Source organism: Jeotgalibacillus campisalis, from assembly GCF_000829515.1.
Classification (GTDB): Bacteria; Bacillota; Bacilli; order Bacillales; family Jeotgalibacillaceae; genus Jeotgalibacillus; species Jeotgalibacillus campisalis.
Genome location: NZ_JXRR01000014.1, coordinates 576,714 through 634,384, shown reverse-complemented (window position 1 = coordinate 634,384; position 57,671 = coordinate 576,714). Strand labels below are relative to the sequence as shown.

General features: G+C 40.0%; 61 protein-coding genes, 1 pseudogene, 1 riboswitch and 2 other annotated features (2 of these 65 cut by a window edge). Of the genes and pseudogenes, 52 read left to right on the top strand and 10 right to left on the bottom strand.

The window, feature by feature from the left end:
* The 12 genes from KR50_RS10230 to KR50_RS10175 form a co-directional block, all read left to right on the top strand.
* Positions 1-66: the final stretch of an SGNH/GDSL hydrolase family protein gene (locus KR50_RS10230; RefSeq protein WP_041057907.1), read on the top strand. Its footprint begins 732 nt before the window's first position; only the last 66 of its 798 coding nucleotides appear in the window; the start codon falls outside the window, past its left edge; the stop codon is at positions 64-66.
* Positions 67-79: 13 nt separating this feature from the next.
* Positions 80-658, top strand: coding sequence for a YpmS family protein (locus KR50_RS10225; protein ID WP_041057906.1), 579 nt, complete (start codon positions 80-82; stop codon positions 656-658).
* Between the two features lie 66 nt (positions 659-724).
* A complete protein-coding gene (gene msrA, locus KR50_RS10220; protein WP_052477007.1) occupies positions 725-1,210 on the top strand; it encodes a peptide-methionine (S)-S-oxide reductase MsrA in 486 nt (161 codons plus the stop codon).
* Between the two features lies 1 nt (position 1,211).
* Entirely contained in the window at positions 1,212-1,637 is a 426-nt protein-coding gene (msrB, locus tag KR50_RS10215; protein WP_041057904.1) for a peptide-methionine (R)-S-oxide reductase MsrB, read from the top strand.
* Positions 1,638-1,720: 83 nt separating this feature from the next.
* Positions 1,721-2,224 (top strand): PTS sugar transporter subunit IIA, encoded by a 504-nt coding sequence (locus KR50_RS10210; RefSeq protein ID WP_041057903.1) that lies wholly within the window; start codon positions 1,721-1,723, stop codon positions 2,222-2,224.
* A 362-nt stretch (positions 2,225-2,586) separates the two neighbouring features.
* Positions 2,587-2,820: a YozE family protein gene (locus tag KR50_RS10205; protein WP_041057902.1), complete on the top strand. Its 234-nt coding sequence runs from the start codon at positions 2,587-2,589 to the stop codon at positions 2,818-2,820.
* 51 nt (positions 2,821-2,871) lie between these two features.
* Positions 2,872-3,642 carry a sporulation protein gene (locus tag KR50_RS10200; protein ID WP_041057901.1) on the top strand — a complete coding sequence of 257 codons (771 nt, stop codon included), beginning with the start codon at positions 2,872-2,874 and terminating at the stop codon, positions 3,640-3,642.
* Between the two features lie 69 nt (positions 3,643-3,711).
* Entirely contained in the window at positions 3,712-4,416 is a 705-nt protein-coding gene (gene deoD / locus KR50_RS10195; RefSeq protein WP_041057900.1) for a purine-nucleoside phosphorylase, read from the top strand.
* Positions 4,417-4,584: 168 nt separating this feature from the next.
* Positions 4,585-6,132, top strand: a complete 1,548-nt coding sequence (locus KR50_RS10190; RefSeq protein ID WP_084215546.1) for a lmo1851 family serine protease — start codon at positions 4,585-4,587, stop codon at positions 6,130-6,132.
* A gap of 110 nt (positions 6,133-6,242) precedes the next feature.
* Positions 6,243-7,163, top strand: a complete 921-nt coding sequence (locus KR50_RS10185) for a CobW family GTP-binding protein (RefSeq protein WP_041057899.1) — start codon at positions 6,243-6,245, stop codon at positions 7,161-7,163.
* A 16-nt stretch (positions 7,164-7,179) separates the two neighbouring features.
* Positions 7,180-7,449, top strand: a complete 270-nt coding sequence (locus KR50_RS10180) for a nucleoside/nucleotide kinase family protein (protein ID WP_041057898.1) — start codon at positions 7,180-7,182, stop codon at positions 7,447-7,449.
* A gap of 308 nt (positions 7,450-7,757) precedes the next feature.
* Positions 7,758-8,618 (top strand): CAP domain-containing protein, encoded by an 861-nt coding sequence (locus KR50_RS10175; protein ID WP_041057897.1) that lies wholly within the window; start codon positions 7,758-7,760, stop codon positions 8,616-8,618.
* Between the two features lie 57 nt (positions 8,619-8,675).
* On the opposite strand, the gene KR50_RS10170 is transcribed toward KR50_RS10175, so the two are convergent.
* A complete protein-coding gene (locus KR50_RS10170; RefSeq protein ID WP_041057896.1) occupies positions 8,676-9,302 on the bottom strand; it encodes a glycerol-3-phosphate acyltransferase in 627 nt (208 codons plus the stop codon).
* A gap of 125 nt (positions 9,303-9,427) precedes the next feature.
* Here KR50_RS10170 and KR50_RS10165 point away from each other — a divergent pair, with 125 nt between their 5' ends.
* The 3 genes from KR50_RS10165 to KR50_RS10155 are packed head-to-tail and all read left to right on the top strand — an operon-like array spanning position 9,428 to position 13,114.
* A complete protein-coding gene (locus KR50_RS10165; RefSeq protein WP_052476955.1) occupies positions 9,428-10,936 on the top strand; it encodes a spore germination protein in 1,509 nt (502 codons plus the stop codon).
* Complete coding sequence (locus KR50_RS10160) at positions 10,920-12,014, top strand: GerAB/ArcD/ProY family transporter (RefSeq protein ID WP_041057895.1); 1,095 nt, start codon at positions 10,920-10,922, stop codon at positions 12,012-12,014. Before KR50_RS10165 ends, KR50_RS10160 begins: the two co-directional genes overlap by 17 nt.
* The gene (locus tag KR50_RS10155) at positions 12,011-13,114 is read left to right on the top strand and encodes a Ger(x)C family spore germination protein (protein ID WP_041057894.1); all 1,104 of its coding nucleotides are present in this window, start codon (positions 12,011-12,013) and stop codon (positions 13,112-13,114) included. Before KR50_RS10160 ends, KR50_RS10155 begins: the two co-directional genes overlap by 4 nt.
* A gap of 56 nt (positions 13,115-13,170) precedes the next feature.
* Here the strand turns inward: KR50_RS10155 and KR50_RS10150 are convergent, their stop codons facing one another.
* Positions 13,171-14,526, bottom strand: coding sequence for an MATE family efflux transporter (locus KR50_RS10150; RefSeq protein WP_041057893.1), 1,356 nt, complete (start codon positions 14,524-14,526; stop codon positions 13,171-13,173).
* Positions 14,527-14,635: 109 nt separating this feature from the next.
* Here KR50_RS10150 and KR50_RS10145 point away from each other — a divergent pair, with 109 nt between their 5' ends.
* The 6 genes from KR50_RS10145 to KR50_RS10120 all read left to right on the top strand — a co-directional run bounded on the left by KR50_RS10145 (position 14,636) and on the right by KR50_RS10120 (position 20,727).
* Positions 14,636-15,406 carry a carotenoid biosynthesis protein gene (locus KR50_RS10145; RefSeq protein WP_041057892.1) on the top strand — a complete coding sequence of 257 codons (771 nt, stop codon included), beginning with the start codon at positions 14,636-14,638 and terminating at the stop codon, positions 15,404-15,406.
* Positions 15,399-16,133, top strand: coding sequence for a lysophospholipid acyltransferase family protein (locus KR50_RS10140; RefSeq protein WP_041057890.1), 735 nt, complete (start codon positions 15,399-15,401; stop codon positions 16,131-16,133). Before KR50_RS10145 ends, KR50_RS10140 begins: the two co-directional genes overlap by 8 nt.
* On the top strand, positions 16,130-17,230 hold the full coding sequence (locus tag KR50_RS10135; protein WP_041057888.1) for a glycosyltransferase: 1,101 nt from the start codon (positions 16,130-16,132) through the stop codon (positions 17,228-17,230). Before KR50_RS10140 ends, KR50_RS10135 begins: the two co-directional genes overlap by 4 nt.
* The gene (locus KR50_RS10130; RefSeq protein WP_041057886.1) at positions 17,227-18,738 is read left to right on the top strand and encodes a phytoene desaturase family protein; all 1,512 of its coding nucleotides are present in this window, start codon (positions 17,227-17,229) and stop codon (positions 18,736-18,738) included. Before KR50_RS10135 ends, KR50_RS10130 begins: the two co-directional genes overlap by 4 nt.
* A 51-nt stretch (positions 18,739-18,789) precedes the next feature.
* Positions 18,790-19,869, top strand: a complete 1,080-nt coding sequence (locus tag KR50_RS10125; RefSeq protein ID WP_041057885.1) for an undecaprenyldiphospho-muramoylpentapeptide beta-N-acetylglucosaminyltransferase — start codon at positions 18,790-18,792, stop codon at positions 19,867-19,869.
* A gap of 198 nt (positions 19,870-20,067) precedes the next feature.
* On the top strand, positions 20,068-20,727 hold the full coding sequence (locus KR50_RS10120) for an SDR family oxidoreductase (RefSeq protein WP_041058251.1): 660 nt from the start codon (positions 20,068-20,070) through the stop codon (positions 20,725-20,727).
* Between the two features lie 36 nt (positions 20,728-20,763).
* Here KR50_RS10120 and KR50_RS10115 read toward each other — a convergent pair whose 3' ends face one another.
* Positions 20,764-21,321 (bottom strand): GNAT family N-acetyltransferase, encoded by a 558-nt coding sequence (locus tag KR50_RS10115; protein ID WP_041057883.1) that lies wholly within the window; start codon positions 21,319-21,321, stop codon positions 20,764-20,766.
* 301 nt (positions 21,322-21,622) lie between these two features.
* Entirely contained in the window at positions 21,623-22,750 is a 1,128-nt protein-coding gene (locus KR50_RS10110; protein WP_041057881.1) for an amidohydrolase, read from the bottom strand.
* A gap of 155 nt (positions 22,751-22,905) precedes the next feature.
* Here KR50_RS10110 and KR50_RS10105 point away from each other — a divergent pair, with 155 nt between their 5' ends.
* A complete protein-coding gene (locus KR50_RS10105; protein ID WP_041057880.1) occupies positions 22,906-23,469 on the top strand; it encodes a YitT family protein in 564 nt (187 codons plus the stop codon).
* Positions 23,470-23,512: 43 nt separating this feature from the next.
* On the opposite strand, the gene KR50_RS10100 is transcribed toward KR50_RS10105, so the two are convergent.
* Together KR50_RS10100 and KR50_RS10095 are read right to left on the bottom strand one after the other, a co-directional pair.
* Positions 23,513-24,217: a DUF459 domain-containing protein gene (locus KR50_RS10100; RefSeq protein ID WP_052476953.1), complete on the bottom strand. Its 705-nt coding sequence runs from the start codon at positions 24,215-24,217 to the stop codon at positions 23,513-23,515.
* Positions 24,218-24,267: 50 nt separating this feature from the next.
* A complete protein-coding gene (locus tag KR50_RS10095) occupies positions 24,268-24,459 on the bottom strand; it encodes a hypothetical protein (protein WP_041057879.1) in 192 nt (63 codons plus the stop codon).
* Positions 24,460-24,739: 280 nt separating this feature from the next.
* Here KR50_RS10095 and KR50_RS10090 point away from each other — a divergent pair, with 280 nt between their 5' ends.
* Both KR50_RS10090 and KR50_RS10085 read left to right on the top strand, forming a co-directional pair.
* A complete protein-coding gene (locus KR50_RS10090) occupies positions 24,740-25,090 on the top strand; it encodes a YolD-like family protein (protein WP_041057877.1) in 351 nt (116 codons plus the stop codon).
* 12 nt (positions 25,091-25,102) lie between these two features.
* A complete protein-coding gene (locus tag KR50_RS10085) occupies positions 25,103-26,380 on the top strand; it encodes a Y-family DNA polymerase (RefSeq protein WP_041058245.1) in 1,278 nt (425 codons plus the stop codon).
* 124 nt (positions 26,381-26,504) lie between these two features.
* Here the strand turns inward: KR50_RS10085 and KR50_RS10080 are convergent, their stop codons facing one another.
* Complete coding sequence (locus KR50_RS10080; RefSeq protein ID WP_041057876.1) at positions 26,505-27,500, bottom strand: LacI family DNA-binding transcriptional regulator; 996 nt, start codon at positions 27,498-27,500, stop codon at positions 26,505-26,507.
* A 428-nt stretch (positions 27,501-27,928) separates the two neighbouring features.
* Here KR50_RS10080 and KR50_RS10075 point away from each other — a divergent pair, with 428 nt between their 5' ends.
* The 7 genes and pseudogenes from KR50_RS10075 (at position 27,929) to KR50_RS10050 (ending at position 32,614) form a co-directional block, all read left to right on the top strand.
* Complete coding sequence (locus KR50_RS10075; RefSeq protein ID WP_041057875.1) at positions 27,929-28,207, top strand: holin; 279 nt, start codon at positions 27,929-27,931, stop codon at positions 28,205-28,207.
* 668 nt (positions 28,208-28,875) lie between these two features.
* Complete coding sequence (locus tag KR50_RS10070; RefSeq protein WP_052476951.1) at positions 28,876-29,904, top strand: phosphotransferase enzyme family protein; 1,029 nt, start codon at positions 28,876-28,878, stop codon at positions 29,902-29,904.
* Between the two features lie 102 nt (positions 29,905-30,006).
* A pseudogene (locus tag KR50_RS10065) lies at positions 30,007-30,258 on the top strand (helix-turn-helix domain-containing protein); the annotation flags it as partial.
* A 23-nt stretch (positions 30,259-30,281) separates the two neighbouring features.
* Positions 30,282-31,244, top strand: coding sequence for a helix-turn-helix transcriptional regulator (locus tag KR50_RS10060; protein ID WP_041057873.1), 963 nt, complete (start codon positions 30,282-30,284; stop codon positions 31,242-31,244).
* Between the two features lie 74 nt (positions 31,245-31,318).
* Positions 31,319-31,951 (top strand): type 1 glutamine amidotransferase family protein, encoded by a 633-nt coding sequence (locus tag KR50_RS10055; RefSeq protein ID WP_041057871.1) that lies wholly within the window; start codon positions 31,319-31,321, stop codon positions 31,949-31,951.
* 246 nt (positions 31,952-32,197) lie between these two features.
* Entirely contained in the window at positions 32,198-32,362 is a 165-nt protein-coding gene (locus tag KR50_RS18505) for a hypothetical protein (protein ID WP_156969500.1), read from the top strand.
* Positions 32,363-32,395: 33 nt separating this feature from the next.
* Positions 32,396-32,614, top strand: coding sequence for a hypothetical protein (locus tag KR50_RS10050; protein WP_041057870.1), 219 nt, complete (start codon positions 32,396-32,398; stop codon positions 32,612-32,614).
* Between the two features lie 297 nt (positions 32,615-32,911).
* Here KR50_RS10050 and KR50_RS10045 read toward each other — a convergent pair whose 3' ends face one another.
* The gene (locus KR50_RS10045) at positions 32,912-33,622 is read right to left on the bottom strand and encodes a cupin domain-containing protein (protein ID WP_156969510.1); all 711 of its coding nucleotides are present in this window, start codon (positions 33,620-33,622) and stop codon (positions 32,912-32,914) included.
* Positions 33,623-34,250: 628 nt separating this feature from the next.
* On the opposite strand from KR50_RS10045, the gene KR50_RS10040 reads away from it, so the two are divergent.
* The 7 genes from KR50_RS10040 to KR50_RS10010 all read left to right on the top strand — a co-directional run bounded on the left by KR50_RS10040 (position 34,251) and on the right by KR50_RS10010 (position 41,229).
* Entirely contained in the window at positions 34,251-35,006 is a 756-nt protein-coding gene (locus KR50_RS10040) for a hypothetical protein (protein WP_041057867.1), read from the top strand.
* Positions 34,996-35,352, top strand: a complete 357-nt coding sequence (locus tag KR50_RS10035) for a hypothetical protein (protein WP_041057866.1) — start codon at positions 34,996-34,998, stop codon at positions 35,350-35,352. Before KR50_RS10040 ends, KR50_RS10035 begins: the two co-directional genes overlap by 11 nt.
* Before the next feature lie 500 nt (positions 35,353-35,852).
* Positions 35,853-35,992: riboswitch (FMN riboswitch) on the top strand.
* A gap of 109 nt (positions 35,993-36,101) precedes the next feature.
* The gene (ribD, locus tag KR50_RS10030) at positions 36,102-37,187 is read left to right on the top strand and encodes a bifunctional diaminohydroxyphosphoribosylaminopyrimidine deaminase/5-amino-6-(5-phosphoribosylamino)uracil reductase RibD (RefSeq protein ID WP_198134241.1); all 1,086 of its coding nucleotides are present in this window, start codon (positions 36,102-36,104) and stop codon (positions 37,185-37,187) included.
* Positions 37,188-37,203: 16 nt separating this feature from the next.
* Positions 37,204-37,854, top strand: a complete 651-nt coding sequence (gene ribE, locus KR50_RS10025; RefSeq protein ID WP_041057863.1) for a riboflavin synthase — start codon at positions 37,204-37,206, stop codon at positions 37,852-37,854.
* A 13-nt stretch (positions 37,855-37,867) separates the two neighbouring features.
* Positions 37,868-39,061: a bifunctional 3,4-dihydroxy-2-butanone-4-phosphate synthase/GTP cyclohydrolase II gene (locus KR50_RS10020; protein ID WP_041057862.1), complete on the top strand. Its 1,194-nt coding sequence runs from the start codon at positions 37,868-37,870 to the stop codon at positions 39,059-39,061.
* Positions 39,062-39,072: 11 nt separating this feature from the next.
* Positions 39,073-39,543, top strand: a complete 471-nt coding sequence (ribH, locus tag KR50_RS10015; protein ID WP_041057861.1) for a 6,7-dimethyl-8-ribityllumazine synthase — start codon at positions 39,073-39,075, stop codon at positions 39,541-39,543.
* A gap of 396 nt (positions 39,544-39,939) precedes the next feature.
* Positions 39,940-41,229: an NCS2 family permease gene (locus tag KR50_RS10010; protein ID WP_041057860.1), complete on the top strand. Its 1,290-nt coding sequence runs from the start codon at positions 39,940-39,942 to the stop codon at positions 41,227-41,229.
* Between the two features lie 121 nt (positions 41,230-41,350).
* Here KR50_RS10010 and KR50_RS10005 read toward each other — a convergent pair whose 3' ends face one another.
* On the bottom strand, positions 41,351-41,626 hold the full coding sequence (locus KR50_RS10005) for a hypothetical protein (protein ID WP_041057859.1): 276 nt from the start codon (positions 41,624-41,626) through the stop codon (positions 41,351-41,353).
* Between the two features lie 110 nt (positions 41,627-41,736).
* On the opposite strand from KR50_RS10005, the gene dapF reads away from it, so the two are divergent.
* From dapF to KR50_RS09945, 12 genes are all read left to right on the top strand, one after another.
* Positions 41,737-42,729, top strand: a complete 993-nt coding sequence (gene dapF, locus KR50_RS10000; protein WP_041057858.1) for a diaminopimelate epimerase — start codon at positions 41,737-41,739, stop codon at positions 42,727-42,729.
* A gap of 37 nt (positions 42,730-42,766) precedes the next feature.
* A complete protein-coding gene (locus KR50_RS09995; protein ID WP_041057857.1) occupies positions 42,767-43,489 on the top strand; it encodes a YwaF family protein in 723 nt (240 codons plus the stop codon).
* A gap of 58 nt (positions 43,490-43,547) precedes the next feature.
* Positions 43,548-43,792, top strand: a binding site (T-box leader).
* Positions 43,793-43,829: 37 nt separating this feature from the next.
* Positions 43,830-44,041, top strand: a binding site (T-box leader).
* 55 nt (positions 44,042-44,096) lie between these two features.
* Positions 44,097-45,500 carry an anthranilate synthase component I gene (gene trpE, locus KR50_RS09990; RefSeq protein WP_041058239.1) on the top strand — a complete coding sequence of 468 codons (1,404 nt, stop codon included), beginning with the start codon at positions 44,097-44,099 and terminating at the stop codon, positions 45,498-45,500.
* Positions 45,497-46,066, top strand: a complete 570-nt coding sequence (locus tag KR50_RS18745; protein ID WP_041057856.1) for an anthranilate synthase component II — start codon at positions 45,497-45,499, stop codon at positions 46,064-46,066. Before trpE ends, KR50_RS18745 begins: the two co-directional genes overlap by 4 nt.
* Positions 46,067-46,111: 45 nt before the next feature.
* Positions 46,112-47,134 (top strand): anthranilate phosphoribosyltransferase, encoded by a 1,023-nt coding sequence (gene trpD, locus KR50_RS18740; RefSeq protein WP_041057855.1) that lies wholly within the window; start codon positions 46,112-46,114, stop codon positions 47,132-47,134.
* The gene (trpC, locus tag KR50_RS09975; protein WP_041057854.1) at positions 47,131-47,931 is read left to right on the top strand and encodes an indole-3-glycerol phosphate synthase TrpC; all 801 of its coding nucleotides are present in this window, start codon (positions 47,131-47,133) and stop codon (positions 47,929-47,931) included. The genes trpD and trpC overlap by 4 nt, the downstream gene beginning before the upstream one ends.
* Positions 47,928-48,548: a phosphoribosylanthranilate isomerase gene (locus KR50_RS09970; protein WP_041057851.1), complete on the top strand. Its 621-nt coding sequence runs from the start codon at positions 47,928-47,930 to the stop codon at positions 48,546-48,548. The genes trpC and KR50_RS09970 overlap by 4 nt, the downstream gene beginning before the upstream one ends.
* Positions 48,535-49,740: a tryptophan synthase subunit beta gene (trpB, locus tag KR50_RS09965; RefSeq protein ID WP_041057850.1), complete on the top strand. Its 1,206-nt coding sequence runs from the start codon at positions 48,535-48,537 to the stop codon at positions 49,738-49,740. The genes KR50_RS09970 and trpB overlap by 14 nt, the downstream gene beginning before the upstream one ends.
* Complete coding sequence (trpA, locus tag KR50_RS09960) at positions 49,733-50,524, top strand: tryptophan synthase subunit alpha (protein ID WP_041057848.1); 792 nt, start codon at positions 49,733-49,735, stop codon at positions 50,522-50,524. Before trpB ends, trpA begins: the two co-directional genes overlap by 8 nt.
* A gap of 188 nt (positions 50,525-50,712) precedes the next feature.
* On the top strand, positions 50,713-51,009 hold the full coding sequence (locus KR50_RS09955) for a 4a-hydroxytetrahydrobiopterin dehydratase (protein WP_041057846.1): 297 nt from the start codon (positions 50,713-50,715) through the stop codon (positions 51,007-51,009).
* A gap of 14 nt (positions 51,010-51,023) precedes the next feature.
* Complete coding sequence (locus tag KR50_RS09950) at positions 51,024-51,707, top strand: response regulator transcription factor (RefSeq protein WP_041057845.1); 684 nt, start codon at positions 51,024-51,026, stop codon at positions 51,705-51,707.
* Positions 51,704-53,107, top strand: coding sequence for a HAMP domain-containing sensor histidine kinase (locus KR50_RS09945; RefSeq protein ID WP_041057843.1), 1,404 nt, complete (start codon positions 51,704-51,706; stop codon positions 53,105-53,107). Before KR50_RS09950 ends, KR50_RS09945 begins: the two co-directional genes overlap by 4 nt.
* On the opposite strand, the gene KR50_RS17955 is transcribed toward KR50_RS09945, so the two are convergent.
* Positions 53,104-53,508: an Hsp20/alpha crystallin family protein gene (locus KR50_RS17955; protein ID WP_052476947.1), complete on the bottom strand. Its 405-nt coding sequence runs from the start codon at positions 53,506-53,508 to the stop codon at positions 53,104-53,106. The two genes, KR50_RS09945 and KR50_RS17955, sit on opposite strands and share 4 nt — an antisense overlap.
* Before the next feature lie 303 nt (positions 53,509-53,811).
* Here KR50_RS17955 and KR50_RS09935 point away from each other — a divergent pair, with 303 nt between their 5' ends.
* On the top strand, positions 53,812-56,628 hold the full coding sequence (locus KR50_RS09935; protein WP_041057842.1) for a 2-oxoglutarate dehydrogenase E1 component: 2,817 nt from the start codon (positions 53,812-53,814) through the stop codon (positions 56,626-56,628).
* Between the two features lie 27 nt (positions 56,629-56,655).
* Positions 56,656-57,671, top strand: partial view of a 2-oxoglutarate dehydrogenase complex dihydrolipoyllysine-residue succinyltransferase gene (odhB, locus tag KR50_RS09930; RefSeq protein ID WP_041057840.1) — the 5' portion only. 280 nt of this gene lie beyond the right edge of the window; the window shows 1,016 of its 1,296 coding nt (coding positions 1-1,016); it begins with the start codon at positions 56,656-56,658; its stop codon lies off the right edge, out of view.

Sequence of the window (57,671 nt, the reverse complement as noted above, 5' to 3'; positions counted from 1 at the left end):
TATAACTTGATTGCCGCTCGAATTGAAGAGGCATTGACAGGGATATTATTACAATCAGAAGAGTAGAGAGTGGGATGGTATGAAAAACAAATGGAAAGTTTCATTTTTAGTTTTGACAGCAGTTATTATTGTGATTTTGATCTACGTGCTTTATTTGCTTTTTCAGCCTGTAGAGCAAAAGCCAGACGCAGACTCAGTTCCTGCTGCTCCACCAGAATCGCAGGCTGAATTCAACGTAACGACCACTAAGGAAGACTTGACAATCGTCGCCAACCGTTTCCTTGAAGAAGAGTTAAACGGTCAGATTGACTTTTCAGTTGCTTTGGATGACCTGGTTGCTCTTCAGGGGTCCTTGCCTGTTTTTAATTCCGAAATCGATTTTTTAATGACATTTGATGCTCAGGCGATGGAAAATGGCAACCTGTTGCTTACCCAGGAAAGTCTCTCGTTAGGAGCTTTAAGTTTACCTGTATCAAATGTATTGAAATTTATAGGAGATTCGTATAAGTTTCCTGAATGGGTGAATATTCAGCCCAATGATCAGGAAATTATTATTCAAGTTACTGAAATCGATGTAGCTGCAGGTCTGAATGTAAAAACAAATCAATTTAATTTAAGAGACAATGATATATCGTTTTCAATTTATGTTCCGCGCTAAGGGGGAGAAGATGTGGAAAACCGACAATACAAGAAAGCTACATTTGCAGGAGGATGCTTTTGGTGCATGGTTAAACCTTTTGATGAACAGACCGGAATCATTCGTATAACATCTGGCTACACAGGAGGGCATAAGGAAAATCCAACCTACCGGGAAGTGTGCAGTGAAACCACTGGCCACAGAGAAGCAGTCGAGATCATTTATGATCCGGCACTGTTCCCGTATGAGAAACTGGTTGAGTTATTCTGGACTCAAATTGACCCGACAGATGCAGGTGGTCAGTTTTTTGACAGAGGAGAGTCCTACAAAGCAGCCATCTATTTTCATGATGAAGAACAAAAACGTATTGCAATGGCGTCAAGGCAGGAACTCGAGCAAAGCGGACGTTTCAATGCGCCTATAGTAACGGATATATTTGAGGCAAAGCCATTTTATGAAGCAGAGATAGAGCATCAGGACTACTACAAAAAGCATCCAATCCGTTATAATGCCTATCATCAAGGGTCGGGAAGAGCAGGTTTTATAAAGAAATATAATCAAAGGAGTCTTTAAGATGACCAAAAATATTGATCCATCTAAGTTAACGAAAATGCAATACGATGTTACACAAAATAATGGAACTGAACCACCATTTAAGAATGAGTATTGGGATGAGTTTAAAGATGGAATTTATGTGGATATCATTTCCGGTAAACCACTTTTCAGCTCTGCAGACAAATATGATGCAGGCTGCGGCTGGCCGAGCTTTACGAAACCAATTGTAGAAGAAGAAATCTTAGAAAAACAAGATTCCAGCCACTTTATGATTCGTACTGAAGTAAGAGGGAGCTCATCAGACTCGCATTTAGGACATGTTTTTAATGACGGTCCCGGTCCTGATGGGTTGAGATACTGCATAAATTCTGCCGCTTTACGCTTTATACCGAAAGAAGATTTAGAAAAAGAGGGCTACTCGGTTTATAGTAAATTATTTGACTAAAAACGTTTTTTTAGGTAAGTTGACCTTTCTGATGTTTTATCATTCAGTTTTTAGTCTATATCATAAGTAGGAGAGTGATTTCAATGTTAAAAAAATTATTTGGTAAAAAAGAAGAAGCACCATCTGAAATTTCTGTATATGCACCGATTAATGGGAAGTTATTAACGCTTGATGAGGTTCCAGATCCTGTATTTTCACAAAAAATGATGGGAGACGGCATCGCGATTGAACCAACTGACGGTAAAGTAGTTTCTCCAATAGACGGAGAAGTGGTTCAGGTGTTCCCGACTAAGCATGCGATTGGCCTTAAAGCCAAAAATGGAGCTGAAATCTTGATCCATATTGGCCTTGAAACGGTTTCTATGGAAGGAAAAGGCTTTGAAACACACGTATCTGAAGGTTCAGAAGTAAAAGTCGGCGATCCTTTAGTAACATTTGATCTTGCATTAGTTGGTGAAAAAGCAAAAAGCATTATTACACCGGTGATCCTGACAAATGGTGATGATCTTGGCTCAATTTCCAAGAAAACCCTGCAAACCACAACAGCCGGAAAAGATGTTGTGATGGATATTCCGACAAAATCATAGGTTCCTCAAAGCACATGGTCTGTTGATCATGTGCTTTATTTGTGTTTACATAGTAAAGTCCTTTAAATCGAGCAGCAGACTACTTTATTTGCCAATATGTTTTTAAGAATGGGATAATGCCTTTGATCTTGAGTAATTTAGCACGTTAATTTTACATGCAGCTGCTTCTGGCTATTGATCGATTGATATGTCTGGGGGTTATTTAACCTGCTGGATCTAAAGATCTTAACAAATGGAGCATCACCAATCAGTTTGACTATCGCATTCTTTAAAAGGGTTAGCATTTTGCCTGACAGGGTAGAAATCAATTAATATATTAAAAGACAATAAAATACAATCCGCCTTAGAAAAGGAGAAACCCAATGAACCGATCATTTTATCATTTTGCAATGAAATATAGAGAGCCTCAACCTAATTCTGATCAAAGTATACTAGCAAATGCTATGTACGATGATTTGGATTTCCCCAAAATGTCAGAAGATTACCACGAAGTAAGTAATTACATTGAACTTACAGAAATTTACAACAATAAAATTTCAATTTTTGACCAGCTATGGGAAGAATACAAAATTGATATAAAACAAGACCTTAGCTAGTTTATTACTTAGTAGCAACTCCGAAACGATAAAAAGAAAGGGGAAAGTTCTATGTCAATTTTAAGTAAAGCACTAGCCTCATTAGGAATTGGATCTATAAAAATTGATAGCAGACTTTCTAAGCCTTCTTTTCGTGCAGGAGAGACGGTTGACGGAAAAGTATTGATAAAAGGAGGATCTGTCGAGCAGGAAATTGATGCAATCTACTTATGTCTGATCACCGATTACCTAAGGAATTCAAATAATAAAGTGTATAAGGATCAAACAGCGATTAAAGAGATAAAGCTCTCAGAGCCTTTTACTGTGTTGCAAAATGAAATTATTGAAATTCCATTTACCTTTGTACTGCCGCTGCTTACCCCGATAACGACGAATGGGACTAATATCTGGATCAAGACAGAAGCGGGTATAAAAAAAGGGAAAGATCCAACTGATCAAGATTTAATCACCATAAAGCCTTCACTTCTATTAGCTGAAATCATGGACTCTGTTCTATCAATGGGATTTGCACTGGATTACTCCAAGTGCCACGAAGCACCGGAGAGATATAAAAAAACACAGCAATACATTCAGTGTTTTTACTTTAAGCCAATACCCGGGAAATGGAATGAGATTGAGAATATGGAAATTGCGTTTAATGCTCAATCTGAAGACACGTATGATCTTTTCATAGAAGTGAATAATAAAGTAAATGAAAAGATCAATAAGGAACTTTTTCTGCATCACGAGTCTATCTTTTATTTAAGGATCAGAAGAGAAGAGATCAATGAAATTCCCACCAAAATCCAGCAGCTCATTAAGCAATCCCTTCAACTTGAATAATAGTTGAAATCAGATTAAAAAAAGGCTACAATTGGTTAGCTAGAACAGGAATTTAAGGAGGAAACAAACATGAGCATCCATATTGGAGCGAAAAAAGGTGAGATAGCTGAAACGGTATTATTGCCTGGAGATCCATTACGCGCAAAGTACATAGCTGAAACTTTCTTGGAAGATGTAACCTGCTACAACGAAGTGCGCAATATGTTCGGATATACTGGGACATACAAGGGAAAACGAATTTCAGTTCAAGGTACGGGAATGGGCGTTCCTTCCATTTCAATTTATGCAAATGAATTAATTGAGCAGTATGATGTACAAAATTTAATTCGTGTTGGAACATGTGGAGCTATTCAAAAGGACGTGAAGGTTCGCGATGTCATTTTGGCTATGACTGCTTCAACAGATTCTAATATGAATCAGCGTACGTTCAACGGAGTTGATTATGCACCAGCTGCGAACTTTAATTTGTTAAAGAATGCATATGATGCTGGTACTGAAAAAGGCTTGAATTTAAAAGTCGGCAATGTTTTCACAGCAGACATTTTCTACGATGATAATGCTGAACATGAGAAATGGGCTAAGTATGGTATTCTGGCAATTGAGATGGAAACTTCTGCTCTTTACACGTTGGCTGCAAAGTATAATCGAAAAGCCTTATCTGTACTGACAGTCAGTGATCACATTTTAACTGGGGAAGCAACCTCTTCAGAAGAACGTCAGATGACGTTCAATGACATGATTGTAGTAGCTTTGGATGCGGCAATTGCTGAATAAGGATTTTCATTCAGCCAATTAAAAGGTTGACTGCACTTGCAGTCAGCCTTTTCATTTCTTCCAAAGATGTTCAGTTTCAGAGAATAGGCTTTTACTTACAGTTTGAAAACTGATAAGATATAAGAGATTATTGATAAGGGTATTGCTGAATGAGAAAGTGGTGATTCGATGGATAAAGATCCTAATGAGCAACAGCAAAGAGATGAGTATAATGATGAGATGAAAGACCAGAAGGATGATTCCTCGAAGTTTGTTAATATAAAAAAATTTAATTTTGTAATGTTACTTTTTTTTACTGTATTAGCGACTGCAGGCATTTCAATCTTCGCCCTTTCATTCGGTGACGAAAAGGCTGTAACGGTAGGAGTTCCAGAGCGTCCTGAGTTTACTAAACTATATGATGCGTATGATTCTATTAATAGCGAGTATTTTATGGACATTGAAGATGATGCTTTGGTAAATGGAGCGATTAACGGAATGCTTGAAGCGCTCGATGATCCATACTCTGATTATATGAATCAGGATGAAGCAGCTCAATTTAATGAAAATATTTCCTCCAGTTTCCAAGGGATAGGGGCGGAAATTCAATCTTTAAACGAGGTAATAACGGTCGTATCCCCAATTAAAGGTTCACCTGCTGAAAAAGCTGGTATTTTGCCTAACGACCAGATTCTCGCTGTAGATAGTGAGAGTATTCAGGGATTGAGTGCGAATGAAGCAGTTTTGCTTATCCGGGGTGAAAAAGGCAGTGAAGTTACCTTGACGATCCAGCGTCCGGGCATGCAGGAAACAATGGAGATCAGCATTACAAGAGATGATATTCCTATCGACACAGTTTACTATGAGATGGATGAAAACAATGTAGGAGTTATTCAGTTGACCAGTTTTTCCGAAAATACGTATGAAGAACTGACTGAAGCCATTCAGGAACTTGAAGATCAAGGAATGGAAGCGATGGTTCTGGACATGCGTCAGAACCCGGGCGGTTTATTGCCTCAGGCCATATCAATTGCCAATTTGTTTGTGCCAGAAGGTGAAACGATTGTTCAGATTGAAGAGAAAGATGGAGAAAAACAGATCATTGAAGCTCAGGCTGGCGATAAGATAGATATACCAACTTCTGTTCTGATTGACGAAGGAAGTGCCAGCGCTTCAGAAATCGTAGCAGCTGCTTTAAATGAAACAGCTGACATTCCATTGTTCGGACAAACCTCTTTTGGGAAAGGAACAGTTCAGACAGCTGAAGAATTCAGTGATCAATCTAATATGAAAATCACAACAGCCAGATGGCTCACTCCAGAAGGTAATTGGATTCATGATGATGGGATCAAGCCTACCACAGAAGTAAGTTTACCTGACTATGCATTCCTTCCATTTTTAGAAGTTGATGTAGAATTAGAAGAGTCTATGCTGTCAGAGCAGGTCAAAACAGCTGAAGAGATGCTTCAGGCCATCGGATTTGACCCGGGTAATATTGACGGACTGTTTGATGAAGAAACCAGGTCCGCTGTTGAAGAATATCAGGAAGAAAATGAACTTGAAGTTACCGGAACCATTAATAATGATACAGCCAATCTTTTAATTACTTCTTTGCGTGAAGAACTTGAAGAAAATGATCCTCAAGTAGAAGCTGCCCATCAGTATTTAACAGAGGAAGCAGAGATTAATACAGAAGAAGAATCCGAAGAAGAAAAAGAAGATGAGGACGCTGCCTAGTAAAAACCAGTATCCTCAACTGGCAAAATCATCGGTTAATCAATTTAAAAACTAGCGCATATTCTGCGCTAGTTTTTTAAAATTATTTTTTAAACAAAGGAGATAACAAGATGCTGCAAAATAAAAAGGCCGTTTATTTAATTTCAGGATTCCTCGGAAGCGGGAAAACAAGTCTTTTAAAGCAATTAATTCAACTACATAAAGAAGATCATCTTACACCTGCCATTTTAATGAATGAAATCGGTCGTATTTCAATTGACTCAAACGAAGTTGATGATGATTTACCTTTGGCTGAACTGCTCGATGGATGCATATGCTGTACAATTCAGGATAAATTGGAATCCCAGCTTCAGGAATTGTTGTTTAACGAGACATTCGATTCTATTCTCATTGAAACAACCGGAGCTGCACATCCTGTTCAGGTAATTGATGCTGTGATGTCGCCACTTTTTGCAAGTGAATTTGAGTTTAAAGGGATTATAACAGTTGTAGATGCGCTGCAATGGACAAAAAAAGGAGAGTACTCCCCTCAAGTGCTTCAATTAATGAGAGAACAAATTAAGCATGCCTCTTTAATTCTTTTGAATAAAACGGATCTAGTCAGCGAGATGAACCAGGGGATGATTGTTAACGAGCTGCAATCGATTAATTCAAAAAGTAAATTAATTTTGACAAGTCATTCGAAAATCTCTAAGCAGGCACTAAAGCATATGATGCCGGTTCCATTTGAGCAGGTGACGAAGGTTAGGGTGAAGGAGGAACTATCTCTTCAGGCGATGGTCCATACATTTATAGGGAAAATTAATCGGAATGATTTCGAAGATTGGATCCAATCAATTGAAGGTACCGTCTATCGAATGAAAGGCTATGTGCCATTCAGCGGCGAAAAATATCCTATGCTTTTTCACTATTCTTATGGCATGCCTGTTTTCTTTCCAGAAGACATGACGATGCCCAAAAATCTTGTCATTATAGGAGAAGGCATAAATCAACCCAAAATCCTGGAACAGTTGCGCAATCTTGAAAAATAAAGTGGAGGTGGAGAGAGTGAATTTATCATCTGATCAATTACTCGAAGCGTATGAATTGCTTTGGAATAACCGGACGTTGGACCGAAGTCTGCCGGCTGAAGAAAGTACAGTTTCAGCGATTAAGCGGGAACTGCAAGATGAACTAACTCATCCAAGGGTTAGAGTAAAACCTGACCAGAAATTTTATCAAGCGGTTGAAAGAATTGTTTATTCCTCTTTGAGCAGAGACGAAAAGATTGGTTTAATTCAGCTATACACAGCCATTTTTCATGAAATAACAGATTAAATTACGTTACAAATCTGACATAATTGTAACGTTAGAAAGAATTTTAAAAACATGTCAATAGGTAATTAAACGTAATATCTAACGCAAATCCTAAAAATAACCGATGCTTCCTAATAACATCATAATCTTGAAATTAATGGTAAACTCTTAAACGTCAAGGAGTTTATCTTTTTTATTTTACATAATTTTCATATCAACAATATATAGCTTAATAAGAATCTAGATTACCAATATTAGCTACTAATATTACAAAAAAAAGAATGATAGGATGAAATGGTCGAAAAGACAATTAAAAGGAGGACGTTCACATGAAAGGTAAATCACTTATTATTTCAGGAGTTACAGCAATTGCGCTTCTTGCTTCACCAGCAGCTTCTCAGGCATCCAACGGGGATGTTCAGCAAATTACTCAAAAACATCAAAATATAGAAATTTTTACGAAGATGGTTACACAAAACATTCAATCTAGTAATTTGAAAGATTTTTCAAGTCAAGTAGATTGGGATAAAATCGATGCTGAACTTAAAAAATACAACATTTCATTAAATGAATTTAAAGAAGCACCAGCACAGGCACAACCTGCAAAAGAAGAAGCTGCTAAAAAAGCTCCAGCTTCACCAGAGCAGCCAGCTGAAACACCAGTAGCTGAGCAGCAGCCTGAAGAGCAAGCTCAAGCTGAAGAACCACAAGCAGCTCAGCCGCAAGAAGAAGCACCTCAACCACAGGCTGAAGAAGAACCAGCAGCTGAGGTTCAAGATAATGGACAAGCAGACCAGCAAGAAGCTTCACCAGTTTCTGATTTTGAACAGCAAGTAGTTGAGTTAACAAATGCAGAGCGCAGTAAAGAAGGTCTTCCTGCTCTTGAGCTTGACACAGAACTCAGTAAAGTTGCAGACGATAAATCTCTAGACATGCAGCAAAACCAATATTTTTCTCATACAAGCCCTACACACGGTTCACCATTTGATATGATGAAAGCATACGGCATTCAATATAGCAGTGCTGGAGAAAACATTGCAATGGGACAGGGTTCACCTGAAGAAGTCGTTCAAGCGTGGATGAATAGTGAAGGTCACCGTAAAAACATTATGAGCTCATCATTTACTCATATCGGAGTCGGTCATGTGGAAAACGGCAACTACTGGACACAAATGTTTATCAGTAAATAATTGTAAACAGTAAATAATTCGAATCATTGAGAGACAGTCAATTATGACCGTCTCTTTTTAACTTGCTTTTTTCTTGTTTAGTAAGCTCGATAGCCGTGTTTCTTCTTGCTTTCTTAAACGTGCATAATTTTCTATATGCTTAATCGTGCTAATCATCCATATTCCTGCTACACAGATCAGTGGGATGACCGGGTAACTGAAAACAAGAGTCAGAATAAAAAACGATGCATACATAACGGAAACTCCGATGACCAGATAATCTGTTGCGAAGGTAACAATAAGTAATAAAGAAATAGAAATAAGTGCAATCCTCCAGTCCAGTACGATTAGGACACCCACAATTGTTGCTGTTCCTTTTCCTCCTCTAAACTGCATATGAAAAGGAAAGATATGTCCGATAATAACTGACACGGCATTAACAAATAATAGTGACAAAAAGATTTCATGTGATTCAACATTTGAAAAAAGCAGCCGGATTAGTAATACCGATAGAATTCCTTTTCCAATGTCAATTAGTGCAACGAGCACGCCATACTTCCATCCTAATACGATCGTAGCATTTGAGGCACCAGCATTTTTTACGCCGCTTTCTTTTAAATCTGTCTTTTTTAAAAAACCGGCAACTTGTGAGCCATGGAAACAGCCAATAAGATAGCCAACGAAGATGACCATAATCCAATCCATATATAACCCCCTCTAACTTCCTATTACCATTATTTAGCAAAGAGTGGAATTATGCAACGCTATTTTGCATGAAATGGATAAATATTCTCCATACTAGGATTAGAGAAAAGCAGGAGGTGTTGTGAATGAATCAGGATAAGAATTATTTAAACATTCCGGAACGTAAAATTTCTGAATACGAAAATGCATATGAACTATATGAAGACTTATCTTTTTTCCTTGGCAATACTGAAGATTTTGCTAAACGGCCTCTTTCTTACGATGATGGCGAAGCTTTATGCATGTATATGACCACATTGCTTGATTCAGAGAAGCTGGAAAAATCAATTGAATGGTTTCAGCGTTCTCTTTGGGAAGTGGGGGAGATTACCACCACTTTAAACATTCAGAGCATCTCAGCAGACGAAACCATCAATCAGGCAGGTTTGCGCCTTATCAAAGGTCAGGCTCTTATATGGGTTAAAAAAGAGAGTGGCTGGGAAGGAATTTCCATAGACAGTCCTATTGATAATTACCGCGCTATTCAGGAACCGAAAAATGAGCAGATTGTCCGCGGATCGCATGCCGGGTTTACCGAGAGCCTGCTTACTAATATTCATCAAATACGCACAAAAATTCGCTCACAGCATTTGGTCATCCGTTACCTTACGATTGGTAAAGATGCCAATACAACCTGTGTCTTGATTTATTTAAACAATGTTGTGAACCAGATGAACGTTGAAGAATACATTATGAGGCTTCAAGCTGTAGACAGCGATATCGCTTTTAGTATTGGTTTTCTTGAGGAGTTCGTTGAAGATGACAGCTGGTCACCATTTCCTCAATTTTTAAATACTGAGCGTCCTGATCGCGTGGTTGCTAATATTAGTGAGGGCAGAATCGCTATGATGATCGAAGGTTCTCCCACTGCATTAGTTGCGCCGATGAATTTCTTTGCATTCTATCAATCTCCAGATGATTATAATGGGCGTTTTTTAGTTGGGTCGTTTTATCGCCTTTTACGTTTTGGAAGCTTTTTATTGGCTCTTTTACTGCCGGCATTTTACATAGCAATTATTAGCTTTCACTTCGAAGTAATTCCCGATGAGCTGGCTCTCCCTGCCAAAAGAGCAGTAGAGGGTATTCCTTATTCGCCGCTTGTCGAAGCGCTTATTTTAGAGTTGACGATTGAACTGATAAGGGAGGCGGGGATCAGGCTCCCAAATCCAATTGGTCAAACAATTGGAATTGTTGGGGGTCTGGTCATTGGAGATGCTGTAGTGAGTGCCGGTCTTATCTCTAACCTGATGATAATTGTTGTTGCACTTACAGCAATCTCTTCTTTTGTCGTTCCTTCTGTGGAGATGAATACTACTGTTAGAATTTTACGCTTTCCTTTCATGATTTTTGCTTCCATGTTTGGTTTTTTTGGCATCGCCATTATAGGAACCCTTCTCATTATTCACTTGATTAAGCTTGAGTCTCTGCGTTCGCCTTATCTTTCTCCAATCGCACCGTTTCATTTGAAGGGAGCAAAGGATATGTTTATTCGCCTGCCTTCTTATATGCAAAATACACGTTCTGCAGATGCAAACCCTGTAAATAAAAGAAGACTGGGCTACAGTAGGTGGTGGAAAAATGAACGCGAAAAATGAGATTACGGGCTGGCAGCTTTTTTTTCTTATTGTACAAACTCAAGTAGGGGTCGGTATTTTGTCCATGCCGAGTGATATCGGAAAAGTAGCAAAGCAGGATGCCTGGATCTCAATGATGCTGGCCGGAATTTTGGTCCAATTGATTATATTAATGTACATTTTTTTGCTGTCGAAGTTTCCGGAAGATACTTATTATGGTATCGTAAATCTTTGTTTCGGAACAATAGTGGGAAAGGTCATTATGAGCACGTACCTACTTTATTTTATTGGTGTACTGATTGCCTCCATGACGAGCTTTCATCATACCATTGCGACTTGGATTTTTACGGACACTCCTAAATGGATCATTTTGCTGTTGTTTTCCATTCCGGCGATTTATATGGCAAGAGAAAATATTGTCCTTATTGCCAGATTTAAAATGCTGATTTCTTTTTTACTCCCAATATTGATTTTTGTTTTGGCGTGGGTTTATATTCAGCCTCAATTTTTATACTTGCTGCCGATAGGAGGCAGCGGAGTAAGCGCGATAATCTCGGGAATTAAGCCGGCAATATTCTCTTTAATGGGTTTTGAAGCCTTTTTATTTTTTGCATTCTATGTAAAAACAGATCGCAAAAAAGAGCTGAGAAAAGGAGCATTAGCTACAGCATTTGTTACTTCCTTTTACGCATTCACGATCATCACAACCCAAGTATTCTTTCATATTAAAGAACTCATTGTTGTGCCTTATCCAGTGCTTTATATTATGAAAGCGTTAAAGTTCACGATACTTGAAAGAATAGATTTATTGTTTATCACTATTTGGATGGTTATTGCATTGTCTTCGTTTATAAGCTATTTATATATTTCGGCGAATACGATGGAGCAGCTATTGTCAAAAAAGAACCATACAAAAATGGTGTATATTGTTATGGTTTTTGCCTTTTTCGGATCTCTGGTGCCGTCCTCACTGCTCGAAATGAAAACATTCATGCAAGTGCTGCTTCCAGTGTCACTCATTTTTACTGTAGCGATTCCTTTTTTAACGATGATTGTGTCTTTTTTTAAAAAATCTGCTAAAAAGGAGAAATCAGCATGAAAAAAATGTTTCTTTTGTTTATATGCGGGGCAGCTTTGTTTCTTTCTTCTTGCTGGGATGAGAGACTGCTGAAAGAGTTGCAGCTCGTTTATACAGTAGGATATGACGTTGGAGAAAATGGAGAAGTGGATGTAACGTCAGTGGTACCCCCTTTAGATCCCGCCATTAAAAATGACACAGCAACATTTAAAACGGGTCATACATTGCGCGATGCCCGGTACAATGCAGATTTAAATGTATCGGAGCATATTGATTATAGTAAACTTCAAGTTATGCTGTTGGAAGACGAACTGGCCAAACAGGATATTTATTCATTTTTAGATGTTCTTTATCGAAACTCACGAAATAATTTAAATGCACGCATGGCGGTTGTGGAAGGCTCTGCGTCTGATATACTCTTTCAGCCGGTTGCCTCTCAAAAAAGCAAGTCTGAATATTACTCAGGTCTGATTGAAAGTGCAGAGTTAATCAGTGTATTGCCGCCGGTCAGCCTTCAGACAGCCTGTACACTCATGTTTGATCCAGGCGGAGATCTTTATCTGCCTTATGTATCCTATGATAAAGAAATGCAGCGTGCGGAAGTCAAAGGACTGGCTTTATTTAATGAAAAAAAATTCACAGGGAAGATTCTTGATCCGAGTTTAAGTACACTTTTTACAGTGATGAGCAACAGGCAGGGGGATGTTATGCGATTCACCAGGAAGTATACAGAAAATGAGGAACCTGAGATTGCTAATTACATGACAGTTGAGCCAAATAGCTCAGATGTATCTATTAAGGTAAAAGGGGAGTCCGCGTTAACAACTTATATAAAGGTAAAACTTAAACTAAATATCGTTGAGTATTCCCCAAATCATATTTTGGCAGAAAATAAAATCCCAGCTATCGAAAAGTGGTGGGAAAAGGAACTAGAAAAAGATTCGGAAAAAATGATTCAAGTTTTGAAAAGCGCAAAATCTGATGCTTTGGGCATCGGTCGAAGAGTGTCTGCTTTCCATCCAGAACAGTGGGATGAAAAAACATGGAAAGATCAATATGTGGATATGCCTTTTGAAATTGATTTTGAGGTAAAGGTAGTCGGAACAGGGATTATTGATTAGAAGTGATAAAAAAACGCTCATGACCCCGTAAGAAAAACGGAAGTCATGAGCATTTTTTACATATCGGCCCGCAAGCTCTTTTTCTGAATCAAGACCAGTCTAATCGTTAGGGTAATCGCCCCTGCAGTCAATCCGGCAATCAGGCCAATCCAATAGCCGAAATATTCGAGATTTGTATAATTCGCCATGAAATAACCGCTTGGAAGTCCAATCACCCAGTAGGAAATCATCGTCATAATTAACGTGATATTCACATCTTTATAGCCTCTTAGCACCCCTTGCACAGGAGCCTGAATGGCATCTGAAAGCTGGAAGAGGACAGCAAAAAACAGGAATTGAACGGTTAAGTCAATTACTTGTGGGTCTTTTACATACATGGAAGCAACGGGTTCCCTGAAAAAGAAAACGATGATCCCTAAAACAGAAGAGATGGTGACGGCAATCCCGACTCCCATCCAGCCGTATTGCTTCGCATCCTTCATTCTGTTTGCCCCAACTTCAAAACCAACAACAATGGTCAGCGCCATGGCAATACTGAGGGGGATCATATACAAAAAGGAAGAGAAATTAATGGCTGCCTGATGAGCTGCAATGACTTCTGTGGAGTAATTACTCATAAATAACGTAACAGCTGAAAAAATACTCGTTTCGAAGAAAATCGAAAAACCGATTGGAACACCGATGATTAAGATTTCTTTCCATTTAGAAAAATTGACACGGTAAAATCTGCTGAAGATTTCATATTTCCTAAAAGGCAGGTTTCGATGAATAATAAAAATAGAGATTAAGGCAATCAGCCAATACGTAAGGGCTGAGGCCACACCCGCTCCAACACCGCCGAGCGCTGGGAAACCAAGCTTCCCAAAAATCAGGACGTAGTTAAATACCACATTTAAAGGCAGAGAAAGCAAGGTAATGAACATCGAAACCCTTGTCAGTCCCAGTGCATCTATAAAGGATCTGAGCACGTTGTATACAAACAAAGGAATAATGCCAAAAGATAATGCTGTTAAATAGTAAAAGGCGATTCTTCGCACTTCCGGATCAATATTCATCGCATTTAAAATGGTCGGCAAGGCAAAGATTCCGATCACCACGATTGCAGATGCCATTAAAATTGCCACATAAATGCCCTGAATTACCGACTGAGGGACGTCTTTTTCTTTTTTTGCACCTACAAGCTGTGCTACGATTGGAGTAACAGACAGCAAAATGCCTGACAGTCCGGTGAAAACGGGCATCCACAAAGATGAACCAATCGCCACTCCGGCTAAGTCATTCGTAGAAAACTGTCCGGACATAATAGTATCAAAAAAGTTCATTGCGAATAGTCCCAGCTGAGTCACGAGAATGGGAACCAGGATGAATGATAATTGCTTTACTTTTCCACGGATCGAATTCGTTTGATCCATCTTATCACTGCTTTCTATTAAATTCGTCATCAAATTCTAAAACAGTAGCATTATATCACAAAAATGATAAATAGGTTTAATCGCGCACTTAAAAGCTGGAGGTTGGGTCATGGAATGGGTATGGAGAATTTTTTTGGTTTGGTATGGTTTTGGCATTATTTTAGTTGGATTTGATTTGCTGCCGCCTTTTTTAGAGTGGGCAAATGCTGTGTTTCTTTATTTAGCCGGCACACTGGCCGTCATTTACGCAGTAAAAACGCTCGGGAAGCTGCCAGGATTAACATTTTCAGCTGCCATAATGGCCTTTACGATGTGGGCTGAATCACTCGGTGTGAAATACGGCTGGGTGTTCGGTGCTTATCATTATGAGAAGGATTTTGGCATACAACTTTTCGGGGTGCCGTTGACGATCGGGTTCGCATGGGTCATGGTCATTTTCACCTCTATGGCGATTGTACGCCCCTGGCTCGGACAGTCATTTTCTTTTCTTCGAATGATCATGTATGCAGTAATCACTTCTGCACTCGCTGTGTGCATGGATTTAATCATTGATCCTGTTGCATTTGTCGTAAAAGAATATTGGGTGTGGGAAAATACAGGACCTTATTACGGGATTCCAAATCAGAATTTTTTCGGCTGGTTTTCAGTATCATTTGGAATTCAAATTCTTTTATACATATGGCTGACGACGATTAAAAAAGGAAAATCAGATGCTTTATGGAGCAAGCGGATGAAATGGCTTTATGCCATGATGATTGCCATGTTTGTTGTAACGTCGCTCGTTGCAGGACTTTTCTTGGCTGTAGGTGTGACTCTGCTCGGATTACTTATTACATTGAGTGCGGCTTATGCAGGCGGGAGGCTGATTTTCCGTGAATAAACCAGTAAAATCTCCCCGCTCAGAAAAACTATTAGTGAACTTCTTGCATTTTCAATTAAAAAAACATTTTTACCGTATTTACCTCGATGATTGCCGAGGTCAGCTTTCGCCCGGTCCAAAGCTTTATACGATGAATCATTCGAGCTGGTGGGACGGTTTGCTTATTTTCTATTTAAACAAAGAAGTGTTAAAGGAAAATGCTTATGCGATGATGAGCAAAAAAGGCCTGGAGGATTTCAAGTTCTTTGGCAGAATCGGTGCTTTTGGAGTTGATCCCGCCTCACCTAAAGATTTATTGCGCTCTTTGGCATTAGCCGGGACCTTGCTGGAGGATAAGAACAGTGTTTGGATTTTCCCCCAGGGAAAAGAAGAACATATTGAAAAAAGACCCTTTACATATATGAATGGTCCTGCTTATTTGCATGATAAAGCAAATCATATTTCTATCATTCCGGTGGCCTCTTACTATACGTTCAGACACGATCAGCGTCCGGAGTTGTTTATCCGGATCGGCAGCCCGCTTAATAATGAGGAATTACAATCAATGAACAGAAAACAAAAAACCGATTATATGCGTGTTAAGCATGAAGCCTTAGTGGATAGCGTGAAAAATGATCTGATGGAGGAGAAAACTTCGAACTACCAGTTGATTAAAAAGGGCAGCAAAACATCAAGTGAATGGCTGCAATGGATGAAAAAACCCTTTAAAAAGGACAAACAAACATGATTATCCTCGTGAACTTTATTCTGTTGCTATTTATTGTCTTAACGTTGATCAATGTTTTTACTATGCCGTCATTTAAAAAAACCTCTCATACAAAGAGCGGAAAAGTTTCCATTCTCATTCCCATGAGAAATGAAGAAAAAAACGTCGAGGATCTGATAAAGTCTATTAAAGAGATTCACTATCCATCTTTTGAAGTCATCATCCTTAATGATCAGTCAACGGACAAAACACAAGATCTGCTCGATCAAGCTATTTTCGGAGATCCGCGTTTCAATGTCATAACAGGAACTCCATTGCCGGAGGGCTGGGTAGGGAAGGTTCACGCATGCAGCCAGTTAAGTACAAAAGGGAGTGGGGAGTATTTTCTTTTCCTCGATGCAGATGTCAGAGTAAAGCCAGATGTGATCGATCAGGCTATGCACATTATGGGAAAATATAAGGCTGGATTGGTGACCGGGTTTCCGAGATTTCCGGTTGCTCCTTTTCTTGGGAAACTCTTAGTTCCGTTACAGCACTTTTTTATTTTCTTTCATCTGCCAAATATCGTCGCCAATAAAACAGTCTTTCCCGCTTTCACAGCAGCGCATGGGGCGTTTATGTTTTTTGAGCGGAAAGCCTATGAATCAATTGGCGGTCACAGGTCAGTACAAAACTCGCTTATTGAAGATATACAGATTACCCGTACGCTTAAAAAAAGCGGGCACAAAGCGGTACTTGCCAATGTGACTCCCTCTGTTACTTGTTTTATGTACGACACGAATAAGGAAGTCTGGAACGGCTTTTTAAAAAACATCTATGTCGGTCTTGGAAGATCACCGTTTACTGCTATATTGGTGAGTTTGTTTTATCTTATCTTCTATTCTGCGCCACTGTTCTTTGCAGCAGCTGCCTTGTGGACAAAGGAATGGACTTGGCTCATTCCGCTTTTGCTTGTTTTTATTCAAACAGCCATAATTGACCGGGTCACAAAGCAAACCCCTCTGCATTTTCTGTTAATGCCATTATCCGCTTTGGCGCTAACGGTTCTGCTGTGGTCCTCCATGATTCGATCTGCTACACAAAAAGGCTATGAATGGAAGGGACGGACCTATAAATGAAACAAGTTGTAATTATTGGTGCAGGGCTTGGCGGTCTGGCATGTGGAATTCAGCTTCAGCATGCTGGCTACGACGTAACGATTATTGAAAAAAATCTACATGCAGGCGGGAAAATGATGCCCGTAAAATTAGGAGATTACTCCTTTGATTTTGGCCCGAACACGATTACGATGCCCGGGGTGTTTCAAAAGGTTTTTTCCAATGCAGGGGAATCGATGGAAGACTATTTAGAACTTATCCGGCTCGATCACCACACGAAAAACGTCTTTCGTTCTGGAGATACGTTTCTTCAATCCATTGACCCTCATGTTGTAATCAGCCAGCTCGTTAAACTCGATCCATTTGGAGCAAAAAATTATTGGCGCTACATAAAAGAAGTAAACAGACTTTATCAACAAGCTGAATCCGGATTTTTTCACCGCTCTTTTCACAGCTGGCTTGACTATTTATCACCGGGACTTACGAAAGCTTTTTTTTCTGTAAGACCACTGGAAACGATGAATCATTTTCATAAACGATTCTTTTCAAATCCGGATATTCTTCAGGTGTTTAACCGTTATGCTACGTATATTGGATCTTCACCGTATAAAAGTCCTGCCACTTTTTCATTGATCGGGCATTTGGAAATGAATGAAGGCGTATTTACCGTAAGAGGGGGAAATACCAAAATTGCTGATGCATTCGTCCAGGTTTTTAAAAAGCTTGGCGGCACCTTAAAGCTGGATGAGGAAGTGAATCAGATCCACGTTACAAACAAAACGGCCGCAGGTGTGGAACTTAAAAGCGGTATTCAAATAAAAGCGGATAAAATTATTATTAATGGCGATTTTATCACCGCGACTAAAAAATTGATAAAAGAAAAAGACCGCCCTTCTTTTCCGGACAAAAAGCTTAGTGGCTACGAACCTTCCATTTCCGCTTTTGTGATATTGGCTGGACTCAAAACCTATCAAAAAGATATTCATCATCACCATGTCTTTTTCCCGGAAGATTACAAGAAGGAATTTCAAAATATATTTGTGGACCAGAAGCTGCCTGAGGATCCCACCATATATATTTCCCATAGTGCATATACTGACCGTGGCATCTCAAAAGGCAGCAACTTGTTTATTCTGGTCAACGCACCCGCTGTCAAAATGAAAAGTGAAAAAGAAGTCAGCCAGTTTAAAGAAATGATCTACAGCCGGCTTGAAGAAGAGGGAATTCCGATACGAAAAGAAATTGAAGTAGAAAAAGTGTATACTCCGGATACAATTGCCCACCTGTTTCATGCTTATAAAGGGGCCCTGTACGGTGTATCTTCTCACAAAAAGAAAGATGCTTTCTTACGCCCCCGTAACGCAAGCAAAGACATTAACGGTCTTTTTTACGTCGGAGGAACAACTCACCCCGGCGGCGGGTCTCCTATGGTGACGTTAAGTGGGCTGAATGTCGCAAAAGAAATCATTTATCAGGATAAGAAAAAAGGCACAGATCAAACAAAGTTCAAGAAAAGCACGAATAATTGATTGAATATGTGTATAATGGTCTAGTAAACAATTGATGATTGGAGTAAGACTATGACAAAGCGAGTGCTATTTACAGGCGGAGGTTCTGCAGGACATGTTTCAGTTAATGTGGCCTTAATACCCCGTTTCAAAGAAAAAGACTGGACGATCAGCTACATAGGGTCGCACAACGGAATCGAAAAAGATATGATTACAACACAATTTCCGGATGTTCCTTATCATGGTATTGCAAGCGGAAAATTACGAAGATACTTTTCTGTTAAAAATTTCACCGATCCTTTTCGTGTTTTAGCCGGTGTCATGCAGGCATATCGTGTATTAAAAAAAGAAAAACCAAATGTTATTTTTTCAAAAGGCGGGTTTGTCTCTGTGCCGGTATTACTGGCGGCAAAAATGGCGAAAATTCCTGTAGCGATTCATGAATCTGATGTCACACCAGGACTTGCCAATAAACTGGCCATTCCATTTGCTACAAAAATCTACACGACCTTTAAAGAAACACTTCAATTTATGCCAAAAGACCGTTCTACCTGTGCCGGTGCGATTATTCGTGAAGAATTATTTACCGGATCAAGAAAAGTAGGGGAAGAACTGACTAATCTGCACGCTTCAAAGCCTGTCCTTTTAATTATGGGCGGAAGCCTTGGTGCTCAAGGCATCAATAAGGTTGTGCGGGATTCATTGGATTCCCTGCTTGAACATTTCTCCGTGATTCATTTATGCGGCAAAGGAAATATTATTCAAACGGATAAAGAGGGGTACGTTCAGTACGAATTCGTTTCGACAGAACTGCCGCATCTTCTTGAAATGACAGATCTTGTTGTTTCCCGCGCCGGGTCAAATTCGATCTTTGAATTTCTGGCTTTAAAAAAACCAATGCTGCTGATTCCTTTATCAAAAGAATCCAGCAGAGGAGATCAGATTTTAAATGCTAATGCTTTCGTCCAACAAGGATTTGCACTGAAGTTAGAGGAGCAGGATCTATCGCAGGAATGTTTTTTAACAACCGTGCGGCAGCTTCGTGACCAGCAATGGACAATGGTAGAAAAAATGGAGGAAGCTCCACCATCTTATACAATTGATCAAATGACAGATGAAATCGCACTTCTTTCCAGATCAAATGGAAACTAAATGGTACGTGAAGTAATACCAGTTTAATAAATTAATTAGAGCCGTCAATCATTTCATTACGCATGAAATGAATGACGGCTTTTTTTCGAAATCGCGAGTAAATCAAGAGTCTGCTGTGAGAACATTGCAGCGTTTTAAGCATTGTAGAGGAGGGTAGACATGATAGTAATGATGTAAAATGAAAGGGATTGAATGGATATGAAAAATAAAAAAAATGTATTAGTGATCGGGGCAAACGGAACAACAGGAAAAATGGTTATTGATAAATTAGCGCGCAACAGTGCTTACTATGCAAAAGGTATGGTACGGAAGGAAGAGCAGAAAGAAACGATGGAAAAGCTCGGAGCGCTTCCTGTACTCGGCAATCTCGAGACGGACTTCAGCGACGCATTTGAAGAGGTGGATATCGTCATCTTTGCAGCAGGTGCGGGCGGAGGCAGCGGTGCCGATAAAACGAAGGCGATTGATAAAGAAGGTGCGATAAAAGCAATTGATTTAGCTAAAGAACATGGTGTTGAAAAATTCATCATGCTATCTGCGATCGGTGCTGGCAAGCCGTCTGAACTGGATCTTGATGAAGCGATGGAAGTGTATTACGATGCTAAACACACGGCAGATGCTCATCTGGAAAACAGCGGCCTCACCTATACGATTGTAAGACCCGGCTTGCTTACAGACGATGAAGCAACAGGGAAAATCCGAGCAAGTGAAAGACTGCAAGACCGTGATGGCGAAATTACACGTGCAGATGTAGCAGAAGTACTCGTTCAGGCAATCGAACTTGATAATCTGAACCATAAAGCGATTGAAATCCTTAATGAACGAACAGAAATTAAAACCTCATTAATTCGTTTGTAATAAGAAAAAATCCACGCGTCCGCCGCGTGGATTTTTTTATGCTTCAAGTGCCTCTTCTTCCTGCACACTGTCGTGCTGACGCATGATATGAAGAGTGTAAAGATCTTTTGACACCTCAAATAAATTATATAGATCCTCAGTTGCATTTAACTGATCGTAAATATGTTTTTTAGTTTCATTTGCAAGAACAACATAAGGGAGCTTTAGCGCTGCATTCTGGGACCGGAAATTTGCTTTTCTAATTCTCATATAGATTGTTTCGATTCCCAGTTCATAGAATAGTTCCTGAAAAAAAGCTTCCTTTGCAGGCTGATTGTAGCCTTTCCCGTGGTAGGGTTTGCCAAGCCATGTGCCAAGAAAACCCGCTCCATCTTTCACATCAAATAAGTTGATGGTTCCAATGGGAGAACCCCACTCATCCAAGATGGTTCTTGAAATCAGTTCTCCCCGTTCTTCGGCTTCGATTATTTGTTTGGTTAAGAAAAATAGTTCATCTGCTGATTGCGCTTTTTGACGCACAAAAGGGAAGACGTCTGGATGCACCATCAACTCGAAAAGCACGTGGCTTTCGTGGATGTCCCGTTTTTTGATCATGGTTTACCCCTCCATAAAAGGGCAGTATCCTAGCAGGATCTGCGATACTCACCCTCGAAATTTTTCATAACGTTCATAAAAAATTTCGGGGTGGGAATCGAACCCACTAGAACCAGTCAAAAACCTGGTGGCGCACCATTTGCCTTCCCTCCATCAAAGACCCTCAAAAACAGCCCCATGGCATCATTGTATTAAAACTAACAGTAGTTTGTTCTACATATTTGCATTTAAATCATACAAAAAATAATGTGTTTTGAAAATAGTTTTTTAGTACTTTTTTTGTGTGAAATTTGTAAATAGTTTATTCGCTTTGATAGACCATCATTCCTTTAATCATTGTAAAAGTCGGCTTTGCCATAAAATGAAATGGATGCTGGCTCCAGAGAACTAAATCCGCTTCTTTTCCAGACTCGATACTGCCTACAGTCTTATCAATTCCCAGGTTTCTCGCAGGTCCCATCGTAACGGCCTCGAGTGCTTTTTCTATGGATAGTCCTTCTCTTACTGCAATAGCAGCACATACATTTAAATATTGAATAGGTGTATACGGATGATCTGTTGTAATCGAAATATCAATTCCCTCGTCTGCAAGCTGATGATAGGTTTTCCATGATTTGTTTTTAAGTTCCACCTTTGATTTCCGGGTAAAGGTTGGTCCTATACAAACTTTGCTGTTGGAACGCTTCAGCTCTTCTATAATTAAATGACCTTCTGTGCAATGCTCGATGCGCAAATCTAATTGAAACTCTTCAGCAAAACGAATGGCTGAGACGATATCATCTGCACGGTGCGCATGAACGCGGACAGGAATTTCCCGGTTTAATGCTTTTTTGATGGGGGAAAGCCGTAAATCTTCAGGTGAACTGCAATGCTTCGCATGATAAAATGCTTCTCGCAGCATGCCCATGATCCCCATTCGTGTAATGGAATCGTTATTGCCGTTAGAATGCATTCGTTTTGGATTTTCCCCGAGCGCAAGCTTCAGACCGGATGCTTCATTTACAATCATAGATTGAATGGTTTTTCCATATGTTTTAATAACCGCACTAACACCGCCAATCACATTGGCGCTTCCGGGCAGAACATTCACAGTGGTAATACCATGGGCAATCGCATTGCGAAAGCCCTCATCCAGGGGGTAGATTCCATCAATTGCCCGGATATGCGGAGTTAGGGGCTCAATCGATTCATTAGCATCATTGCCCGCCCAGCCTGTTCCTTCATCATAAAGTCCAAGATGAGTGTGCACATCAATCATTCCGGGCATCAGATGCTGCCCGGAACAATCGTAAACGGTACAATTTTTGGGAGGAATGATGGTATCGTTAACTTCGATAATGATTCCATTCTCAATAAGTACATCTCCATATTCCATTATAGGAGCTGTAATTGGATAGATTAAGGCGTTTTTTAACAGAATTGTGTTCATCGTACCCTCTCACTTCATAACATATTTTTAAAAACAGGCTTTATTCATATAGCGTATGTAAAAAAAGCCCGGCCGCCTCAGCATTTGTTCCGCTTTGACCTTTCATATTTGAGGAAGAGAAAATAATCAAAAATAAAAAGCAGAAGGGGAAAGATGTGGTTAAAAAAAGCGCAGCAGTCCTACTTGGGAGCCTTTTTCTCAGCCTTGGTGTAAATGCTTTTCTTGTCCCATACCAGCTGCTTGATGGCGGGATGATTGGCCTCGCCTTAATTCTACATTATTTTTGGGATATACAGGCGGGATTATCCATGATTTTTTTAAGTGTGCCCTTATTTATTTATGCATGGTTTAAAAAACGGATGTATTTTTACAACAGTCTGCATGGATTACTGGTTTCTTCCCTTTTTATTGATTGGCTTTCTCCCATGCGGTACTGGTTTGATCTGTCTCTGCCGCTTAGTGCGATTCTTGGAGGCCTATTTATAGGAGTAGGGATTGGCACCATGCTGAGGCAAGAGACCAGTACAGGCGGAACAGACTTGCTTGCTCAGATGATTGCCTCAGTAGTAAAGATTAATGTCGGGGTGGTTATTTTTATAGTAGACGGTTTTGTCGTGCTGCTCGGGTACAGGATTGTGGGGTTTGAAAGCTTTCTGTATTCCTGTCTCGTCATTTGCCTGGTGGGATTGACAACGTCATGGATGGTTCGGGATACATAGAAAAGCTCAATCTATTTAGAATAGATTGAGCTGCAGTTCGGAGTTAAAAATCATATTCTTCCACGATTTTTTCGGTAATGAGCATGTAGCCTTTATGATTAGGGTGAAGCTTGTCACTAAAGTATTCGGTGGATTTTTCTTCAAATAATCCAATCGTTGAAATAAATTTTATTTTTTCTTTCTTATCAATAACTTGGACAGTCGTGCGGTTCCAGTCCTGGACAATTTCATTGAGCTCTTCCATATCTGGATAAGGATTATAGAGACCAAGCATTAAAATTGGTACGGTTTGATTTTCATCTCGAATAATGCTCAAAATTTCTTTTATATTGGATTCATAATCGTTTTTGCTGCGCTCAATGGCAGGCAGATCGAGATCGGTTAGATCACCGCCATTTCCTTCAATTAGATCATTCGTACCAATGAACATGATGACATATTCTGCTTTATTTATTCTTTCACGAATATTTTCGTCCTTGATCTGCTCAAGAAGACCGTCAGACTGCTGACCGGGAATACCGTAGTTATGAACGGTAACCGTCTGATGCTGATTTTTCGTCAATAAATTTTCAAGATTGTCTGAATATCCCTGTCCCTGATCGCCCACACCGCGCGTGAGAGAATCCCCCAAAGCGACCATTTCCTTATGCTCAATAGGCTGCTCCTCATTCTTTAGTCCTCCAGCGAGCACTGCTCCTGCGATGATGAGCATAAATAAAATAAAACCAACTACAATTGCTTTTTTCATACAAACCTCCGCATGGATAAAGCCCCGCAATAAAAGCGGGGCCTTATTTTTCACTTTTTTGATCGTTGTTCATTTACCCACCAGTCAATATGATTCATATCAAATGAATACATTCCTTTAACCGGGTTTTGATGAGGAATTATTTTTTTATGGATTAGAGTGCGAATCATCTCATCAGAAAGAGGGTAATTTTTTGATGCAAGATATTCAGTCAATTTCTCAATCCCATATAGTTTACTCATCTCATCACCTCCCACCCGGCTCTCCTTATTCAGCAAAGAAAGCTAAGCGCCAGGTACGAAATGAATGGTTCTCTCTTTTATACCCCGCTTTCCAACAAAGTAGTCGTGGGTTTTTTTAACAGAAGAAAAACAGTGTCAGTAAAATATGGCAAGATTGGCTGAAGAATTTAACGATAAAAAAAGATTATTTTTTAGATAGTGGTTTATTTTACGAACATTTGTTCTATAATACAGTATAAGCATCAAGTAAAAAAGTAAGTATAAGAGAGGGGGACTTTACATGAATCGTGACAGGGGAGATATTAAATGGCAATCTGCAATGATTCTGCCGGAGTTCGCTCAATTGTTAAGCGAAGCAAAGGAAGAATACAAACAGGTTCCAAAACCGATTTTGGACGAACAGCAAATCGAAGAAAATGAACAAAGCATTCTGGCAGCAATGGAATACAACTTTTTTTCAGAGTTTACATTTTTTCAACACAAAGCCGTTGCTCAAATGAGAGGGTATGTTCACTTTGTTGACTACCACAATAGACATTACCGAATTTATGATGAAAAGCACCAAGAACACATCATTTCTTTTGACAATCTTCTTAGTGTTATGAATCTGGATGAAATTATTCCTCTTTAAGAAAAGGTGAAGATAATGGATTATTCAATGTATCCCAAACGTGTCTATGCCTGTATTGACATGAAATCATTTTATGCCAGCTGTGCAGCGGTGGAAATGAAGCTCGACCCCTTAACATGCTATCTGGCTGTTGTTGGAAACACCGAAGCATCCGGCAGCGTAGTGCTCGCGGCTTCTCCTATGCTGAAGAAGGATTTTAATATTAAAACGGGCTCAAGACACTATGAAATCCCGCGCGGTGCGGGCATCCATATTGTGAACCCTAATATGCGCCACTTCATGCAAATGTCTGTTGAAATCACAAAACTATACTGGAGGTACGTGCCTCCGGAGTTTGTCCACACTTATTCAGTAGATGAATCTTTCCTGCGGCTTGATAAAGTAGAGAGTTTGTGGGGAAGTCCGGAAAAAATCGCTCAAATGATTCAGGACGATATGATGAAGGAATACGGGCTGTACTGTACGATCGGCATTGGTCCCAATCCACTTATGAGCAAGCTTGCACTCGACTTGGAAAGCAAAAAAGCAGCCAGCGGCATAGCGAGGTGGGAATACAGCGATGTGCAGTCAAAGCTGTGGCCGGTCAGACCGCTTTCCGAAATGTGGGGCATTGGCAGACGGGTTGAAAAACGCTTGAACCGTATGGGAATCTTTACAATCGGAGAACTGGCCAATCATCGTTTGGACACACTGGAAAAAGAATTCGGAATTTTAGGCAATCAACTATATTATCATGCCTGGGGAATCGATCACAGTGATTTATCAGGCGCAGCCGTGACACAAAAACAGGCTCAGGTCAGCTATGGAAAAAGCCAAATTTTAATGCGGGATTATAAAGATCCAAAAGAAGTGAAGCATGTCATTCTGGAAATGTGTGAGGATGTGGCAAAACGGGCGAGGGATGCCAAAAAAGCAGGGAGAACCATCTCGCTCGGCATCGGCTACAGCAAGGACGAGGGCGGCGGCGGCTTTTCAAGAGAAAAAAGCATAGAGGTCCCAACCAATATTACACAGGAAATTTACGAGGTGTGCCTGCTTTTATTCAACGAGTTTTACGAAAAGGACCGGACCGTCAGACAAATCAGCATTACGCTTTCTAAAATTGTTTCCGATGCAAACATGCAGCTGGACTTATTTAATGAGAAAAAAGCAAAGCAGATTCAACTGGGTTATGTCATGGACTCCATTCGAAACAAATACGGATCTAAATCGCTTCTGCGCGCCGTTTCCTACACACCTGCCGGAACGGCCGTTCATCGATCAACCTTGATTGGCGGGCATAAGGCATAGCAGGATCTAAATTCCAACCGAACAACAAAAAGAAAAGGCGGCATCTCGTTTGATTTTGAACGAGGTGCCGCCTTTTTTATATGAATTGCTGTTATTCCAGCTGTCTCACTTTCCTACTGCTGTATTACCTTGCTTTGCCCGCATGTGACTGCCGTTCAAGTAAATGCGGAAATAACAGACGCGTTTGCGGAAGAAGATCCGGCTGTTTAAAACGATCTTCCAGCAGCTTCATTGCTTCTTTTGCCATCTCTGACAAATCAACCTGCATCGTTGTTATCGCTGGATCAAGCATCGTACTGTATGCGGTATCCTCAAAGCCGACTACGGTCACTTGATCAGGTACGGCAATCGTGTGTTTAAGAAGATGATTTGTAAGAATCATCGCTGTACGATCGTTCGAACAAACGAAGGCATCAGGCAGATCACTCAGATCGACATCCTGTTCCCAGTTCAGTTTAACGTTATCAATAGAAGAGGGAAGGAGGTCAGCCTGATCCAAGCTGCTTAAAAAGCCGAAGAAGCGATCTTTCATACTGCGGGTTTCATTCGAATCGGTCACAAAGATCAGTTTACGGTGGTTCTGTTCGATCAGCCAGGAAGTTAGCTGGTATGACGCACGGTAATTTTCGGTTTGTATAGAATCAATAGACAGGGAGGGGAGGGAGAAATCAATTAATATGGTGGCTGGGATCTTTTTTTGTATCATTTGAACATAGGAAACAGGCAGTTCACCAATGATGAAGCAGCCATCTGAATTTTGCAAATTAAAAGGAAGCGTTCCTGAATTGATCATTTCGGAATTGACAAGATGAAGTTTATTTTGATACTGATCAGTTAAATTGAGTTTATGGGTGAGTTCCCTGTACAAATTCGGATAGAAAAAACCTTCTTTCCCAAAATGCTGCTCATGGATGATGATAGTTATTATTTTTTCTTCAAGCTCTTCTGGTACAGGAATACTCATGGAGAGGGGGTAGCCTAATTTTTGAGCAAGTTGAAGGGCATTCTGACGCAGTGTTTCACTTACACCGCTTTTTCCGTTAAGCGCTTTAGATATCGCTACTTTTGAAACACCGAGTTCATTCGCAAGAGTTTGAAGGGTTACTTTTTCATTTTTCACTTGTTTCACCACGCAATCTGAATAATAGTTAATTTAACAATAGCATTTTCTAGTTAAAAAAGTAAAGTTAATTAATTTATATAAAATAAGAAAAAAATAAACGGTTAACAAGTTTACAAGACAATTAAAGAATTTAGTTAATATTTTAACGTTAGTTAATCTTGTAAACATGATTTTAATTATTAACTTATTTTAACCAATATGGATTAATATTTTAAACTAGCATTATTCAGATATTCTTTTCGTTAACCTCATACGAAACAAAAGAAAAGTAAGTATCATGGATATGAATTCGAACGAAAGATAATGGTTTAACCGGAGATTTTCTACTGTCTCAATAAAAAAAGCATGTAAAGCGACGAAGCAAGCATATAGATGACTAAGCCCTTCAAATCACCAAATATTATGAGGAAGAGAGTGGATCGAAAATGACGACAGAGGTACTGATGTTTGCTTCTCTCCTGTCACCGGTCATCCTGGGATTAATTGAAGTAGTAAAACGTTTAGTAAGGATACCGAAAAAGTACATACCGCTTCTTTCATTAGCAGTAGGCGTACTGATCGGATTTTTAGCCGCACCATTGGCAGACCTGGACCTTCCATTGAGGCTATGGGCTGGAGGCATAGCCGGGCTCAGCGCAACTGGTTTATTTGAAATGGGAAGTAAAAGTCCCGGCATGACCAGAGGAAGGATAGCTAAAAAGTAAACAGATGCTCTGGTGAAAGAAGGCAAAAGAGACGGATTCACACTTCGTGAATCCGTCTCTTTTTTAGTTAACTGCTTTTCGCTGCAATCAGCCTGGAGATCGTTAATGAAAGGAAGGGGGACCGGCTTATCGATAGACTATTCGTATATATAACGAAATTAATACATGGGGGAACACAAGAAGAGGACAAAAATGAATCATTTTTAAGTAGGTTTTACTTAACAAAAAAATTAAGTAAACCACTTAACGAAATTTTTTAAGAATATATAATTCAAAGAGCAAATACAATATTTAAGTTTAACGCTATGTCATTCTTTAAAGTATTTTATCATTTTAAATATTATAATGGAGAGGAGGATAAACCTTTGAAAATGAGCCAATTTGAATCCTTATAATAGAAAAGCCTCTGACGGGATTCGAACCCGCACTCCTTTCGTAAGCATAGACTAGGGGAACACGCTTCCCTACGGAATTTCACCCGTCTCAGCTCAATTGCTTTTCGGTGCTTCTGAATCCCTTATCTTGCGACCCGCGGCTACAATGTTTTATGGCGCTCTTCCCTTCTTGAGCTACAGAGGCGAGATGTACTTTATTATACAGATTAGATATGTAAGTTGAGAACCTGCTTATTATTATATTCTTTAATAATTGCCGTTAGGAGGCATCGCGTGAGTAACGAGAAAAATATGATTTGTACTGCACTTGAAGCATATGGGGAAAATCCAAAAGCGCTTACGAGGGTTGAAAAACTGGTTGAGAATTTTCATGGAGATCACCATTTTCAAATTCAGTTAGAAAATAACTATTATTCTGCGAGATTCGTAGGCTCCCACCGCTATGATCATGACGTATTTGGAGAATTGACGGATGATATTCTGACAGAACAGATGAGGTTTTGTGATTTCTTAAATGAAAACGAGATCCCATTTATGCGCCGGAAACCACCAGCTGATGGAAATCCGTACATTCATTTGAGCTGGAAAGATTCTGCTTACCGGTTTCTCCTCTTCGAATGGATGGAAGGGAGACATATCACTCAGTGTACCGAAGAAGTCGCTTATAAAATGGGAAAGATGGTACGCGGATATCATGCAAAGACTTATACATACAGTGCATCTTTACCTAAGGTTTCCCACCTTACTGGATATGGTAAATTTATAGAGATGATTAGAACTGCAATGGCGGGCTCCATCATTAATGGCCAGCAAAGATCCATTCTTCACACTTATTTACAAACAGCTGAACACCATATAGAGCGGTCAGCTGCCTCGAATTTTGATTTCATTATGCAGTCCGATCTAAATCCACTCAATATTCTGTGGGATGAAAGAGATGCCATAACCGGTATCATTGATTTTGAACACATTAGCTATACAGATCGAATAGAAGGGCTGGCGTGGCTTATTAAGTGGTACTCAAGACCAGATGGAATAGGAAGTAATGTGGGATCTCCGAAACTTGCTCAATGCTTATTAAAAGGGTACGGCCCTGAGGAGTTTCTGAATAAAGAAAATTTAGTGCGGCTGCAGTCCCTGGTTTGGTTATCAGGATGTATGAATTGGGGGTTTACGGCAAAGACATTGGACCTGGTAAAGGAATACGATGGAAGAGGTCAAATGGAATTGAACGGGCATTTAGTTAAGTATCAAGAACGGGGAGAAAAACTTAAGTCTCTCGTTGTACAGTCAATTCTTTAAAATTGCGTCTTATAGGCCTAAGCTGCGCTATGCTGTTCTGGTAAAGGAATCAGGGGCAAGTTTAATAAATCGCGGGTACATTAATTTACTATAGACCTATAATTACGTATGCGGCAACGTAAAGGGATTGAACTGGCTAAGAAAGCAGGAAAGTTTAAAGGCCGGTTAAAGAAATACCTTAAAAATAATCATGCAGGAACGAGTTATGCAGTAAACCTTTATAACGTGGAAAATATGACTTTAAATCAAATTTTTAAAATTACAAATGTGTCTAAGGCGTTATTATATAGAAAGCTATCGGAAAGGACCGTTGATGAGTTATACCCAAAATCGGAAATATATAATAGTAAATGAATTTCATATAGAGGTGGAATTATATGCCTAAAATTGACAATATGTTAGCGATTTTATGGATGCTTCGTTCAGGTGAAAAAATTACCGCAAAGCAAATTTCAGAAAAGTTAGAAATGAATATAAGGACTGTGTATCGTTACATTGATACCATTTCAACAAGTGGCGTACCTATCATTTCAGAACCAGGACATAACGGTGGTTACACTTTATTGAACAATTTTATTGAGGCTCCACTTTTTTTCGATACTGAGGAGCAAACTTCACTATTTCACGCAGCTGTTTTTGCAGAAGAAGCGGGATATTATGGAGGTGAAGCACTAAATAGGGCCATTTCAAAACTGAGTAAATACTCAAATCCAGAGCAGGAAACAAAGATAAACCAACATTTAACTAGTCTTGAAGTAATAAGTCGATTACGTTCTCTCTCTATGGAATCTTTTTTGAAAGAGTTAGAGCAGGCAGTAGCTGAAGAATACTCAGTGAAAATTCTTTACCATAAAAGGGGTGAAAAGCAGTTAAATTATCGATTGGTCGATCCATACAGAATGATCTATTGGAATAATAAATGGTATGTGATTGGATTTTGTCATCTAAGGAATGATATCCGTAGTTTTAGAGTAGATCGAATTGAAAGTCTAATGCTAACTGAAAATAAGTTTAACCAGCCAGAAAATTTTTCAGCACGTGACTTTTTTATAAAAAATCTTCTTCCAACCACAGAAGATAAGGAAGGAATAATTTCTTTAGTTATTAGTGGGGATAAAAATGTATTGGCTGATATTTGCGAACATTGGTTTTTAGGACATTATTTACAAGAACGGACTTCAAATCAAGCAGTTTTTCTTCTAGAAAAGAATGTAATACATACATATGTACCTTATTTACTTTTACCTTACAATAAATCAATTGAAGTTATTGAGCCAATAAGTCTTAAGAAAAGAATTATTGAAGTTCTGTCGGATTTAATAAAATTTCATCAAGTATGATAACTTCCCTGACGTTAACTGTCAGGGAAGTTATCTTATAATAGCTCTATCAACTGTGATTGGAGTGTTATTGGATGCAAACAAAAAAAGTTTTTTTATATGTATTTAATACAATGTCGGACTGGGAATATGGATATTTAATTGCTGAACTAAACTCAGGAAGATATTTTAAAAAAGATTTAGCACCTTTAAAAGTAATGACAGTAGGAGCTAATAAAGAAATGATTACGACTATGGGAGGACTGAGCATAAAACCAGATATTTTTGTTGATGAATGCACTCTCGAGAGTAAAGATCTTTTAATTTTACCAGGAGGGACTAAGTGGAGTGAAGAAATTCACCAACCTATCTTGGAAAGAGTCGGCCAAGCTTTAAAGCTTGGCACTATTGTTGCTGCAATTTGTGGTGCAACTGAGGCCCTTGCAAATAGGGGATATTTAGATACTAGAAAGCATACAAGCAATAACTTAGAATATACTAAAATGGTATGTCCTAACTATAAAGGAGAAAGGTTCTATGAAGTGGGACCTGCGGTATCTGATGCGAATTTAGTTACTGCATCAGGAATAGCTCCTCTGGAATTTGCAATGGAGGTACTGAAAAAGCTAGATGTATTTACACCTGATGCATTACATTCATGGTATAACCTAAATAAGACTCATAAACCTGAATACTTCTTTCAGTTAATGAATTCAATAAATAAGTGAAGTAATTGAAAAGCTCTATTTCTCTATTTTGATTTGTAGAGAAGTTGGGCTTTTTAATTTGGAATTTCTTTATCGTTGTAAATCCGCATATTCCTGACGCCCCTCAAAGAGAGGATGCAAATAAGTGGTCAAACCTATTTCAAACAGCATTATTGGTTCCTTTAGTTTCAGGGCGGGCTAATATTTAAAAATCGCGCGAGAACTACGGTGGAGTGTAAACGAGCATTTTAAAAGAGAGGAAGTTTGATGGGATTGGTGTTTATTCAATATATTGAACAAAAGTATTATTTAACAAAATATCCATTTAATGTTTGTTTTCTATGCTATATTATTGTTACATATATAAACGAAATTGACGAGCAGTGGTTGAAAGGAGTTGAGTATCACATCTTAATTAACGCAGCTTTTTAACGGAAAATACGACATTAAAGGGGGTAGAGTGAATTGGGTGCTGTTGACATTATCACTATTTTAATTCCAATATATTATATAGTTATTGCAATTCTCATTCTTGGAGCAGCCTACTTTTTTGTCAAGATTGCAAAAAGATATTTAGCTAATGGGAAGCTGCAAGAGGAACGAATAAAAATTGAAACGAATGAAATTACTGAAATAAAGAGACGTTTAGACAATATAGAAAGCTTAATTAAGAATGCAGAGTGAGACTACTTGATGACCATTAAATGTTACCGATGAATGCCGGACCATGAAATTAGGTTCGGCTTTTTATTATCGTTTGATATCTATGAAAGCCTGGGTAACTGTTTATTTCAAGCAGGTGCATACAACAATTAAACTTTAGTTAGGGCTGTTTGGAGTAAAAGATCTTATTTAAAAAATACCGTTTTGCTATGAAAACGGTAAAAGAATACTGTACATACATAATGCAAAGCCCTGACGGTTCGACAGGGCTTAAAATATTGAACGATTTAATTACTCAACGTCTCTATTAAGCTGCTTCTACATATTTTTACTTTGCTGAAGAAGCTTGGATACACCTGTGCGTTCCCAATCTTCTACAGTTCGATAAGCTTCCTCAGGCGAGTACCCTTTTCCAACAAGAACACCCATTAGGATAAATTCCTGAAGAATATGCGTGGCATTTATTCCTCTTTTTACATCCTCCAGCCCCTCATTCACTAAAAATTGAGTGTACTGAACCCATTCATCCGGAGTTTTTCCTGATATAACGGTATTCTGTCCATGACTTTCCTCAGCAGCCTCAGCGTCCGATTTTGTAGCATGAACCGTACCAAAGGGATGGTTGGGAGGAGCATAGATTGAATAAAGCTTTAACGGTGTGCTGCCTGTATTTGTGAGATTATGCCAGGTTCCGGCAGGGATGAAAATTGCAAAATCGTCAGAAACATGTTGACTAAATGTTAAGTTGTTTTTTTCCTTGCCCATTTGCACCATTCCCTGCCCCTGTTCAAGACGCAGAAATTGATCAACATGCGGATGAATTTCTAATCCGATATCTTCCCCCGGGTTGAGACTCATTAACGTCACTTGTAAGTGCTGTCCGGTCCATAATGCAGTACGGAACGTATTGTTCTGCTTTGTTGCCTCGTTAATATTTATCACAAATGGATTTGGCCCATAATCTTTTAATGCATTACGCCAATCATCGTTTGAAGACGAATAAGTATGATAGCTGTTTGTATAGTCCATTCCATAATGATAATTCCCGTAGCCTGTACGGACATCGTAGGTATACACTGGCGTATCAGTGTATGAATAATATGAATTCGGAACATTAGACATTGTTTTCAATCCCTTCACAGTTAATAAAATTATCCTATGCACTGTATGTGGGATATGTACCCAATACGGTAATTAAGCTACAGCTCTTAATAATATTGAAAATTGCATGTAGAAAATCATAGATAAAATAAATTGCTTCACTTTAAGAACAAGAAGATTAATGGTTATGTGCAGGGTACATTGAATTTTATTATTTTCATCTTACTTTTACTAATTTCAATCATTTAAAGGAAAATAGGAAGAATTGTAGAAAATGCTAATAAAGGTAGTTGAATTCATGGATGGAAAGGTAGAAGATTTGAACGTTCTAAACAAAATAAAAAAAGAGACGGTCTTTAGAAAGCTCTCCAAACCGGCGATGATAAATATTTAACTACAAGGGGTGCAAGTACTAACCAGATATTCAGAATCAAGGAACTTATCTTCAAATAAGTATTGGCAGTTCATTCATAAAATGAGAACTGGTTTTGTGGATCTGAAAGGGATCACAGCCGGAGAAAGATGGGTGTACCAAAATCCATAAGAGGAGAACCAAATGAAATTAAAAATTTTACTATTAATGGCAGGGGCATTTTTTATCTATATTTCAATAAATAACAATCTAGTAAAAGAAACGATTTATCAGTATGAAATGGACAAACGTTATGAAATTACAGAGTTGAATCTAATGAAAAAAGGTATTTCTACAAAGTATAATTTTGAAAATATAGAAATCGATCTGTATCATGAACTAATAGATCAACCTCCAGTCATAGAGAGTATGAACGAAGTTGTTAGACTTGCTAATGTATTTATCACAATAAATAATCGCGTGGAAACGATTTTGGAAAGATCTGCAGTAAAAACATTTGATATTAATGATAAGGAAGAAAATCTAAATCAATATGACCCTTTTATAAGCTACTGGCTTATATATGATAAAGAAAAAAAAGACCGTTCGTTTGCGGTTGTTTTAAATACCACAAAAAACAACTATTATATGTTAGTGCCAAAAGAAGAGCAATCATTTCAAATGGTCACGATAAATGAAAATGGGAATGTAAAAAAAGATGATTACAGTTGGAAAACGAGATCTAAATTACAAGGAATGCTGGTTCCTTTCTCAAGTTACTCAGGAACTACTGGCTACTATACAGATTCCCTGAATTCTTACCCATCTGGTTTTGACATCATCTCCACTTTAACCTTACCAATTCTATCATTTCTGATCGGGTTGGTGTTTGTTATATGCTGCATAGCTTTGGTGGTAGATGATTATAAGGCAAATGGAGGAATGAAATATGGAAAATAATAAGAAAATGTTTTTATTTGTTAACTTTGTCCAAATTGCTGTGATATTCTTTGTAATATTTAATTTTTTCTCAGGTTTTATGTATTTGAGTCCGTTATTTACTTCGATTTCAACCGTAATCACACTAATAGTTTGGATAAATATGTATGCCAAGAATTCTAGGTTAAATACTTTCTTTAGTACTAAAAGCTATAAAGTGAGTATCTATATAGCTTATTTAATAATTGCTTTTCTTTTATTTTACGAGGCTAATATTTTTTTAGTTTATTTTGCTTTAATAGTATTAATTGGTATTGAGTGGGTTTTCAGAAGCAAGAAAAAAAATAGAAACGTTTCAGATTCGTAAAATTGTGTAGATTAGTGGGTACCCTAATCGACGGTTGAGAGTGCCCACTTTTATTATTGCAGGTTTATTGAGAAGAGACGGAGCTCACAACAATTATTAGGGGTATATAATCAAAAGTATGGATCCCTTAGATTTCAATTTTCAGTTAAATCTATTTTCACAGCTCATATATCTTCATTAAACCTCCTGTAAAATCTTTTACAAGTAATTCCTATGACAATTGTTTTTTATAACTTAGCTAATTCCTAGAATTATTTAGTAGATGAGACTTGCGATTGTTCACTATTTACCGAATGAGAGCGATAATAGCTAAATACCTGTTGAAAAATTGTTAATGAAAAAACAATTGAAAGTATTGATAGTTGAAAATTTTTGTTGACGGATTGTTGACGAAACACACAATTGTTGACTAGAACAGGTAATACTCAACAGGTAAGCCAGAGACAAAAACCTTTACAAGACAACGTTTCATAAGACATAATGAGAGTACAATTGAATCAGTGTTCCTTCGGGGCAGGGTGTAATTCCCTACCGGCGGTGATGGACCTATGTTGTGTCCTTAGTCCGTGACCCGGCGATGCCGGTGGATTTGGTGAAACTCCAAAGCCGACAGTGAGAGTCTGGATGAGAGAAGGAAATATACGCGGACCGTTTTTTAGTGCGGTGCCCGTTTATTTAGCGATGTTTTAAAAGCCCCCTTTGAAATTGAAGGGGGGCTTTTTTGGCTTAATTCTTCCGATGAGGATGATTTGATGGATGAAAAATGGATGAAATTAGCGATTGAAATGGCAAAAAGTACGATGGGTCAGACGTCTCCTAATCCCGCTGTAGGAGCGGTCGTGGTAAAAGAGGGCCGTGCAGTTGGTATGGGCGCTCATTTAAAACCCGGAGAAGGCCATGCAGAGGTGCATGCATTGAAGCAGGCAGGCGATCAAGCAGCGGGCGGTACGATTTATGTGACGCTTGAGCCGTGCTCACATTGGGGTAAAACCGCGCCTTGTGCTGATTTAATTATTGAAAAGAAATTAGCAAGGGTAGTCGTGGCATCCGTTGACCCCAACCCTCTTGTTGCCGGCAAAGGTCTTAAAAAGCTGGAAGAGGCCGGACTGGATGTGACAATAGGTGTCCTAAAAAAAGAAGCAATTGAATTAAATGAATTCTTTTTTCACCATACTGCGACTCAAAAGCCGTTTGTAACGCTGAAAGCAGCGATGACTCTTGATGGCAAGATTGCGACAAGCTCTGGCAGCAGTAAGTGGATTACGTCTGAGGAAGCGCGCGAGGATGTTCACAGGGATCGTCATCTTCATGATGCGATTTTAGTAGGAGCAAATACAGTCAAAGAGGATAATCCTTCATTAACGGCGAGGCTCCGCGGTGACGCAATTTCCCCGATAAGAATTGTGCTGGATACTTCTTTATCTATCCCATCAACGTCTGCTGTGTTAACAGATGGAATTTCTCCAACCTGGGTCATATGCGGAAGTGGCGCTTCTGAGGAAAAAGAACGACTATTCGCAAAGGCTCCTCATGTCAGAGTGATCAGAATGCTCGCAGAATTGATTGAATTGCCGGAACTTTTATCCGTACTTGGCAAAGAAAAAATCCTTTCACTTTATGTGGAGGGAGGCGCAAAAATTCATGGCGCTTTTCTGGATCAAAAAGCTGTGGATCGGATGGTCATGTATATTGCGCCAAAAATTATCGGCTCAAGCGAAGCATTTTCTGTTTTTAACGGGCAAGGAGTCCAGACAATGAGTGAAGCTGTTGAGCTTTCCATTACAGAAGTAAAAACAATCGGTCGTGACATTAAAGTTACCGCTGCATTACGTTAAGAAAGGGTGAGAGACAGTGTTCACAGGAATTGTGGAAGAAGTTGGGGCAGTGGTCTCCATCAACAGGGGCCGAGAGTCCATGGTGCTTTCCATTGAAGGACCCAAAGTGGTCAGCGATGTTCACCTTGGCGACAGCATCTCAGTAAACGGCGTTTGTTTAACGGTTACCGGCTTTTCAAAAAATACGTTTACCGTTGATGTCATGCCGGAAACCGTGAAGGCGTCGACGATCCATCAGTTAAAGATCGGTTCTAAAGTGAATTTAGAACGTGCCATGAGTGCTAACGGCAGATTCGGCGGGCATTTTGTTTCCGGTCATATTGACGGCACAGGGACCATCCGTTCCACACAGCAAAAAGAAAACGCAATTTATATTTATATTGAGATGGATCCCGCTTTGATGCCTTATTTTATGTTAAAAGGTTCGGTGTCTGTCGATGGTACATCCTTGACGATTTTTGATGTGGAGGAGTCGGCGATTATGATTTCTCTTATTCCTCAAACCGTGGAAGAATCGGTTCTCGGTAAAAAAAGAGTGGGAGATCTTGTGAATATTGAATGTGATATGATTGCGAAATATATTCACCGGTTTGTTCAGCCTGCAGCGTCCCCAGGGAAAAAAGGGGTAGACGAGGCGTTTTTGCAAAAATACGGATTTATGAATTAGGGAGGCTGTCTGCATGTTTGATCGTATTGAAGATGCAATTGAAGAGTTAAAAGCGGGTAAAGTCGTCATCGTAGTGGATGATGAAGACCGTGAAAATGAAGGGGATTTCATTGCACTGTCTGAAAATGTGACCTCTGAAACGATTAATTTTATGATTACAGAAGGCCGCGGTCTCGTATGTGTTCCCATTACAGAAGAGCGTGCGAAAGAACTTCAGCTCAAACCCATGACAGATACGAATACCGATTCTCATGGCACGGCTTTTACCGTAAGTGTGGACCATATTCAAACGACTACCGGAATCAGTGCACCTGAACGTGCTTTAACTGTACGGGAGCTGATAAATGCTGAAGCGAAAGCAGCCGATTTTAACCGGCCGGGACATATTTTTCCGTTAGTAGCAAAGCCGGGTGGTGTACTAAAACGTGCCGGCCACACAGAAGCTGCTGTTGACCTTGCTGTTTTATCAGGTGCAAAGCCTTCTGGTGTAATTTGTGAAATTATAAAAGAGGACGGTACAATGGCGCGTGTGCCTCAGCTAAAAGAAATAGCTGATAAATTCAACTTGAAGCTCATCACGATTCAGGATCTGATTGCCTACCGCAGAAAGAAAGAAAAGCTGATTCAGCGAGAAGTGGAAGTCCAGATGCCTACGGAATACGGGGAATTTAAAGCCGTCGCTTATACAGAAACACTAACCGGACAGGAGCATGTCGCTCTTGTAAAAGGCGATATTTCATCAGTGGATCCTGTACTCGTTCGTGTTCATTCTGAGTGCTTGACGGGTGATGTATTTGGTTCTAATCGCTGCGACTGCGGGCCGCAGCTGCATGCCGCACTTTCTCAAATTGAAAAGGAAGGCAACGGCATCCTTCTTTACATGAGACAGGAAGGACGCGGGATCGGTCTGATCAATAAGCTTAAAGCCTACAAGCTTCAGGAAGAAGGACTCGACACGGTTGAAGCAAATCAGAAACTTGGCTTTGCGGCAGATTTGCGGGATTACGGGATCGGCGCACAAATCCTAAAGGATCTTGGTGTAACCAATATGAGAATTTTAACCAACAATCCGAGAAAAATCGCGGGTGTTAAAGGCTATGGCTTAAAAGTGATGGAACGAGTGGCCATTCAAATGCCAACAAAAGAGCAGAATGCTAAATATATGGAAACAAAAAAATCAAAGCTTGGACACATGCTTAAATTTTAGGAGGAATTAAAATGAAAAATATATATGAAGGACATTTAATCGGAACAGATCTTAAGGTTGCAATCGTAGTGGGACGTTTCAATGAGTTTATTACAAGCAAATTACTCGGAGGAGCAGAAGATGCGCTTCGCCGCCACGGTGTAAAAGAAGAAGACGTTTCAGTTGCTTGGGTTCCGGGTGTTTTTGAAATTCCGGTTGCTGCTCAAAAATTAGCGAAGTCAGGAAAATATGATGCTGTCATCACGCTTGGCACAGTCATTCGTGGCGCAACCCCTCATTTTGAATACGTCAGCGGGGAAGTAGCAAAAGGGGTGGCGAATATTGCCCTTAATGAAGGAATGCCGGTTATTTTTGGCGTACTTACAACGGATACAATCGAACAGGCAATTGAGCGTGCAGGAACAAAAGCAGGAAATAAAGGCTGGGAAGCGGCAACAGCAGCGATTGAAATGGCAAGCCTCTTCAAGAGCATGGACGTTTAATTCTTTTAGGTGATCATTTGGTCAATCATTTAGTTTTATACTAAAAAGAGGTCAATTCCCATACCTGAAAAAAGGTAAAAATGAGCATTATCTATTAACAGTATGAGGTGAGCGGAGCGGAAGGTGGCGACTCCTGCAGGATATGACGGCAAGCAGAGACTTTGCAGGGCAAGGCCCTGAAAAGGCTCTGCGCCGTCCCTGCGGAAAGCGTCCGCCTGAAGCGCAGCGAACCGGTCAAAGAGGCTGAGACAATTTTTTGTTCAGGCTCTTTATTTTGTATCAGCTTAAAAAAATAATGACAATTTCATTTAATGACAGTATAATAACAGTTTGTGGCTGGCCTTGTAATGAGGTTGAGCGGGTAGGGAGAGGGCGCTTGCAAAGGCAGGCAATTATATGAAAGTGATAGGAGATTTTTTTGGTTTAACCACTCATCAGACTTCTTTTAAACAGGAAGTGATGGCTGGGGTAGTAGGATTTTTTACGATCGTGTACATTATCGCGGTCAATGCATTAATTTTATCTCAATCGGGGATGCCGTTTGAGGGAGCTGTCATTGCAACGATTATGACGTGTGCTTTAGGGTGTTTTTTAATGGCCTTTATCGGAAATGCTCCGATTATTCTTGTTCCAGGTATGGGAATCAATGCAATGTTCACGTACACGCTTGTTCAGGCGATGGGCTTTACATGGCAGGAAGCACTCGGCATTGTGGCAATGTCAGGAGTTCTATTTATTATTGTGGCTTTTACAAGGCTGTCGGGTATTTTAAATGCCGCGATTCCTCAATCGTTAAAAGATGCCATAACGGTAGGATTAGGCTTTTTTCTTCTGCTGATTGGCCTCGAAAAAGGCGGTCTTGTGGTTCAGGGCGAAAATTCATTAATTGCAATCGGGGACTTTGCTGAGCCTGCAGCGCTTGCGACTATTCTGACGCTGCTTGTGGCATTCATTCTTTTTGTAAAAAATGTTCCAGGTCATTTTTTATGGACCATTTTATTTGGAACAGCGCTCTCATTTTTGCTTGGCATCCAGCCATCGAATGCAAGTGAGTCCGTTCTATCATGGGATTCCCTGATTTGGTTTGAATTATCGTTTGAAAGATGGCTTGAAATTCCTTTTTGGGTCGGTATTTTTTCACTGACTATGGTACTGGTTTTTGAAAACATTGGCTTGATACACGGCCACGCCAGCTTTATTAAAAGACCTGAGACCTATAGCCCTGCTTTGAAGGCAAATGCTTTATCTGCTTTTAGTTCAGGTTTTTTAGGCACTAGCCCGACCGTTTCCACTGTAGAGTCCACCGCTGCCATGGCAGCTGGAGGCAGAACCGGCCTGACATCATTAACGATCGGTTTGTTATTTCTTGCCTCAACCTTGTTCATTCCGTACATGGGGTATATACCGGATCATGCTGTTGCACCGATCTTAATGATCATTGGCATTTTAATGATTCAGCATATGCGTCATATGAATATGGAGGACTTTACTGAGTCTATTCCTGCAATTATGCTGATTGTCATGATTCCATTTACGTTTAGTATTGCTGACGGAATCGCGATTGGCTTCATTTTATATCCATTCATGAAATTTATTATGGGGAGAGCGAAGGAAGTATCCATTCCCCTTTACATTATTGCTTCTTTATTTTTGCTCTACTTTGTTTTGCATTACCTTCCGTTGTAAAAAATAGTGCACTATGAAGTTATTAAATTAAAACCGCCTGCACATCCATTTCTATGGATATGCAGGCGGTTTTTGTGCATCTGACGAAGGGAAAGGCAGTTTTCGCACTATTGCAGTTTTTTTAAGCCAATTCATATAAAAACCTTTTTTGGGGCTTAATATACCGCTTTAATTCTGATCCTAATTTTCCGCGAAGATTTTTTGGGCTGACCGCTTTTGCAATATCTCCCGGCTTTGGGTAAATACCAATTGCATTTAATTCTACGCGGATTACACCTTCAAAATAATCTATCTTTTCATGATCCAAAATCCTCGTTTGCACGTATATTAAGTAACGGTCATTCTCTAGTTTCTCTACCTTATGAATATCAAATGAAAATTTAAATTCTTCAAACATGTTGTCACCTCAATCTGTCAACGGCTTTTATCCTATCATTATATCAATCTTGCGAAAAAAATGAGAATATGGCAACCTTAAATCAAACGATGAAAGCGAGAGGAAATAAGATGAACATTTCAGTTATTAAAAGTCATGGATCAAAAAACGATTTTATCATTATAGATGAACAAAAGGGCTTGATAGTAAATGATGAGCAGCGGGCTCAGCTAGCGCTTTATTTATGTGATCGACAAAAAGCTATTGGAGCAGACGGCATTCTTTACATAACCGAAAGCGGGTCAGCACAAGCAAAAATGCGTGTGTTTAACTCCGATGGCTCGGAGGCCTCCATGTGCGGCAATGGCTTGCGCTGCGCCGCACGCTATATAGCAGAACGGGACGGGGTGCAAAAATTTTCTGTTGAGACAATGAAGGCAGTACTGGCTGTTGAAAAGGTTGAATCTCTTTATGAGGATATCCCTACCTATGCCGTTGAGATCTCTCCTATTTTGTTTGATCTTGCGTCACTTCCGCTGCAGCTAAATCAGGAAACGCTATTTAATCAAATCGTACCCGAGTGGCACGACACGCTGCGTTTCTCCGCTTTAGCCGTTCCGAATCCTCATTTGATCACGCAGGTCACTGAGAAGGAATTAATCAGCGGACTGCAGCAAGAGTTAGCCCAATCATTAAATGCTCCTAATCAGTGGTTTACAGATGGGGTCAATGTAAGCTTTGTTGTACCGCTTGATCAAAATCAAATTTTTGTCCGCACCTTCGAAAGAGGCGTTGGGTTTACAAGCGCATGCGGAACAGCGATGTCTTCTTCAAGCTTGATCCAGGCTATGCTTACTAACGGAGAAACGGGCATTCCGATTGATGTGTATAATGACGGAGGCCGCGTTAAATGTGTGATTCATAAAAAAGAGGATCAATTCCATCATATTGATTTAATAGGAAATGCCACTTTTACAGATGAATATACGCTGGAGTTCAATGACAACGAATTAATTCCTTCTGTTAAACACGTTAAAAGCACAGGCGAAGAAATCATTTATCAAAGAATGGCAGAAGCTTCAAAAGAATTTATATGGGGGCATATACCTGGTCTTAGAAAGTAAAATGATTAAAGAGTGACAAAAAAGAGGGAGGGGTAACATGTTTTCACCAACAGATTTTAATTCTTTTACTCTTTTCTCTTTCAGTCATCTTGCCATGCTGCTTTTATTTGGATTGGTTTTTTTCGTATCTGTTTGGCTGTTTAGTAAAAATCTTTCACAGAAAAATCACAGGATGATTGTTCTATCTTTAACAGCGATCTTGCTGTTATCGGAACTGACCTACCAAGTTTGGTCGCTTTCTGTTGGGATCTGGGATGCGAGATATTTTATCCCGATTCAGTTATGTTCCTTCAGTACATTCTTTGGCATGTATTTGTTATACAGGAGAAGTACATACATCTTTTATTTTTTCTTTTATGTCGCCTTTTTCCCGCCCGTATTCGCCTTATTGACGCCGGATTTAACTTATGGGTTTCCACATTATTTTTATTGGAAATTTTTCCTTCAGCATATTGCGATTCCCATAACCGCGGTTTACCTTCTATATAGAGACCATACGGTACTGCCCATACGCTCTATATTTATTGCATTTGCCGCTTTAAATGCGGTCGCGATTCCGATTGGCATTGTGAACAGCGTGCTCGGCGCTAATTATTTCTTCCTTGCTGGACCACCGGTTTCAGATACGGCGCTTTCCATGTTCGGTGAAGGGTGGCTGTATATTCTGCAGCTTGAAGTTGTGGCTTTGGTGTTTTTCTTTTTGACTTATTTAATTGGAAAAGCGCTTTTGAAAAAGAAAAAAACGTCGATTGAAAAATAAAAGGTTGATAGTTGACATTTAATTTGGTTCGTACTAATATAATAAACAATTAAAATAGTTTAACGCGATGAAGAAGAGAAGTACCATAATCCTCTTTTTTTAAGAGAGCTGGTGGATGGTGAAAACCAGTAAAAGAATTTATGGGAATGGACTTTGGAGCATCTTGCTGAAACCAGTTGGAAGTAGGCACAGACGGTTCACAACCGATAACAGTGGCAGGAGAGCGAAACAAATGCTTCCTGCAATGAGTGGGTTTCTTTCGAAATCAACAAAGGTGGTATCACGGGTCTTCCCGTCCTTTTTATAGGACAGGTGGGCCCGTTTTTTATATTTAAATACTTAAACTTCAATGATTGGAAAAAGTAGCACGATTTTGCTGACTTAGAGAGCCTGCGGCAGGTGAAAGCAGGAGAGCAGATTGTGTGAATGGGTCCATGAGAGCTGTTTTGAAAAAAGTAGAAACAGACGGTTCATCCACGTTACCGGATACTTAAGTGAGAGCATATTTTGCTCTAACGTGAGGTGGTACCGCGGGTAAATCCCGTCCTCCGTGCAGATTTTTCTGCACGGAGTTTTTTATTTCATTACAAAATAAGAGGTGGAAATGGTGAGAAAAGAAGAGACGAGCAGAGTGAGACGAAAAGTAGTAAATGGAGATTCCTTAACGCCCATTACGATTTTTCAGAGTATAAGAGGAGAAAAGAAATGCCTATTGGAAAGTTCGTTAAAGCACGAAGAGTCTGGAAGATACTCTTTTATTGCAGTTAATCCGTATGCTGAAATCATTGGAAGAGAAAATACAGCGGTAATACATGATTATTTAAAAGGTGATAAACGGACGGTAACAGGGAAACCCCTTCATATAATTGAGCACTATTTAAAAGAACAGCAGATCACTCCCCCAGAGGATCACCCATTTGCGGGAGGCGCGATCGGTTATATTGGCTATGATGCAATCAGAATGTATGAGGACATCGGAAGCGTGCCGCATGATGAGCTGCAAATGCCGGATATTCATTTAATGCTTTATGACACCATGATTATGTATGATCATAAGCGCTACGAGGTGACCATTACGGTATTAAATCCTCAGAATCATTTTACGGAAGATCAGCTTGATGCCAAACTTGAAGCGATCGAATCCCAGCTGACAGACTATCAAAACGTTCAGGCCTCATTAGATCCATTATCGATTTTGACCTATAAATCGAACATTGAGAAACAGGCCTACTTGGATGCTGTTGCGAAAGCCAAAGAGCATATTAAAGAAGGCGATATCTTTCAGCTCGTGCTTTCTCAGCGGTTAAGTGCAACTTTTACGGGCTCAGCCTTTTCATTTTACCGGAAGCTAAGACAGGATAACCCGTCTCCGTACATGTTTTTTATTGAATTTGACGACTATACGGTGCTCGGCGCTTCACCTGAGAGCTTAATTAAAGTTTCAGGAAGTGCAGTTACAACAAACCCGATAGCAGGAACGCGCAAAAGAGGAAAATCAAGCAGGGAAGATCAGCTTTTAGAAGAAGAATTGCTGAATGATGAAAAAGAACTCGCTGAGCATCGTATGCTGGTTGACCTTGGGCGGAATGATCTCGGAAAGGTATGCAAAATCGGATCCATACGCCTGACCAAATACATGGCAATCGAAAAATATCAGCATGTGATGCATATTGTGTCTGAAGTAAAAGGGGAATTGAACGATAAAATGACCGGACTTGAAGCACTCGTTTCCACTTTACCTGCCGGAACGGTCTCAGGGGCCCCGAAAATCAGAGCGATGCAGCTGATCAATGAGTTTGAACCTGCAAAACGAGGAGTTTACGCGGGAGCTGTCGGCTACGTCGGATTTGATGGCAATCTTGATTTTGCGCTGGCAATCCGGACGATGGTAATAAAAGAACAAGTGGCGTACGTTCAAGCTGGGGCAGGGGTTGTGTATGACTCCGTTCCGGAAATGGAATTTGAAGAAACGCTGAACAAAGCCCGTTCTCTTTTGGAGGTGAAATCATGATTTTGCTGATCGATAATTACGACTCTTTTACGTATAATTTGTATCAATATCTTGGTGAAGTCGATCAGGTAAACGTTGTGAGAAATGACCAGATTTCTTTAGATGAAATTGAGAAGCTGGGTCCGTCATTGATTGTGATTTCACCAGGACCCGGACATCCGGATCAGGCAGGAATCTGCATCGAGATGATTCAGAAGATTGGGTCTTCCATTCCAATCTTAGGTGTATGTCTCGGTCACCAGGCAATTGGAACTGCATTTGGAGCAACCGTTGAGAAAACATCCAATGTTATGCATGGAAAAGTCTCACTGATTGAACACCAGGCGCCGGAGCTGTTTGGGAAAAGTGAACCGATTGAAGTGATGCGCTATCACTCACTCATTGTAAAACGGTCAACACTGCCTGATGAGCTCGAAGAAATTGCAACTTCAACAGACGATAACGTCATTATGGCAATGAAACACCGTGATTATCCGATACTCGGTCTTCAGTTTCACCCGGAATCAATCGGAACGGCTGATGGTATAGAGTTAGTGAAGCAGGCGGTTCATTCATTAGTTGAGTAAAAGAGAAGAGAGAATAGATGAGAAGAGACAGGAGAGTGGAGCGAAATGAAAAAGGAACTAATAAAAGTACAACAAGGACTTCATTTAACGGAACAAGAAATGATGGCAGCAAGTGAAGCAATGTTTGATGAAAGAACAAACAATGAGACGATTAAAACGTTCTTGATCGCACTGAAGGAAAAGGGAGAAACGGCAGACGAAATTGTCGGCTTGGTTAAAGTAGTCAGAAAGCATGCTATGCAAATAAATTCACCTCTCCAAAATGTAATGGATAATTGCGGCACCGGCGGGGATGGTTCGCAGAGTTTTAACATTTCTACCTGCTCAGCATTTGTCATCGCAGGAGCAAATGTGCCAATTGCGAAGCATGGAAATAGAAGCATATCGAGTAAAACGGGAAGTGCCGATGTACTAGAGCATCTCGGTGTAAGACTTGACTTCACAGCTGAAGAGGTAAGTAATTTATTGAAGAAAAATAACATCGCCTTTTTATTTGCTCCCCATGTTCATCCGGGGATTCGTAAGGTAATGGCGGCAAGAAAAGAACTAGGCGTCCCGACGATTTTTAATTTAATCGGACCATTAACAAATCCAGTAGAGCTTGATACACAGCTTGTGGGCATATATCGTCGTGATATGCTTCACACAATGGCAGAAGCACTGGTTCGTCTTGGCCGAAGAAAAGGCGTTGTAATCAGCGGGGCTGGTCATATGGATGAAGCCTCACTTGAAGGAGAAAATCATTTGGCAGTCGTTGAAGATGGACAAATACACAGCGTGATTTTAAAGCCTGAAGATGTGGGACTTACAGCTGTTTCAAATGAAAAAATTCGGGGCGGAGGACCTCTTGATAACGCCAGGATTTTAAAATCAGTCTTGTCAGGTGAAGCCTCTGTATACCGGGATACCGTTTTGCTGAATGCAGGAATTGCCCTGTTTGCCCACGGCTCTGCTTCGTCTATTGCAGAAGGAATTGAAGCTGCAAAGGAGAGCATTGACTCGCAATCTGCGTTAAACCGATTAAATGATTTAGTCCATTACAGCAATCAAAAGGAGCTGGCACAATGAGTGAGTCGATCTTAGACACCATTTTACAATCTAAAGCAAAAGAAATAGAACGTATTAAAAGTGCTCCTGATTTATTGCTGAAAAAAAGACTGAAAAATTCTTCAGTTATAAGACTAGAGGATGCACTAAACCAGCGCACGCATTTAGGTGTTATCGCGGAGATTAAGCGGGCATCGCCATCAAAAGGTCTGATTAATGGTTCGATTGATCCTGTAAAGCAGGCAAAGCTTTATGAATCTCATGGTGCTTCGGCGATCTCTGTGTTAACCGATGAGGAATTCTTCAAGGGTTCGATGGAAGATCTTACGAATGTAGCTGAATCTGTCTCGATCCCTGTTTTGTGCAAGGATTTTATCATTGATGAGATACAGATTAGAAGAGCAAAAGAAGCGGGTGCTTCGATCATTTTGCTGATCGCAGCAGCACTCGATCAGCAAACACTTCTGCATTTATATAAAACAGCTGTTCAATTAGAGCTTGAAGTTCTCGTTGAAGTGCATAACGAAAACGAACTCGAGCGCGCCTTAAAGGCAGGAGCCACCTTGATTGGAGTAAATAATCGAAATTTAAAAACTTTTGAGGTAGATATTGAGCTCAGTGGAAAACTAGCTCAAAAAATGCCGTTAAATGAAATTCACTTTATTAGCGAAAGCGGCATATTATCGCAGCGTGAAGCGCAGCAAGCAGCAGCCTTTGGAGCGAGCGGAGTATTAGTCGGAGAGGTGCTGATGAAGTCAGACGATTCTGGGAGCCTTCTTTCATCGCTGCAAGTCCCGCTCCCGGGTGGAAATAAATGAAAGTAAAAATATGCGGAATTCAAAAATCGCACCATATAAAAGCAGCTGTATCAGCGGGGGCTGATTATATTGGGTTCATGTTTGCCCAAAGCAAAAGAAGAATAGAAATCCAAGAAGCGGCTGAACTGGCCGCTCAAATCCCTGCGCATGTTAAACGGGTAGGTGTATTTGTAAATCCGTCTCAGCAGGAAATTGATGAGGCAGTTCAAAAAGTAGATTTAGATCTCATCCAGCTTCACGGCGATGAGACACCACATTTTTGCAGGAATCAAGTCAAACCAGTCATGAAAGCATTCAGTATTACGTCTGAAGACGATTTTAAAAGAATGAGAGACTATGACGTAGCTTATTACTTGGTCGATGCTCCAGGAACAGATTATAGAGGGGGCAGCGGCCGTCGTTTTGACTGGTCTTTAATTCCTGAGAATCACCGGCCGGAGAAGTTAGTGCTTGCTGGTGGACTGACACCTGAAAATGTGGGGGAAGCAGTGACAGAAGTAAAGCCGTATGCAGTGGATGTATCAAGCGGTGTGGAAGTAAATGGAGAAAAAGACAGTAATAAAATAATAGCGTTTATTCATGAAGCAAAAGGAGTGCGGCGTAATGACAACTTATAGTCAACCAGATCAAAACGGACAATACGGACAATTCGGGGGCCGATTTGTTCCGGAAACATTGATGCAGGCAGTGTTGGAACTTCAGGAAGCATACGAAGAAGCCCAGAAGGATCCGGCATTTCACGAGCTTCTTGAGCATTATTTAAAAGATTATATTGGCAGAGAAAACCCGCTTTATTTTGCAGAAAACCTGACAAAACATACAGGCGGCGCAAAAATCTATTTAAAAAGAGAAGATTTAAATCATACCGGTGCCCATAAAATAAACAATACAATTGGCCAGTCTCTTCTTGCCGTTCGGATGGGCAAGAAAAAAATAGTAGCAGAAACAGGGGCAGGCCAGCATGGTGTGGCAACAGCAACTGTATGTGCTTTGCTGAATCTTGATTGTGTCATTTTTATGGGAGAAGAAGATATTAGAAGACAACAGTTAAACGTTTTCCGAATGGAGCTGCTTGGGGCTAAAGTCATCAGTGTGACGCACGGCAGCGGCACCTTAAAAGATGCGGTAAACGAAGCAATGAGATACTGGGTCAGTAATGTAGAGGATACACATTACATCATCGGATCTGTGCTAGGGCCGCATCCTTTCCCTCAGATGGTGCGGGATTTTCAAAGTGTAATAGGGAAAGAGACAAAACAGCAGATTCTGGATAAAGAACAAAGGCTGCCGGATACAATTGTTGCATGCATTGGCGGAGGCAGCAATGCAATGGGCATGTTCTATCCTTTTATTGAGGACACGGAAGTGAAACTTGTGGGTGTGGAAGCTGCAGGAAGCGGTATTCAGACAGGCAAGCATGCAGCCACGCTCACAGCAGGTGAAGTAGGTATTCTTCATGGATCCCTTATGTATTTATTGCAAAATGAGGACGGGCAGATTCAGGAGGCACACTCCATTTCGGCCGGTCTTGATTATCCCGGAGTAGGTCCTGAACACAGCTACTTACATGAGACCAAACGTGTTCAATATACATCGGTAACTGATGAAGAGGCGCTCGATGCTCTTCAGCTGATGTGCAGAAAAGAAGGCATCATCCCGGCACTTGAAACCGCTCATGCGATTCATTATGCTGTTGAGCTCGCAAAAGTCTCTCCGAAAGATGAAATTATCGTTATTTGTTTGTCCGGACGTGGTGACAAGGATGTCATGACGGTAAAAAGCGCATTGGAGGGACGACAAAATGGGTAAAGCACACATACAAGAAGCAATTGAAAAAGTGGTAGAACGAGGAGATAAAGCATTTATTCCCTATATTATGGCTGGCGATCCGGATATAAGTCAGTTAAAAGAACAGCTTTTATTCTTAGAGAAATCAGGCGCCACAGTAGTAGAGCTTGGAATTCCTTTCTCTGATCCGGTCGCTGATGGCCCGACGATTCAGGAAGCTGGAAAAAGAGCGCTGAATAGTGGAACGACAGTAAAAAAAGTATTGGAAGCTCTGTCATCCTTTAGAGATGAGATCTCCATCCCCATTGTATTAATGACCTATATTAATCCGCTATTTAAATATGGCTTGTCACAATTTTTCAAGGACAGCCAAGCAGCCGGGGTGGATGGCGTGATCATTCCCGACGTTCCTTTAGAGCAGCGGCCATTAATTGATGAACATATGAATCGTACGGATATAGCGTTAATTCAGCTTGTCACGCTGACAAGTCCCGACCACAGGATCAAACGCCTTGCACAAGCGTCTGAAGGGTTCTTATATGCCGTTACTGTAACAGGAATCACTGGAGCAAGATCAGCCGTCAGTGAAAACCTGGAAAGCTTTATTTATAGCCTTAAAAAACATAGCAATGTTCCGGTAATGGCGGGCTTTGGCATTTCCACTCCCGAGCAGGTGAAAGAAATTTCTTCATTAGGGGACGGCGTTATTGTTGGAAGCCGGGTTGTTGATCTTTTACACCAGGGAAAAAGAGAAGAAATTACTCAACTGATTCAAGCAGCTGTTGGAACTCCCGCTTCTCATTAATCATAGGCCAGGCCGTCCGCTTTTTTAAGCCGACGGTCTGGTTTTCTTTTTGCATAAACGAAAAAGAATACAGAGGGCATCAGCTTTTTTAATGAAAGTGTTTTATACTTAGATTTATAAGGAACAAGTAAATAGACAAATTGTAAGCAACATTAATAGGAATAAGAATGTTACGAGGAGTGGATAAGATGACGTTAACAATACAGGAAGTGAAAGATCGATTATCTACTTTACTTGATTGGGAAATGAATGATGAAGGACAAATTCAAAAAAATTTCTCGTTCGAGTCCTTTCAGGATGGACTGCACTTTCTAAATCAAGCCGCACAAGAAGCAGAGCGCAGAGGATATACTCCTTGCTTAAGTATTTTAGGAGAAACTGTCAGGATCCAATTAAACACACAAGGTGAAGAAGGATTTACAGAAAACCATTTTGGACTTGCGCATGCATTAGAGCGACTGTATCCTGATTCATCTGATTTTTGAGGAGCCAATTGATTATGGATAGAAATGTATTAGTAGTGGAAGATGAAAAAAATCTGGCGCGGTTTATTGAGTTGGAACTGAAACATGAAGGGTATTCTGTGGAAGTTATGTTAGATGGCAGAGAAGGATTGACCCGTGCACTTGAACATCATTTTGATATTATCTTGTTGGATTTAATGCTGCCTTCATTAAACGGGATGGAAGTGTGCAGGAGAATTCGGCAAGTAAAGACAACACCGGTTATCATGATAACAGCGAAAGATGGTGTTATGGACAGGGTATCTGGTCTTGACAGCGGGGCTGATGATTATATTGTAAAACCATTTGCTATTGAAGAACTTCTTGCAAGGATGCGTGCCCTGACAAGAAGAACAAGCGACCCGGGCCTGGCAGAAAAATCCAGTATTTTAGAACACCGTGGACTGAAGGTAGATTTAAATTCTTACCGAGTAACCAAAGATAACGAGGAAGTCACCCTGACAAAAAAAGAGTTCGATCTTCTTCAAATGCTGATTGAAAATAAGAATATTGTCTTAACAAGAGATCGAATTCTTGAAAAGGTCTGGGGCTATGATTCTGAAGTGGAAACAAACGTAGTTGATGTTTACATCCGGCATCTTCGGCATAAAGTGGATTCTGCTGACTCTCCAAGCTACATTCAAACCGTTCGTGGAGCAGGGTATGTGATGAGAGAGTGAATAAGCTGAAAAAATTTTGGAATCGCCTGTCACTTCGTTGGAAATGGACGATTGCAGGAGCGACCGCCATTTTTATCTCATTTAGTCTCTTCAGCATCATTCTGATTACGGCAATGAGTCAATGGATGCTCCAGGAAGAACAAAACGCGGTAAATTCGGTCTTAGATGATTTATCACAATTTTACGAAAGCCGAGGACCGCGCGTCACCACGGATGATGTTTATGAAAGCCGGGACCTGCTTGAACAGGTTTATGAAAAGGGGCAGACGATTCGGCTATATAATCAGGATGGCTTTGAATTGTTTGAGATTCAGAGCGAGGAACCCATTGCATCCGTTGCCTTCGAACCTGTCCAGACAAGAAGGATCGATAAAGGCGGATCCGGTCAGCAGGATGTTTTAATTGGCCGATCTCCAATACGCTCTCAGCAGTTTAATGGGTATGTAGAAGTGATTCACCCGCTTAGTCAGCTGCAATCCATGCAGGCTTACATGATTCTGCTATCGCTCATACTGGGATTAGGATCATTGTTTGTAAGCGGAATAGTCGCTTATCTTTTATCAGGGAGGTTAATCGCGCCGGTCGTTTCGCTTGGACATGCGATGAAAAAAACGCAGAATGAAGGATTTCAAAAGCAATTAGCGCTTCCTGATGTTCAGGATGAAATAGGCGGTCTGGTTGAAATTTTTAATGACATGATGGATGAATTGGAGTCCACATTTACAAAGCAGCGTCAATTTGTTGAAGATGCTTCACACGAATTAAGAACCCCCATTCAAATTATAGAAGGCCATTTATCACTTATAAACCGGTGGGGAAAGCATGATCCTGAAATTATGGAAGAATCACTTGGGATTTCAATGCAGGAACTTGACAGGATCAAACGACTGGTAAATGAATTACTGATGCTTTCAAAAGCAGACAGAGAAGTAGGATTCACTCATGATTCACAAGTTTTTCCTAACGAAGTCATTCGTACAGTTCTTACAAGAATTAAAGGGATTTATCCTTCCAGAACGTTTCATACAGCACTGGCTGAAAGTAAGGAAGCCGGGAAAATCGATGCTTTGCACTTAGAGCAAATCTTAATTATTTTGATAGAAAATGCGATCAAGTACTCACCCGAGGACGAACAGGTTGTGATTAAATCTTCAGTCACAAAAGATTTTTACATCATTTCAGTAGAAGATTATGGTCAGGGTATTGCTCCTGAACATATACCTAAAATTTTTGATCGGTTTTACCGCATAGACAAAGCACGGAGCAGGCATGCTGGAGGAAATGGTCTGGGGCTATCCATTGCAAAAAAACTAATTGATCTTTACCAGGGTGACATTACTGTAAAGAGCAGAGAAAACAAAGGCACGATCATGACCATTTCGATTCCTCTTGCAGACTAATCTATAGAGTCAATGGGAAGCTCCATTTCAAATTGATGTGCGATCTTAGGCAGTCTGATTTCAAGAGTGCCATCCTTTGCTTCAGCCGTCGCCCCTTTTCTTGAAATGGGCTCAGGGAGTGTAATTTTAATCACGGGCTCACCGGGTATATGAACAAGTACCTGTGTGAGGCTGTGATGAACTTTTATTTCATTAAGGGAATAATTTTTAATAGAAATATGGATAAAAAGATAATGAAATGATTCAAATAGGGTATAGGATGATTGAGGGGCCGATGGTTGTAAAGGTGGATCATTTGGATTTTGCTGATTTTCAAAGGATTGCTGCATGTACTTTTGAAGCCATTCCTGCCAGTCATTCGGTGAGTTGGTTTTTGGAAATAATGATTGCCAAAAGTCCATTTTCTCACCCCCTTACATAGTGATATATGCTTTGGTCATAAAAAAGATGCTAGCTTTACATGCCCTGGCCATTTTATCACTTGTAAATAAACGACATTAAATTTGTATACTGAATAGTTATTCATCCATAGGATTTTGATCTAAATTTTAGAAAAAAAAAGTGTGAAAGGCTTTAACTCGTTCCTTTACAGTGATAAAATGTTTCTGTAAGCGTTTTAGAACCATGTAATTACTATTTTTACATAGCATTATTATCCGCCGAATAAATGGTTAATAATGTCCAACATGTTGGAGGTTTTCATAATGAGAAAACAGTCGGAACAACAGGATTTAAATCATATGAGTTTTTCTGGTCCAAACCTGGGCTATATGATGGAAATGTATGATCTGTATTTGGAAAATCCATCGCAGCTGGATGAAGAGCTGCAAGCATATTTTAAACAAAATGGATCTCCCGCTCCTGAAAAAGAACAGGATTCTTCTAAAGGAACAATTGAGGGGACAGACTACAGCAAAGTTATTGCATCCGTTCAGCTGGCTGACGCCATAAGGACCTACGGGCATTTAGCTGCAGATATCAACCCTTTGAATGACCGTGAAAAAGATACAAACAGGATTGAATTGGATACGTATAACTTAACAAAAGAAGATCTTGAAAAAATTCCTGAAAACATTTTAATAACAAATTCTGTACCAGAAGTTACAACTGGCTATGAAGCTATACAGTATTTAAAAAAGATGTACACTCAGTCTATCGCGTTTGAATATGCACATGTTCATAACAAAGAAGAAAAAGCATGGCTGAAAAACTATATTGAGTCAGGAAAACTTGATGAAACGATTAACAAGGAAAAGAAAGAATCCCTTTTAAACAGACTGATTCAAGTGGAAGGATTTGAAAATTTTGTCCATAAAACATTTGTCGGACAAAAAAGATTTTCAATAGAGGGACTTGATTCCATGGTTCCATTGCTGGATGAAATCATTCAGGCTGCTGTTGAAAAAGGAGCAGAGTCTATTAACATTGGCATGGCGCACCGTGGAAGATTAAATGTGCTGGCACATGTACTGGAAAAGCCATACGAAATGATTTTTGCAGAATTCCAGCATTCCCCAAGCAAGGATTTGATTCCATCTGAAGGTTCTATTGGCATTACATACGGCTGGACTGGCGATGTGAAATATCACCTTGGTGCGGACCGGAATGTAAAAAAAGAAAATTCAGTTAAGACACGCATTACTTTAGCTAATAATCCGAGTCACCTGGAGGTTGTAAGCCCGATTGTTGCCGGCTACACGCGTGCAGCACAAGAGGACCGCAGCAACCCGGGTTATCCGGAATTGAAAAAAGAGTCTTCACTCGCCATTATGATTCATGGAGATGCAGCTTTTCCTGGTCAGGGGATTGTAGCAGAGACATTGAATATGAGTCAATTGAGAGGGTACCATACTGGCGGTTCTATCCATGTGATTGCGAATAATATGATAGGGTTCACAACAGAATCGTTTGATTCCCGTTCGACGCAGTATGCATCAGACACTGCAAAAGGATTTGAAGTACCAATTATTCATGTGAATGCTGATGATCCCGAAGCTTGTATTGCTGCAGCTATAATGGCATACGAATACCGCTCCAAGTTTGGGAAGGATTTTGTTATCGATTTAATTGGCTACCGCCGTTTTGGACATAACGAAATGGATGAGCCAATGGTTACAAATCCAAAAATGTATACGATTGTAAATAAGCACGATAATGTAAGAAAATTATATGAAAAGCAATTGGTCGAAGAAGGCTTATTATCAGCCGATGAGGCTGCGAATATGCGGGAATCTAATCAAGAACAGCTTCAAAAAGCATATGATTCCGTTCCAAAAAGCGAAAAAGATCCTGACGCTGTAATGGATCCGCCAGAAAAAGTAGTTAATCCGCTTGATGAGATTACTACATCTGTAGGGATGGACCAGCTGCGTCAACTGAATGAAGATCTGCTCAACTGGAAGGATTTCAATGTATTTAAAAAGCTTGAAAAGATCCTTAACCGAAGACAGGATCCATTTACAAAAGAAGGAAAAGTCGATTGGGCGCATGCAGAAACACTTGCATTTGGTGCGATCTTACAAGATGGCATTCCAATTCGCCTCACTGGTCAGGATTCACAGCGTGGAACATTCGCGCATCGCCACCTGGTTTTGCATGATGAAAAAACCGGAGATGAGATCACTCCTCTTCATCATATTAATGGTGCGAAAGCGTCATTCGTTGTTTATAACAGTCCGTTGACAGAAGCCGCTGTAGTTGGCTATGAGTATGGATACAATGTGTTTTCCCCAGAAACATTGGTTTTATGGGAAGCTCAATATGGTGATTTTGCCAATATGGCTCAGGTTATGTTTGATCAATTTGTTTCTTCCAGCCGGGCAAAATGGGGGCAGAAATCAGGATTGGTTATGCTGCTGCCTCATGGCTATGAAGGTCAGGGACCAGAGCATTCATCTGCAAGAATGGAGCGTTTTTTAACACTTGCAGCTGAAAACAACTGGACAGTTGCCAATCTTACAAGTTCAGCTCAGTACTTCCATCTGCTGCGAAGACAGGCAGCTATATTGAAACGGGAAGAAATCAGACCATTGGTGATTATGACGCCTAAGAGCCTATTGCGTCACCCTCAGGTTTCAAGGAATATAAATGAATTTACAGAAGGAACGTTTAAGCCGCTGATCGAACACGATGAGTATGGCCAACAGCATAAAAAAGTGGAACGCCTGGTCTTTTCATCAGGAAAAATCGGCATCGACTTAATAGAAAAAGCAGCTAATGAAGAAAATAACGACTGGCTGCATTTGATTCGCATCGAAGAAATTTATCCATTCCCGATGGAAAATGTAAAAGAGATCATTTCCAGGTATCCAAATCTTAAAGAGATTAAGTGGGTACAGGAAGAACCGAAAAATATGGGAGCATGGACTTTTATTGAACCACGCCTGATAAAATCTGCCCCGGAACATGTTTCTGTCGAATATATCGGCCGCCGGAGACGAAGCAGTCCTGCTGAAGGTGACCCGACCGTTCATAAGAAAGAACAAAATCGTATTCTCACTAATGCTGTAACGAAGAACTAGATCGATCTATCAGAGGAGGAAGCCGCAGTGGCAGAAATAAAAGTACCGGAATTAGCAGAATCTATTACAGAAGGAACCATTGCCCAGTGGCTTAAGCAGCCAGGGGAACAAGTTGAAAAAGGTGAATACATCGTAGAACTTGAGACGGACAAAGTAAATGTAGAAGTTATTTCTGAAGAAGCCGGCGTTATCAAAGAGCATAAAGCGGATGAAGGCGAAACGGTTGAAGTCGGTCAAGTAATTGCGATCGTAGAAGCTGGGGATGGATCATCATCAGGTGATACTGAATCAGATAAAGAAGAATCAGAATCAGAACCTGAAAAAAAATCACCTGAACCAGCAAAAGAAGAAAAGGGAGAAGAAGTGCAGGAAGAAGCTTCTGATGAAATTGAAGAAGTTCCTGATCAGCAAAAGAAAGAACGCACGATCGCTTCTCCTGCAGCTAGAAAGCTAGCAAGAGAAAAAGGAATCGATTTATCCCAGGTATCCACTGTCGATCCGATGGGACGTGTACGAAAACAAGATGTTGAATCGCATTCTTCCAAATCGGCAGAGAACAAGAAACCGGAAAAAACTTCTGAACCTGCTAATCAGACACAAGAAAATAAAAAGGCTGATACTAAACCTGTTGTACGTGAAAAAATGTCCAGACGCCGTCAAACGATTGCCAAACGCCTGGTTGAGGTACAGCAGACAGCAGCGATGCTTACTACCTTTAACGAAATTGATATGACTCATGTAATGGATCTACGTAAACGCAAGAAAGACAAATTCTTTGATACACATGATGTACGCTTAGGTTTCATGTCCTTCTTCACAAAAGCAGTTGTTGCAGCATTGAAAAAGTATCCTTATGTAAATGCTGAAATTGATGGAGATGAAGTTGTACTTAAAAAGTATTATGATGTAGGTGTTGCTGTATCTACTGATGACGGTCTCGTTGTTCCAATTGTTAGAGACTGCGACCGTAAAAACTTTGCAGAAATTGAAGGAGAAATTGTTGAGCTTGCCACAAAAGCTAAAAACAAGAAGCTTCAATTGAG

What these genes read in the sequence shown, in the direction of transcription:
- KR50_RS10125 (WP_041057885.1), top strand. Translation starts at nt 18,790, where the DNA reads ATGACAAAGCGAGTGCTATTTACAGGCGGAGGTTCTGCAGGACATGTT.
- KR50_RS10150 (WP_041057893.1), bottom strand. Translation starts at nt 14,526, where the DNA reads ATGGATCAAACGAATTCGATCCGTGGAAAAGTAAAGCAATTATCATTC.
- KR50_RS09955 (WP_041057846.1), top strand. Translation starts at nt 50,713, where the DNA reads ATGACGTTAACAATACAGGAAGTGAAAGATCGATTATCTACTTTACTT.
- KR50_RS10175 (WP_041057897.1), top strand. Translation starts at nt 7,758, where the DNA reads ATGAAAGGTAAATCACTTATTATTTCAGGAGTTACAGCAATTGCGCTT.
- KR50_RS17955 (WP_052476947.1), bottom strand. Translation starts at nt 53,508, where the DNA reads ATGGACTTTTGGCAATCATTATTTCCAAAAACCAACTCACCGAATGAC.
- KR50_RS10120 (WP_041058251.1), top strand. Translation starts at nt 20,068, where the DNA reads ATGAAAAATAAAAAAAATGTATTAGTGATCGGGGCAAACGGAACAACA.
- KR50_RS10115 (WP_041057883.1), bottom strand. Translation starts at nt 21,321, where the DNA reads ATGATCAAAAAACGGGACATCCACGAAAGCCACGTGCTTTTCGAGTTG.
- KR50_RS10075 (WP_041057875.1), top strand. Translation starts at nt 27,929, where the DNA reads ATGACGACAGAGGTACTGATGTTTGCTTCTCTCCTGTCACCGGTCATC.
- KR50_RS10130 (WP_041057886.1), top strand. Translation starts at nt 17,227, where the DNA reads ATGAAACAAGTTGTAATTATTGGTGCAGGGCTTGGCGGTCTGGCATGT.
- KR50_RS10160 (WP_041057895.1), top strand. Translation starts at nt 10,920, where the DNA reads ATGAACGCGAAAAATGAGATTACGGGCTGGCAGCTTTTTTTTCTTATT.
- trpD (WP_041057855.1), top strand. Translation starts at nt 46,112, where the DNA reads ATGAAAAAGGAACTAATAAAAGTACAACAAGGACTTCATTTAACGGAA.
- KR50_RS10110 (WP_041057881.1), bottom strand. Translation starts at nt 22,750, where the DNA reads ATGAACACAATTCTGTTAAAAAACGCCTTAATCTATCCAATTACAGCT.
- KR50_RS10145 (WP_041057892.1), top strand. Translation starts at nt 14,636, where the DNA reads ATGGAATGGGTATGGAGAATTTTTTTGGTTTGGTATGGTTTTGGCATT.
- KR50_RS10020 (WP_041057862.1), top strand. Translation starts at nt 37,868, where the DNA reads ATGTTTGATCGTATTGAAGATGCAATTGAAGAGTTAAAAGCGGGTAAA.
- KR50_RS18505 (WP_156969500.1), top strand. Translation starts at nt 32,198, where the DNA reads ATGGGATTGGTGTTTATTCAATATATTGAACAAAAGTATTATTTAACA.
- KR50_RS10155 (WP_041057894.1), top strand. Translation starts at nt 12,011, where the DNA reads ATGAAAAAAATGTTTCTTTTGTTTATATGCGGGGCAGCTTTGTTTCTT.
- KR50_RS10185 (WP_041057899.1), top strand. Translation starts at nt 6,243, where the DNA reads ATGCTGCAAAATAAAAAGGCCGTTTATTTAATTTCAGGATTCCTCGGA.
- KR50_RS10225 (WP_041057906.1), top strand. Translation starts at nt 80, where the DNA reads ATGAAAAACAAATGGAAAGTTTCATTTTTAGTTTTGACAGCAGTTATT.
- KR50_RS10205 (WP_041057902.1), top strand. Translation starts at nt 2,587, where the DNA reads ATGAACCGATCATTTTATCATTTTGCAATGAAATATAGAGAGCCTCAA.
- trpC (WP_041057854.1), top strand. Translation starts at nt 47,131, where the DNA reads ATGAGTGAGTCGATCTTAGACACCATTTTACAATCTAAAGCAAAAGAA.
- KR50_RS10135 (WP_041057888.1), top strand. Translation starts at nt 16,130, where the DNA reads ATGATTATCCTCGTGAACTTTATTCTGTTGCTATTTATTGTCTTAACG.
- KR50_RS09995 (WP_041057857.1), top strand. Translation starts at nt 42,767, where the DNA reads ATGTTTTCACCAACAGATTTTAATTCTTTTACTCTTTTCTCTTTCAGT.
- KR50_RS09950 (WP_041057845.1), top strand. Translation starts at nt 51,024, where the DNA reads ATGGATAGAAATGTATTAGTAGTGGAAGATGAAAAAAATCTGGCGCGG.
- KR50_RS10165 (WP_052476955.1), top strand. Translation starts at nt 9,428, where the DNA reads ATGAATCAGGATAAGAATTATTTAAACATTCCGGAACGTAAAATTTCT.
- KR50_RS10035 (WP_041057866.1), top strand. Translation starts at nt 34,996, where the DNA reads ATGGAAAATAATAAGAAAATGTTTTTATTTGTTAACTTTGTCCAAATT.
- KR50_RS10190 (WP_084215546.1), top strand. Translation starts at nt 4,585, where the DNA reads ATGGATAAAGATCCTAATGAGCAACAGCAAAGAGATGAGTATAATGAT.
- KR50_RS10170 (WP_041057896.1), bottom strand. Translation starts at nt 9,302, where the DNA reads ATGGATTGGATTATGGTCATCTTCGTTGGCTATCTTATTGGCTGTTTC.
- KR50_RS10100 (WP_052476953.1), bottom strand. Translation starts at nt 24,217, where the DNA reads ATGAAAAAAGCAATTGTAGTTGGTTTTATTTTATTTATGCTCATCATC.
- KR50_RS09935 (WP_041057842.1), top strand. Translation starts at nt 53,812, where the DNA reads ATGAGAAAACAGTCGGAACAACAGGATTTAAATCATATGAGTTTTTCT.
- KR50_RS10210 (WP_041057903.1), top strand. Translation starts at nt 1,721, where the DNA reads ATGTTAAAAAAATTATTTGGTAAAAAAGAAGAAGCACCATCTGAAATT.
- trpB (WP_041057850.1), top strand. Translation starts at nt 48,535, where the DNA reads ATGACAACTTATAGTCAACCAGATCAAAACGGACAATACGGACAATTC.
- KR50_RS10060 (WP_041057873.1), top strand. Translation starts at nt 30,282, where the DNA reads ATGCCTAAAATTGACAATATGTTAGCGATTTTATGGATGCTTCGTTCA.
- msrB (WP_041057904.1), top strand. Translation starts at nt 1,212, where the DNA reads ATGACCAAAAATATTGATCCATCTAAGTTAACGAAAATGCAATACGAT.
- trpA (WP_041057848.1), top strand. Translation starts at nt 49,733, where the DNA reads ATGGGTAAAGCACACATACAAGAAGCAATTGAAAAAGTGGTAGAACGA.
- KR50_RS10200 (WP_041057901.1), top strand. Translation starts at nt 2,872, where the DNA reads ATGTCAATTTTAAGTAAAGCACTAGCCTCATTAGGAATTGGATCTATA.
- KR50_RS10040 (WP_041057867.1), top strand. Translation starts at nt 34,251, where the DNA reads ATGAAATTAAAAATTTTACTATTAATGGCAGGGGCATTTTTTATCTAT.
- KR50_RS10005 (WP_041057859.1), bottom strand. Translation starts at nt 41,626, where the DNA reads ATGTTTGAAGAATTTAAATTTTCATTTGATATTCATAAGGTAGAGAAA.
- KR50_RS10010 (WP_041057860.1), top strand. Translation starts at nt 39,940, where the DNA reads ATGAAAGTGATAGGAGATTTTTTTGGTTTAACCACTCATCAGACTTCT.
- KR50_RS10045 (WP_156969510.1), bottom strand. Translation starts at nt 33,622, where the DNA reads ATGGACTATACAAACAGCTATCATACTTATTCGTCTTCAAACGATGAT.
- KR50_RS10055 (WP_041057871.1), top strand. Translation starts at nt 31,319, where the DNA reads ATGCAAACAAAAAAAGTTTTTTTATATGTATTTAATACAATGTCGGAC.
- ribH (WP_041057861.1), top strand. Translation starts at nt 39,073, where the DNA reads ATGAAAAATATATATGAAGGACATTTAATCGGAACAGATCTTAAGGTT.
- dapF (WP_041057858.1), top strand. Translation starts at nt 41,737, where the DNA reads ATGAACATTTCAGTTATTAAAAGTCATGGATCAAAAAACGATTTTATC.
- KR50_RS10090 (WP_041057877.1), top strand. Translation starts at nt 24,740, where the DNA reads ATGAATCGTGACAGGGGAGATATTAAATGGCAATCTGCAATGATTCTG.
- KR50_RS18745 (WP_041057856.1), top strand. Translation starts at nt 45,497, where the DNA reads ATGATTTTGCTGATCGATAATTACGACTCTTTTACGTATAATTTGTAT.
- KR50_RS09970 (WP_041057851.1), top strand. Translation starts at nt 47,928, where the DNA reads ATGAAAGTAAAAATATGCGGAATTCAAAAATCGCACCATATAAAAGCA.
- deoD (WP_041057900.1), top strand. Translation starts at nt 3,712, where the DNA reads ATGAGCATCCATATTGGAGCGAAAAAAGGTGAGATAGCTGAAACGGTA.
- msrA (WP_052477007.1), top strand. Translation starts at nt 725, where the DNA reads ATGGTTAAACCTTTTGATGAACAGACCGGAATCATTCGTATAACATCT.
- KR50_RS10095 (WP_041057879.1), bottom strand. Translation starts at nt 24,459, where the DNA reads ATGAGTAAACTATATGGGATTGAGAAATTGACTGAATATCTTGCATCA.